We start from the raw sequence: 57,671 nt of genomic DNA, 5'->3' as shown, positions 1-57,671 counted from the left end.
GTTGCCCGTCAACGGATTTACCACGAGCATCTTTGCCCTCAGTTCGTTTATTCAACTTGTACTGGTCGCCATCGCCATGGCCTATCGCACCTATGGCGTGATCAACCGGCGTGTTGATGCCCTTGCCTCCGGCCAGCGGGCCGACCAGCTTGCCAGTGAACAGCGTACCTTTATCACCATGCTGTCACATGAATTCCGCACACCGCTTGCGATCATTCAGCGGTCTGCCGAAATCCTCGGACTACATTTGCAAAAAGAGCCTGAAAGCGTTCTGAACCGGCTGTCGACGATCCAGTCCAATGCCCGGCAGCTTTCGGGCCTTGTCGATGCGTTCCTGACAAAGGAAACCCTTGATAGCGCGACATTCACCACCACGCGCGAAGCGGTTGCCATCGATGCGTTTCTGCGCGATTTGATTACACAGCGCCAACGCGAGGTCCCCGGACAGAATATCAGCCTGATTCAAAGCGACGTGGTGATCGTCGAGATTGACCGGATCCTGATGGAACGTGCACTGATCAACCTGATCGAGAATGCGCGAAAATATGCGCCGGGGGCCGCCGTCTGGATTTCAGCCGAACGGGCTGCCAATGGTTATGTCTATATCCGAGTTGTCGACGAGGGACCGGGCATTGCCGCCGACGATCTGCAGAATGTTTTGAACGCCTTTTACCGCGGACGGGATTCGGTCAAAATCCAGGGTGTCGGGCTTGGCTTGCATCTGACCAAACGCATCATCGAGGCCCATGACGGATCCCTGTCGGTTAGTGTTGGCGAAGAAGGCGGAACAACAATCCTGATCAAACTGCCTTATGACCGCGACATGACGGTGCTCAGGAACAATGAAAACAGGGCTGGCTTCCCGCTTGGTTATACCGAGACGTCCCATGACGGGGGGCGGCCATGAGGGTCAGATCGCGGCTGTTCACTGCACCAAAGACACATCCTCAGTCCGCCATGGCATCGGCGGCGGCACTGGTGTTGCTCATAATCACAACCATGGTTTTGATACCATGGCACGGTGCAAACGCGCAATCTTCGGTGACGCCGGACGGTGATGAGGAACATCTGGTTCTGCCGGGCAATGTCACAGAACCGATTGAGATCACCCGGTTTGTTGCGTCCTTTGCCGACACCACACGCAAGCTTGGCTTTGAAGAGATCAAGGCCCTGCCAGATGCGGATTTTCAGCAGTCATCTGCCATACCGTCCTTTGGCTATACCCGCGATGTGATCTGGCATCAGCTTGATCTCACCATCAGCAATGACATGACGAAACGTGCCCTGCTTGAAATCGGGCCGAACTATCTGAATTTCATTGACGTGTTTCTGGTGCCCGATGGACTGGGTGATGCAGTCTGGCACAGCCGTCTTGGCGATCATGTCCCGGCCAGCGCGCGCCAATATGGCGGACGCGCACATATTGCCGCCCTGCCCCTGATGGAGCCGGGCAATTATCGCCTTTATGTCCGGTCACAAAGCAATAGCGCCAATCTGATCTGGATGACACTTTGGCCGGCAACCGACCTGGTTTCCTCGCTGTCCTTCCGTGATCTGGCGTCGAATGTTTTCTTTGGCTTCATTCTGGCATTGGGGTTGGCCTATCTGGCGCTTGGTCTGATTGCGCGGGACCGGATTGTCGTTTTGTACAGCATCTGGGTCCTGGCAATCGGTGTCACAGCGGCCGTCGTCAATGGCGTGGTCTTAAGCGAACTACGACCGGAAATACCGTGGCTGAATGACTTTTTGTTGGGAACAGCCAACATCATTACCTATGGCGTGACGGTGTTCCTGTGGCTCTACATCATCGATGCCAAAAAGAAGCATCCTTTGGCCTACAAGATATGCTGCGCGTACGGGTTTTTAATTCTGGCCTTTGCGGCCGGGGCCACGACCGATCTGTACACCGTCTTTGGCACCTATATCGTGCCAAGCCATTCGGTCTTTATGGCCACGATGTGCGCAATTCTGATCAAACGGGCGTTTGAGGACGTCCACAACCCGCGTTACTGGGCGTTTCTTGTGGTTCTCGCCGTCCCGACCGGGGCGGCGATCATGATCCAGCTTGCCCTTTCGGGGGTGATCGATGCGACCAGATTGCGTCTGGAACTGCACAGCTACACCTTGATGTTCCACCTTGTCGGGATGGGCATCATCATGACGGTGCGGTTATCCCGCATGGACAAGGAACGCGTCACTGTGGTGCGCAAGGCAGAAGAAACCACCTCGCTGGTCGAGGAACAGCGCAAACTGATTTCGATGCTGTCGCATGAATTCCGAACGCCGCTTGCGGTGATCCAGCGATCATCGGAAATGCTGATGCTGCGTCTTACCAACCACAAGGATGACGTTCTTGAACGTTTGCGACGCATCCAGCTTCAGGCCCAGAAACTGGCGCGTCTTGTCGATATTTTCCTGACCAAGGACGGTATCGATACCCAGGAGCTTTCACTTGCGCGCAAGACAGTTCCGATCAACCGTTTTCTTCAGGAATTTGTCGCCCAGACCACACGCGAAGGTGCGGAAGTTCAAGCCGTATCGAGCCGGACCACAGGTATCGAGGTCTTTATCGACGTAACCCTCATGGGGCTTGCGATCACGAACCTGGTTGAAACGTCACGGCGCTTTGCGCACGGGGCACCAATCCACATCAGTACTCACCGGCATTCGGAGATGCGGGTCGAAATCAGCATCCCCTGCCGCGGCGAAGAACTTGATGAAGATGAGATCGCCATGATTTCCGATGCACTGTTCCGGCGCGATATGGAAAGCCAGTCATTGCAGCGCGCACTCGGGCTGCATATTTCGCAACGTATTGTCGTTGCCCATGGTGGATCGATCACCCTGCGCCAGAAGGGCGCACGCAGCATCGAGCTTTGCCTGCTTTTACCGTGCGAGTAGCTGGCCGCACGTTATTCGGTTGGAAAACAAAGGGATCAGGAAGCCTCGGCCTCGCCGGCAATGGCGGCGGGTGACGTAAAGGCATAGCCACGGCCGTACGCCGTTCGCACAGGCAGTTCTTCGCCGATTTCCTTGATGATTTTCTGACGCACGCGCCGGATTGCCGTATCCAGATTGCGGCAGTTCTCCGCCGTGTCGGCCTTGCCGAGCGCCTCGACGATTTCAGGACGTGTCAGCCACGCCCCATTGGCGTCAATCAGGATCTTGACGATGGTGCGTTCGGTCGCTGTCAGTTTGGCTTCATTGCCTTGGGGATTGCGCAGGGTCCAGTTAAGCATATCAAGAACCCAGCTATCCTCGGGAATTGCCGTTTCCGCCGTCGCTTCGTTGCCTGAGCGTGACGCGCGGCGCAGAAGCGGTTTAAGCGCGGCCTCGATCACCGATAGCGGGCTGTCTTTTGTCAGATAGACATCGGCACCGGATTTATAGCCGGTCAGGTGATTGTCCATTCCCGAAAGCGAGGTCAGCATCATGATGCCGCAATCAAGGGTTTTGCGGACATGCTGGGCGAGCTCATAGCCATCCGCGTCGGGCAGCATAATATCAAGAATGACCGCATCAGGTTTGCGCGCAGCAAGTGCGCGGTAAAATGCAGCGCCGGTTTCACAACCGACCACATCGAAACCGCACATCTCAAGATACTCACACAGATCCTTGTTGAGATCGGTGTTATCTTCCACGACATAAACACAGTGTGTCATAGCATTCCAGCCAGACCTGACATCAGCAGGGAACGGCTGCGTCAGACCGCCAATCTCGTTCATCTAAAGACCTTCGCGTTCGCTTGTTGTCCAACCATCAACTGTGACTTTGATGTCACTTTTGTTTGATACATATTGGTATGTGGTCAAAGGATCGATTCTGCAAGTATCAACCGTAAATGGTCAGAAAATGCCAGAATCGAACTTGCCGCAAAAAAGCTCGCAACCGATCAGAAGCCAAGCCTCCTTGCGATTGCGAGCCATGTTTTAAACGATGCCGATAAAATGACAAGTTATACGTGCAGACGATGCACCAAATACACCATCAGACAATAGATGTGGAACTGGCCACAGAAATCGCCTGCACGGTTTCGGGCACATCATGCACGCGGATCATCTGAACCCCGTGACGCCATCCATTGACCGCAGACGCGATTGAACCACCCAGACGCTGCTTCGGGTCGGCCTTGGGATCAATCTTGCCGATGAATGACTTGCGCGAGGTGCCCAGCAGGATCGGGCTGCTCAATCCATGGAAAATGGCCAAGCGCGACAGCAGTTCAAGATTGTGCGACAGCGTCTTGCCAAAGCCGATGCCGGGATCAATGCAAATGCGATCACGTGAAATACCAGCCCGCTCGCAGCTTTCGATGCGATCGAGCAGATAGTCATAGATATCAAGCACCGCGCAATCATATTTCGGGTCGGCCTGCATGGTCCCAGGTTCGCCCTGCATATGCATCAGCATCACCGGCTTGCCAGACGCGGCTGCAACCTCCATCGAGCGTTCATCGCCCTCAAGCCCTGTGACGTCATTGATGATGGCTGCCCCGGCCTCAATCGCGGCTTCCATCACGCCAGCATGGCGGGTATCGATCGAAACAACGTGCCCCTTGGATGCCAATTCGCGGATCACCGGGACCACACGATTGATTTCCTCATCCTCGGACACGGTATCGGCCCCCGGACGGGTTGATTCGCCGCCGACATCAATGATTGATGCGCCCTGCTCTATCATCGCCATGGCGCGTGCCACAGACTGTTCGGCGGTGTTGTAATCGCCGCCATCGGAAAAGCTGTCCGGTGTGACATTGATGATGCCCATCACATGGCAGGACGCCATATCAAGTCCCGCATAATCCGGGCGTTTGGCCATCAGGCGATCCAGCACGGCATTGATTTCATCAACCCGGCCACTGTTTTGCACCCAGCCTTCAAGGGCAAGCAGCGGCAAGATCATGCTTTCAGCGCCGCCACCTTCGCGGCGACGGATGATTTCAAGTGCCGAAAAACCCCGGCGTGATCCGGCGAGTGGCAAGGTATTGGGATCATCGGCATGGTCGATGAAACCGGTCGGTGCGTAGTAAAGCGGTCCTTCAAAATCGGCAAAGCCCCGCACATCGGCGGGGCTTCGCAGGACCGATCGTTTGATCTCGTCCATCAGTCTCTTTCTGTTAGCTTCCCGGTTGCGGTTCCGGGGAAAGGTCCCCGCCGCCGTCACCAGGGTTATCCTTGCGGGCACCGCCGGTGCTTGGCACCGTGGAGCGACGTCCGCCACCTGCATCCTTGCCGCCACCGGAAGAATGGCCCGGACGGTTAATTTCCTCGCCACGCAGCAGCGCGTCGATTTCCTTGCCCGACAGGGTTTCATATTCCAGAAGACCTTTGGCAAGCTTGTGCAGGTCATCAAGATGTTCGGTCAGAACGCGCTTGGCGAATTCATAAGCCTCGTCAGAGTAACGACGGACTTCCTCGTCAATCAGCTGTGCTGTTTTTTCCGAAACGTTTTTGTGCTGGGCAACGCTGTGACCAAGGAACACTTCTTCCTGGTTATCAACGTATTTGACATTCCCGAGCTTGTCGGAGAAGCCCCACTCGGTCACCATCTTGCGCGCATATTGCGTCACCATGTTGATGTCCGAAGATGCCCCCGTGGTGACCTTGTCCTTGCCAAAGATGATTTCCTCGGCAACGCGGCCACCCATGGCAACCGCAAGGTCGGAAATCAGCTGTTCATAGGATTTGGACACCTGATCACGTTCCGGCAGACGCATCACCATGCCCAGTGCGCGACCGCGCGGGATGATGGTGGCCTTGTGGATCGGATCAGACGCAGGCGTATGGAGCGCGACCAGTGCGTGGCCACCTTCGTGATAGGCGGTCAGCTTTTTCTCGTCATCGGTCATGATCATGGAGCGGCGTTCAGCGCCCATCATGACCTTGTCCTTGGCGTTTTCGAAATCAGCCATGGTGACAACACGCTTGCCAAGACGGGCCGCAAGCAGAGCTGCCTCGTTGACAAGGTTTGCCAGATCCGCACCCGAGAAGCCCGGGGTACCACGTGCAACCGTGCGCAGATCGACATCCGGACCCAGCGGAACTTTACGCGCATGAACACCAAGAATGCGTTCACGGCCTTCCAGATCCGGGTTCGGCACGACGACCTGACGGTCGAAACGACCCGGACGCAGCAATGCCGGGTCCAGAACGTCCGGACGGTTGGTTGCAGCCACAAGGATCACACCTTCGTTGGCTTCGAAACCATCCATCTCGACGAGGAGCTGGTTCAAGGTCTGTTCGCGTTCATCGTTACCGCCGCCAAGACCGGCACCACGATGGCGGCCCACGGCGTCGATTTCATCGATGAAGATGATGCAAGGTGCGTTTTTCTTGCCCTGTTCGAACATGTCACGTACACGCGATGCACCGACACCAACGAACATTTCAACGAAGTCAGAACCCGAGATGGTGAAGAACGGAACGTTTGCTTCGCCGGCAATCGCACGTGCCAGCAGCGTTTTACCGGTACCCGGAGGACCGACAAGCAGCATGCCTTTGGGGATTTTACCGCCAAGGCGCTGGAACTTCTGCGGATCGCGCAGGAAGTCGACGACCTCTTCAAGCTCGCTTTTGGCTTCTTCAATACCGGCGACATCTTCGAAGGTCACGCGACCGGATTTCTCGGTCAGCATCTTGGCCTTGGACTTGCCAAAGCCCATGGCCTTACCGCCGCCGCCCTGCATCTGGCGCATGAAGAAGATCCAGACACCGATGATCAGAAGCATCGGGAACCAGCTGATCAAAGCGCTCATCAAAGGAGACAGGCTTTCTTCAGGCTGTGCGATGATGCGCACGCCCTTGTCGTTCAGCTTTTCAACGAGGTTCGGATAATCCGGGGTGTAAACATTAACAGAGCGACCGTCGCGCGTTTCTGCAGTCAGGTTGTTGCCCTGGATGGTGACTTCGGAAATCTGACCTGAATCCACTTCGGCCAGGAAGTCCGAAAATGCCAGCGACGACTGACCGGACCGTCCGGAGGGCGACTGAAACAGGTTAAACAGCGCCACCAAAAGGATGGCGATAATAACCCACAGTGCGAGATTTTTTCCCATATTCATTCCAAGCTACTGGTCGCAATTTGTGTGTGCCGTGACGCAAAACTTCCTGCGCAGGGTCTGACAATCAAATAGTCATAAGCCCCGCTTACGCAAGTAGGTTGTCGGGTTTCGCTGACGATTTGAAACCACTTTCCCACAAAGGTACTTGCGGCGCAAACTGCCAACTGCCACCAGACGCGATCAGGCCCCTGCCCAGAGGCCGTCCGCAACCGGCGGCGGATAGTACGTCGGAAAGCTCCGAAACCTCAAGCCCGCCAACAGATAACAAGCCTTCTTTATCGTAGAGTGCAGGCACGGATGCAAGGGCCGCGCGCGGTAAATTACCAATAAATGGTGCAATTTCGCCCAGTGCGGCGCGAAAAGACTTCGTGTGAAACACATCACAAAGGCCAAGCGGGACGATCCAACGTCCAATTTGCCCCGACAGATCAACGTCGTCTACCTGCCATTCAAAGCGATTATCAAACCGCACAACCAAAGATCGTGTGGGTGATTCGGCATCCAACGCAATCGGATCCTGCGCCATTCGACCAAATTCTCGATAAACGCAAATTCCACCTTTCCGACCGTGCAAGACGCAGCCGCCCAGACTGATGCGGGCTGTTTTATCCGCATCAAGGCGATCAAGCGCACCGCGCAGTTTATCAAGTGCAGGCATATATCCTGCGCCCCCAACCGTACGCACCACCTGCCCCAGCGCATGGATCGCAGCGTTGCGATCTGTTTTCGGATCCAGCAGCGCATCCGGATTAAGGATCGCAACCCCGTTCGCATGCAGGGTTACTGCCCCGGCCAGCAATCGGCCAATGCCCGTTTCAAGGGCGCGGCGCGCCGATGCGTCGCCGGTTATATCGGGCGGGCATGATGCCCCCGCCTCAAACGCCTTGCGCACGCGCACGCGCTCGAACTTTTCGTCGATGTTGGAAGGATCTTCGATCCACGCCTGTCCGCGTGCCTTCAGGGTTGCCAACAAGTCGGCCTTGGCAACGGCCAAAAGCGGACGCAGCACCCGGCCATGTCGAAGATAGCGGCGCGCAGACATGCCCGCCTGCCCAATCGGGGTCGTGCCGCGATCGCGGCGCATGGCAACGGTTTCGCGTTGGTCGCCTGCATGATGGGCAACCAATAGATGGAAAATGCCGGTATCACGCATCAGCTCATCAAAAATCTGATAGCGGGCCTGGCGCGCCTTTTCCTGCACGGCGCCGGTTGGCTTTTCGCCCTGCCAGTGTTTGGTGATGTGTTCGATGTTATGGCGGGCAAGTTCGGCTGCGACCCAGCGGGCTTCGTCAGCGGCGGCCTTGCGCAGACCATGGTCAACCGTAACGGCGACCACGCGTCCGCCTTGTGCCTGACACCAGTCATGAGCCAAAAGGGCCAGTGCCATGCTGTCGGCCCCGCCCGAGACACCAACAAGGATTTCAGGGGCGGTTTCAAACGGGGCGAACGTCATCATCAGTCTATCAAAGGCAACGGCGTCCAGTGGAGATCCACCGGACGCCGTATTTTGATTTTCTGATGTCGTAAGGTTGCCGATCATCGGTCTGGCATACGCAGGGTTTACTGCGGACATCCACGGTTCTGGCGTTCCTGACGGGCGCGATCCAGAACGACGTTCGAGGCGTTCGGGAAATTGTCGATCAGGTGACCAAAGGCCGTGCAGGCATCTTCGTTCTTGCCAAGATTGGCCAGCGACATGCCAAGCTTCAGAAGGTTGTCTGGTGCCTTGGTGCTGTCGGGGTACGTCTGGAAACCTTCGGTAAAGGCGATGGCAGCATTTTCATACTGGCCGCGCACATAATAGGTTTCACCCAACCAATATTGCGCATTGCCCGCCAGCGGATCGTTGGGATGGTTGCTGACGAAATTGCCCAGCGCCTGTTCGGCGGCCTGGAAATCCTGTTTGCGCAGAAGACCAAAGGCCTCGCGATACTGTTCTTCAGGCGTGCCGGTGGTTGCCGCAGCACTCTGGGTTGGTGCGGATGCGTTGGATGCGGCAGCCCCGCTTGGAATTTGCGGCGGCTGGCCTTCGCTTTCAATCACGCCAAACAGCTGGGTACCGCGTTCATTCAGGGGCTCACCCGAACCGGCAGCCCCCGGTGCGCTGTTGGCGGCAGAGTTATTGGCACCTTGTACAGCCGTGCCCCCAGCAAGCGGTGCATTTGCCCCACCGGCACTTGTGCCGCTGGTCGCAACGCCGCCGCTTTCAAGCTGGTTGAGGCGGAAATCAATATCGGCCACCAGACGTTCCAGACGGTCTTCCATCTTGCGAATGCGGTAGTCGAATTCTTCAAGTTGACCGGTCAGTTGGGTGGTCGTGCGTTCCAGTGCGCTGATCTGGACCTGTTGGCGTGCGGCAGCCGGGGTCGCAGCCCCGCCGCCATCACCAGACGAGACAGCGGCCTGTGCGGCGTCACCGGTGCCTTCGCGATAGACATAACGCTGCAAAAGATCGAGGTCCTTGCGCAATTGTTCTACCTGACGCGACATGTTGGCGTCTTGCGCGTGAACCGGTTGGGACCCGAGTGATGTCATGCCAAACACAGCTCCGACGGCAAGGGCCATCAGGACGTTGCGGTTCTTTGGCGAAATGGCGGATCGAACGCGGATCATTTTCGGGTCCTTTTTCGTCAATTCAGTCTTTGAAGGTTCACTATGGAAATACCTGTCGTGACTTTCAAACATTTTCAGGCGGCAAAAATAAGGCGCCTGCCCCAAACGGGACAGGCGCCTTGATCTTCAAGTCAGGCTTTCACCTGCACGCGCTTAACGGATAACCGATACAGAGCGGCGGTTTTTAGCCCAGCTTTCTTCGTCATGGCCAAGAGCAACCGGGCGCTCTTTACCATAAGAAATGGTCTCGATGCGCGACGGGTCGATGCCCAGAGCGATCAGGTAATCTTTGACCGAGTTCGCGCGGCGTTCGCCGAGTGCAAGGTTGTATTCACGGGTGCCGCGCTCGTCGGCATGACCTTCAACAACAACTTTGTACTGCGGATATTTCTTCAGCCAAGCAGCCTGCAGTTCGAGGGTGCGACGTGCTTCACCGGCAAGATCGTATTTGTCGAAACCAAAGAAGACGCGGTCACCAACGTTGACAGCGAACCACTCAGGGCTGCTTTCAGCCAAAGAAGTCGAAGTCGAGGCGCTGGAAGAAGTGCTTGCACCGTCGCCACCAGTGGTTGCCGTGCTATCAGGTGCAGTTTCACAAGCAGCCAGAAGAGCGGCAGCAGCAAAAACGCTCAGAATACGAAGTTTCATTTAAGTTTTCCCCTTAACACCGGACGCATTCGCCCGAGGTTGGTGTTTTCCATGTCTCGCGACACCGAAAATGCCCGCGATTAAAGCGAATCGCATTCAGTGCTTCGCGATGACTATACTCTTGAGATATCAGGGAATCAAGGGCGACCATGCAGGATCCGACCCATCCGCCGGTGTAACGATCTCTCGCTCGTTATAACCGGTAAGATCAATCGAATACAAACGATAGCGATCCTTGGTCCCGTCCCTGGACGGGTGCTGGCGGTAGTACATCAAAACTCGACCGTTCGGTGCCCATGTTGGTCCCTCAACGAGGTAACCCTCGGCCAGCAGCCTTTCTCCACTGCCGTCTGGCCGCATGACGCCGATATAATAACGACCTCCTTCGGATTTGGTGAATGCGATCAGGTCTCCGCGCGGCGACCAGACCGGGGTGGCATAGCGTCCACCACCGAAGCTGATGCGCTGTACGCCCCCACCATCGGCATTCATCACATAAAGTTGTTGTGCCCCACTGCGGTCGGAGTTGAACGCAATGCGAGACCCGTCCGGAGAATAGGAAGGCGAGGTATCCACGGCCGGATGGCGCGTCAGTTGACGCTTTTCACGCGTGCGCAGGTCCAGTCCATAAATTTCACTGTTCCCGTCAAGCGCTTGTGACATCACAACCGAGTTCCCGTCTGGCGCGAATCGGGGCGCAAAGGTCATCCCCGGAAAATCACCCAGCAATTCCAACTCGCCGGTATCAATATCCAAAACATAAACGCGCGGCTTGTCGTTAAAGTACGACATATAAACCACTTCCTGTGCCGTCGGCGAGAAGCGCGGGTTCAGCACGAGGAACCGTCCATCGGAAAGGAACCGGTGGTTTGCACCGTCCTGATCCATGATGGCCAGTCGTTTGGTCCGGTTATCGGCCGGACCGGATTCCGAGACGTAGACAACGCGCGTATCGAAATAGCCGGTTTCACCGGTGATACGTTTGTAAATCTCGTCCGCAATCTTGTGAGCAATCCGACGCCAGTTGTTTGGCTGCGTACGATACGCAACGCCAGACATCTGGGTTTCTGCCAAAACATCCCACAGGCGGAATTCGACACGCAGAAGACCATTTGGCTCGGTCACAACACGACCGTTCACCAGGGCCTGCGCATTGATGGCCCGCCATTCGGCGAAGTTCGGGTTCACCGCCAATGATGCAGCACTCTGAATGAATGCCTTTTCATCAATCGGTGAAAAAAGGCCCGAACGTTCGAGATCTGCGGCAATCACCTGGGTCATGTTCTGACCGATCTCGGTTTCGGCAACGCCTTCGCCCGGGAAGCGGGTGACGGCAATTGGCATCGGTTTCAGTTCGCCCCGGGTAATATCAATCCGGAGTTCCGCCTTTGCCGGCGACATGAACCCGACATTCAGGCCAGCGACAACGGCAAGGGCGCACAGTGCCGCAACACTGCCTTTAGCCCAAAATCGTTTTATTGCGTTGGTCTTGATCGTCATCCTGCCTCGCTATTTTCCACGCGTGTTCAAGAACTTGGTCGTTAAAGGCCCAGCATTTCACGCATGTCAAAATTGAACGTGAATGTGCGCCACATTTCGTATTTATCCAGCGGCAGTTTTAGAGGACTGCATTGCGGATTTAGCACTGCTCGAAGCGCACTTTCTGCAATCGTACGGCGGGAAGTGTCGCCCTGGATTTCGTTCAGATTGCTAATCCGCGCCAAACGGACGGTTCCGTCCGGGTTTGCGCTGACATGAATTTCAACCGCAAAGTTGCCCGCTTCCTTGGCCCCGGCCGGGGGGCTCCAGCATTTTTCGATCTGACGTTTTACGGCATCAAGCTCGCTCATGGTCAGGTTGGCATCAAGCCTGGTCGCGACAACCTCGCTGGCATTTTCTTCCGGCGTTTCGTCTGGCTGCTGCTCTGGCGTGGCTTCTGCCGTTTCCTTGAGCTTGCTGACATCCTTAAGAACGCTCATGAGATCGCGTTTCTTCGGCTCTTCCTTTTTCGGCTCCGGCTTTTTGACCGGTTCCGGTTTCGGCGGCGTCGGCTTGGATTCCGGCTTTACAGCGGCAAGCTCAGTCGGCTCCGGTTTTGGCTCCGGCTCTTTTTTAACGTCTGGCGTCGGAACCGGTTCCGGCTTTGGTGTCGGTTTTGGCTCAGGCTTCGGCTCTGGCTTGGGCTCCGGTTTTGGTTCGGGCTTCGGCTCAGGCTTGGGTTCCGGCTTTGGTTCCGGCTTTGGTTCCGGTTTTGGCTCTGGCTTGGGTTCCGGCTTCGGGGTCGGCTTTGGTTTCGGTTCCTCTTTGGGTTCCGGTTTTGGCAAAGCCTTGGTCGGGGCCGCGGAAAATTCGTCCACTGTCACGACTTCAACCGAAATGGACTGCAATTCCAACGGTGTTTCATCAAACAGATCGGGCAGCCCAAGCCACGCCACCAGAAACAGGACAGCGTGCAGACCAAGCGATATGAGAGCGTAACGCAGCATGATTCGTTTACGAACCCTTTGCCGGCAATTCGGCGATCAGGGCGACTTTGGTGAAACCGGCATCCTTGATCAGGCCCATGACTTCCATCACACGGCCATAATCAATCGTCTTGTCACCGCGGACAAAGATGCGGGTATCGGCCTTGTTGTCGGTAATGGCGGCGAGCTTTTCGGTCAGGGTGTCCTGCGCGATTTCGCTATCCATGATGTAGATCGTGCCCTCGGCAGAAACCGACACCACCAGCGGCTCATCCTGGCCGGTCATCGGTGCGGCACTGGTTTCCGGCAGATCAACCTCGACCCCGACAGTCATCAGCGGCGCTGCGACCATGAAGATCACCAGCAACACCAGCATGACGTCGACCATCGGGGTGACGTTGATGTCACTCATCGCTGCCCGCCGGTTACTCCGGCGACCGCGACGGCGTCCTCCGCCTGATTTGGCAAGCTGTGCGCCCATAATCAGTCTCTCGTGTCGTCAAGTTGGCGCGAAAGGATCGAGGAGAACTCGTCCACGAAAGCTTCGAGGCGGTTGCTGTAACGGTTCAGGTCGCTGGAAATCTTGTTATAGGCAACCACAGCCGGGATCGCAGCAACAAGGCCCATGGCCGTTGCAAAAAGGGCCTCGGCAATACCCGGTGCGACAACCGCCAATGACGTATTCTTGGATGCCGCGATCGACTGGAACGAAACCATGATGCCCCAGACCGTGCCGAACAGACCAACAAACGGTGCGGTCGAACCAACGGATGCCAGGAAGGTCATATAGCGTTCAACCCGGTCCATTTCACGACCAAGGGTAATTTCCATGGATTTTTCAAGGCGCTGCTGAAGGCGGGCACGCATGGTGTCGCCATGGACACCCTTTGCGTTCGAACGACGCCATTCACGCATGGCCGAAACAAAGATGGCTGACATCGGATCGCGCGGCTTGTCGGCGATGCGATCATACAGATCTTCAAGTGACCCACCCGACCAGAAGGCTTCTTCGAAGGTGTTTGCCTGGGCGCGTAATTTGCGCAGTCGCAGGATTTTCTCGAAGACAATCGCCCAAACCCAGACAGAAGCCAGCAAAAGACCGATCATCACTGTTTTGACGACCAACCCAGCCTGCATGAAAAGTCCCCACAGAGACATATCATGTGCCATGACCGACTGCCCCAGCGTTACCGCGTCGACCACTTGATTTTCCATATTCCCGTCAGTCCTTTGTCACATCAAGACAACTATTAAATACTGTTCTTAGTTCGTCGGGCAGACGTTGTGCCCGAAGTTCTTCCAACGACATGCAGGCGAGATAAATCTCGATCACCACCAGTTCGTCGTCGCCCCGCATAATCTTTTGTTCAAAACCAAGCGATGCGCCCCCAACCTTGATCACCCGGCTTTCGACCGTAATACGGTCTTCCAAAAGCGCAGGACGTCGAAAGTCGAGCGTACACTGTCGAACGGCTATGGCAACTTTGTGGCGTTCTGCAATATTTCGATTGGTAAAGCCCAACAGGTTAAGCATCGCTGAACGTGCCCGTTCGGCGAATGCCAAATAGTCGGCGTGATAGACGACGCCACCTGCATCTGTGTTCTCGTAATAGACAATCAGCGGATAGATATGCCGCTTGCCTTCGAAGCGGCCAAGAATGGCATCGTGATCATTTTGGGCCATCAGGATTCTTCCCCCGCCTGCCCGTCAAACAGATCGGAAAGCGGCATCCCGCCCGCCTGGCGTGGCGGGGTCAGACCAAGGTGCTTGAAGCCCTTAACGCCCAGCATGCGGCCGCGCGGGGTACGCTGAATCAGTCCCTGTTGCAGCAGATAAGGCTCGATCACGTCTTCGATGGTATCGCGTTCTTCGGACAGGGCGGCGGCCAACGTATCGACACCGACCGGACCACCGCCATAGTTGCTGGCGATACAATTAAGGTATCGTCTGTCCTGGCTATCAAGACCAAGGTTATCGACTTCAAGACGGGTCAGGGCCGCGTCGGCAATGAATTTGTCGACCGGCGATTTTTCAGCCACGGCGGCAAAGTCACGTACGCGACGCAACAGACGACCGGCGATACGCGGGGTGCCGCGTGAACGCCGGGCGATTTCCATCGCGCCTTCTTCGGTCATGTCGAAATTCAAAAGCCGTGCACCACGGGCAACGATGCTGACCAGTTCTTCGGGCTCATAGAACCGAAGGCGCAGCGGAATACCGAAACGATCCCGCAATGGCGTGGTCAGAAGACCCGAACGCGTGGTGGCACCCACAAGCGTAAAGGGCGGCAAGTCAATTCGCACAGAGCGCGCAGCAGGACCTTCGCCGATGATCAGATCAAGCTGGAAGTCTTCCATCGCCGGATAGAGGATTTCCTCCACCGCCGGGTTCAGACGATGAATTTCATCAATGAACAAAACATCGCGCGGCTGCAGGTTGGTCAGAAGGGCTGCAAGGTCACCGGCCTTGGCAATCACCGGGCCGGATGTCGCGCGAAAGCCGACACCGAGTTCACTGGCAACAATTTGCGAAAGCGTGGTTTTGCCAAGCCCCGGCGGACCAAAGAACAGGACATGGTCCATGGCTTCTTCGCGCGCACTGGCAGCCTTGATAAAGACATCAAGGTTTTCACGGACTTCTTTCTGGCCGGTAAAATCGTCAAGCCGACGGGGACGCAGCGATCCATCCTGATGATCTTCTTCGCGGCGCTCACCACTGAGCAGACGGTCTTCTTCTTCGCTCACGCGCTAAGCTCCTTTAGTCCCAGACGGATCAGGGTATCGATCGACTTGTCTTCGCCCGCCTGTTGGGCGGCCTTGCCCACCGCACCAAATGCCTCGGACCGGCCATAGCCAAGATTGACCAGTGCCGAAACCGCGTCCGCCAAAACGACGCTATCATCTACAACCGGTTCGGTTGGCGCTGTGTCGATGCTCACATCTGTGGTGGCCTTGGCTGATTTCTTGGATTTTGCGGCTGGTTTTGCGTCTTCAACGACCGGGGCCGTCGGGGCCGCAACCGGGCCAAGGTTCAGTTTTGCGGCCTTGTCTTTCAGTTCGCCAACAATACGGGTTGCGACCTTGGGGCCGATTCCCGGTGCGCGGCAAAGGGCCGTGGTATCCTGGGCGGCCAGTGCGCGCAAAAGATCGGTGGGCGTCAGAACCGACAACAGTGCGAGTGCAACCTTGGCACCAACACCCTGAACGGTGGTGAGCAAGGCAAACCACTGCTTTTCGGCGTTATCGGCAAAGCCATAGAGATGAATGTGATCTTCGCGAACGTGGGTTTCGATCATCAAGCCGGCATCGCCGCCCTTGGGCGGCAGCATCGAAAGCGTGCGGCGGGATGCAAAAACCAGATAGCCCACGCCGTTGACATCGATAATGACGCTATCTTCGCCGATGAAATCCACAATTCCGCGCAGTTTGGCGATCACCTGTATTTTCTCCCGTTTCGTGTTGGGTGCGCCGCCATCGAATTGGCAAGCGACCGGTTCCCGGCATGTTGCGCGTGGCATATGGCAACCGCAAGGGCGTCTGCGGCGTCCGGCCCGGCAATGTCACATCCCGGCAGAAGGGTTGAAACCATCATTTCGACCTGCTGTTTGGCAGCATGACCGGCACCAACCACAGTCTTTTTGACGGCATTGGGTGTATATTCCGTTACCGGAATGCCACTGCGCGCAGGTGCAAGCAATGCAACACCACGCGCCTGCCCCAGTTTCAGGGTCGAAACCGGGTTTTTATTGACGAACGTTTCTTCAACCGCGGCCTCGTCAGGTGTCCAGATCCGGATCACTTCGATCAGGCCGGTGTGCAGTTGATCAAGGCGTTCGGCAAGGGTCAATGACTGGGTGGAAGTCACCACGCCATTGGCGACATGGCGCATACGATTGTTATCGAGGTCAATGACGCCCCAACCGGTTCGTTGCAGACCGGGATCAATCCCGAGCACTCTGACCACTACATCCCCCAAAAAAGCGGGTTCCAGATACAAAACACCCGCCATTCAAAAGCGAAAGGCGGGTGTTGGCAAATATTAATTAGTTATCGAGACCAGCGACGATTTCGTCGGTCCAGTTAACGTTGGTCCAGACATTCTGGACGTCGTCGTTATCTTCAAGCACATCGACCAGTTTCATGATGCTTTGCGCCTGTTCGACCGAAATGTCTGCTTCGGTGGTGGCCCGGAAGACCAGCTTTGCGCTTTCCGGATCGCCGAATTTCTCGATCAGGGCTTCGCGCACAGCGTTGAGGTCTTCGATCTCGGTGTCGATGACGTGGCTCTGATCATCGGACTCCGCATTCGCAGCACCGGCTTCAAGGGCTGCTTCGAAGATTTCGTCAGCATCGGCCTTGGCGATCGGATAGACGATTTCGCCCACACGGTTGAACATGAAGCCGACCGAACCGGTTTCACCAAGGTTGCCGCCATGCTTGGTAAAGGCAGCACGCACTTCGGATGCGGTACGGTTACGGTTGTCGGTCAGTGCTTCGACGATGACGGCAACGCCAGCGGTGCCATAACCCTCGTAGCGGACTTCTTCGTAGTTATCACCCTCGCCTGCACCGGTCGCCTTTTTGATGGCACGATCGATATTGTCCTTGGGCATGTTCTGGGCACGAGCCGCAGAAATCGCCGCACGCAGACGCGGGTTGCTATCGATATCTTCGCTGATTTTCGCGGCAACAGTGATTTCACGCGCGAGTTTGGTGAAGATCTTGGCGCGCTTTTTATCCTGCGCACCTTTGCGGTGCATGATGTTCTTAAATTGGGAATGGCCGGCCATAACCTGTAACCTGTCGTCAATGAATTCGAAGTGGAACGGTATCGGGTGATACCACGCCGGTCATACGGGCGTTCCCTGACAGACCAGCCCGTCCGGGCATGTGCAGGATGACACATTCATATCTGCGACATACGCGAACGAAAATTTCGACCGCTCCTATATCCTGTTTACCCAGCAAGGTCCAGCCATGCTTGGCGAGATCGCCAAATATCGGGCGTAAGGATCAGGTTTTTGGAGATTAATGCACGGAAATCATGATCAACCTATCCGGGGATAGTCGTGCACTATACGCGGATAGATGTTGCAGACGTCTTGATATTCTTTCATTAATGTTCTCTGGTGTAGATATTAAACTAAAGCAGAATACTCTCTAGGGCCAAGCTGTCGCCTAACGCAGGACTGCATATGATCCTGCGGTGCCAGAAACAACCGGAATGGACAAAGAAGCCATACGGAAACAGCCAGGAAAAAAGGTTAGATAGAATGGGAACTAAATTCGGGGTCCAAAGCAAACTTTTGATATCGTTTGCTGTGGTCGGATTGATGGCAGTGATTTCTGCCATTGTCGGTGCTATTTCCTTCAATCAGTTCGGTAGTGCGCTTAATACCATTACCGAAGAAAAGCTTCCGCCGATTGCCGCGGCTCAGTCACTGGCAACCGGAAGTGCAGAAATTGTCGCCATTGCGCCGCGCATCGTGGCCGCCGCCAATCCGGAAGAAGAAACCGCGATTAACGAAGAACTTGCGGTTCGTCTTGAAGAGCTTAATGTCCGCATCGCCGAAATTGAGGCGACCGGCTTTATGCCCGCGGTAATTGCAAGCATCAACGACAATCGCGCCCTGCTTGAGGATAACCTCAAACAGCTGCACGACGTGACCCAGGAACGTTTCCAGATCAGCGACGAAAAAGCCGCGAAACTCGAAGAGTTCCAGAATCTGGCGAAACGGTATGGTGACACCTTAAAGCCGGTGCTGTCCTATACCCAAAACGACATCGCCCAAGGCAGCGAATACGCCGCGTCCTTTGAAGAAGACCCTTCAAAGAAATACAGCGCGGACAAAGAAGAAATCCTTGAGTCCTTCCAGAAGTTCGCATCAGCGATCGAGACGCGTACACCGATCCTTGATATCGAGCGTCTGGGTTCTGCCGCATCAAACATGATCATTTCCAGCACCACGGAAACCCAGGCGGTGCGCCTGTCGATCATTCCGGTGCGTATTCGTGGCACGTACACCGATGCGCTGAGCAAGCTTGATGAGCTTGATAACGATCGCCTCAAGGCATTCTATGTCGATCTGATCGACAAGATGCAGAAGCTGTCGGTTGGTGAAGGCAGCCTGCCTGAACTGCGCAAACGTGAACTTGAGGCCACCGAACAAAGCCAGGCGCTTGTAGTGCAGAGTGGCGAATATGCCAACGCAATGCGTAACAGCGTTGCCGAACTGGTTGCCGGTCTGAATGCAGAAGTCAACGATGCCGCCGCCCAGGCGAAGGTCGTCGAGAAACAGAGCCTGACCGCCCTGTTTGTTGTTGCCGTCGCAGCCATCATTATCTCGCTTGCGATTTATGTGCTGTATGTGCGTGGCAACGTTCTGCGCCGCCTTGGTGGTTTGCAGAAAACCATGGTTCAGCTTGCTGATGGCAACCTTGATGTCGTCGTGCCGTCCAAGGGCAATGACGAAATCAGCGCCATGGGCCGTGCGGTTGATGTCTTTAAGGACAACGCCCTTAAGGTCCAGGCCATGCAGGCCGAGGAAGAACGCCTTAACCATGAACGCAACGAAGCACTTCGTGATGAGTTGCTGGCACTGGCCGACACCCTGCAGAACGAAGTTGAAAGTGCCGTGAACGAAATCGCGGCCCTTGGTGATCAGCTTCAGGGCGTTTCCGGTCAGATGACGTCAAGTGCGGAACTGGTTTCGGGTCAGACCGAAGAAGTTGCAAGCTCTGCACAGGAAGCAACCGGCAACGTTGAAACGGTTGCGGCTGCGACCGAACAGCTGTCGGCATCGAATGCGGAAATCAACCGTCAGATGGCGGAATCGACCCGTATCTCGAACGAAGCATCCAACCGCGCACAGGAAACCAACGAACTGGTGGTCAGCCTGTCACAGTCTGCAGACCGCATTGGCGAGGTGATCGCACTGATCACCGACATTGCCGAGCAGACCAACCTTCTGGCACTTAACGCCACCATCGAGGCGGCACGTGCCGGGGATGCAGGTAAGGGCTTTGCGGTTGTCGCGGCAGAGGTCAAAAACCTTGCCAACCAGACCGAAAAAGCGACCGAGGAAATCTCGGGTCAGATTTCGGGCATTCAGAAAGCCACCGGTGAGTCCGTCAATGCCATCGGCGATATCGGCCGTATCATTGAAAACATCAATGAGATCGCGACCACCATCTCGGCTGCGGTCGAGGAACAGGGTGCCGCCACCGACGAGATCACGCGCAACGTGCGCGGGGCTGCGGATCGCACGCGTTCTGTATCGGCCTCGATCAACGAGGTTGCCAATGAAACCAGCAAGACAGGCGAACTGTCCAGTCAGGTTTTGGCAACCGCACAGGATGCATCGCAGAAGGTCGAAAACCTGCGTTCGCGGATCAACGGCATTCTGGATGATCTGCGCAAACAGGCACATGATCGCGCAGCGTCCTGATCACAGGCAAAACTTGATGACAAAAGGCCCGCCATTGGCGGGCCTTTTTGTTTGACGATCACATTGAAAGCAGCGTCTTTCGATCCGAAATAAAGTGCAGTCGCTGCGAAAAGCCACTTTGCGCAATCCTGAATTTTATACAGCCGTACAGGTTTGGCCGAAAATTCATGATCCCGATGCGATTCCTGTGCTATATCGGACAACAATAATAATAGATCAGGCCCCAAATTTCCCGAGATCCTGTCAGGGTCGGATATCGGGTATTCCCCAAAGTGGCTTGGCTGGGAACAAACGTTCAGACGACGTACATACATGCGTCGGCACCATATGTGGCGACGCTTGTCTCTTTGGTCTACGGGGTAGGTTTAATTATGGGTTTAAGTTTCAAGCGCGGCGCAAAGCCGTCATCGTCAAAAAAGAAGAACTCAACAAAGACGAACAAAGCAGGGCTTGGCGTACGTGAAAAGTTGGCGGGTGCCTTCTTTCTTGTCGGTCTGATTGCAATCTTGGCTGCGGCTGTATCGGTCTTCTCTTTTACCAAATTCGGCAACCAGCTTGACACGATTGCCTACGAGCAACTTCCGCCAATGTTTGCTGCCCAGCAGCTTGCAACAACCAGTGCGAAAATTGTGGCCTCCGCACCACGCATTATCGCGGCATCCACCGTTGAAGAAGAACAGGCGGTCAAGGCGGACCTTGACGTGATGCTTGCAAACTTGCAGGAAAATCTTGCGGTGCTGAGCCAGTCCGGGCTTCCGGAAGAAACGCTGTCGGTGATCGAGACCAATGGCCAAAGCCTTGCTGAGTCGCTTCAGGAACTTCATGACACGACGATTGAACGTTTCGAGGTCGCAGGCCAACTTTCGGATTCTCTTGCGAAGTTCCAGCAACTGACCGGCAAATACAACTCGATGATCCAGCCGATCCTGTCGGCATCCCAAACCAAAATCACCGAAGTCACCAGTCAGGTTCATGATCTGCGTCAGGCCGGCGCTTTCTTGACCGATGAACAGGAAGCCTCAACCAAGGGACTTCTGTTCAAACTTGATGAATTGATGGCAGCCCAAGCCCCTATCCTGCAGCTTGCCAACAGTGGTGCTGAAATCAGCAATACCGTTCTGTCCGCCGCGTCATCAGATGATCGCATGCAGCTTCGCATTATGGGCGTTCAGGTCCGTGGGGCGGTTGGTGTCGTTGCCAATACCATTGGCGAACTTGAGAACGAGAAGCTCAAGAAATTCTATGAAGGCCTGCTTGGTGACATCAAAAAGCTGTCGATGGGCCGCAAAAGCATTTCTTCGCTTCGCAGCGAAGAACTTAAGCTGGCCGACGACCAGATCGACATCGTTGAAGACAGTGCGGAATTTGCCGCCGCGATGGAAGATGGTGTGAACGCGCTTGTCGCCGATCTTCAATCCGGCGTCGACAAATCGGCCGACACTGCAAGCACCCTGACCCAGCAAAGCTCGATGGTGATGTACGGCGTTGGTGCCGCGGCGATCATTATTCCGCTTTTGATCTATCTGGTTTATGTGCGTGGCAACCTGTTGCGTCGCCTTGCCGGTCTTCAGAAATCGATGATTTCGCTGGCCGATGGCGACCTTGATGCGGCCGTTCCATCAGGTGGCAGTGACGAGATTTCTGCCATGGGCCGGGCGGTTGATGTGTTCAAGGCAAACGCGATCAAGGTCCGCGACATGCAGGCCGAGGAAGAGCGCCTGAACCGTGAACGCAACGAGGCACTGCGCGATGAATTACTGTCACTTGCCGATACCCTGCAGGGTGAGGTCGAAAGTGCGGTGACTGAAATCGCCACCCTTGCCGAACAGCTTCAAGGCGTATCAGGTCAGATGACCGACAGTGCCGAACTGGTGTCAGGTCAGAGTGACGAGGTGTCGAAATCGGCCGATGAAGCCACCGGCAATGTCGAAACCGTTGCCTCGGCCACCGAGCAGCTTTCAAGTTCGAACGCGGAAATTAACCGTCAGATGGCGGAAACCACACGTATTTCGAACGAAGCCGCGCAACGCGCGCAACACACCAACGAACTGGTCAACAGCCTGTCGCAATCGGCAAGCCGCATTGGCGAGGTGATCGCGCTGATTACCGACATTGCCGAGCAGACCAACCTTCTGGCCCTGAATGCCACCATCGAGGCTGCACGTGCCGGGGATGCGGGCAAGGGCTTTGCGGTTGTCGCGGCAGAGGTCAAAAACCTTGCCAACCAGACCGAAAAGGCGACCGAGGAAATTTCGGGACAAATTTCCGGCATTCAGAAAGCGACCGGTGAATCTGTTACCGCCATTGGCGAGATCGGCTCGATCATTGATAGTCTCAATGAGATTGCCACGACGATTTCGGCCGCAGTTGAACAGCAAGGGGCAGCAACCGACGAAATCACGCGCAACGTGCGTGGTGCAGCGGACCGAACGCGCGCTGTGTCGGCATCGATTGCCGAGGTTGCCAACGAAACCGGTCGTACCGGCCAACTGTCTGGCGAAGTCCTGAACACGTCGCGTTCGGCATCCGAGAAAGTCAGTGAACTGCGCACGCGCATTACTGTCATCCTTGATGATTTGCGTCAGCAGGCACGTGATCGCGCCGCGTAATTTACAACCAACATCTGAAACGACAAAGGCCCGTCATCTGGCGGGCCTTTTTCTTTGATCAGGTGAAATTCACCTTGGGCGTCAGGCGCTGGGCCAGCTGCCTTTAAGGCGGCCACCGATACGCACCGCTTCAATCCGCTTTGCGAGGCCGGTCTTGTCGTCGGTTTCAACATAGACGCCACACACTGTTGCCGGGCCCTCTGCCGGCTCGAACCGGCCGGACGGCATCTTGGTGATGAATTTGCGAACCGAGTTTTCTTTTTTCATGCCGATGACGGAATCAAAATCGCCGCACATGCCAACATCGGTCTGATAGCCGGTACCATTTGGCAGGATCTGGGCATCGGCAGTCGGCACGTGGGTGTGGGTGCCCAGTACAAGCGATGCGCGCCCATCGCAATGATGGCCAAACGCCATTTTTTCCGAGGTGGTTTCGGCGTGGAAATCGACAATCACGGCATCGACATTCTTGCCAAGCTTATGCTTGTTAAACAGCTTGTCAGCGCCTTGGAACGGGCAGGACAACGGATCCATGAACAGACGGCCCATCATGTTAATCACGCAGACCTTTTTGCCCGACTTGGTCTTGAAGACATAATCGCCATTGCCCGGTGTCCCATCGGGGAAGTTCCAGGGACGCAGCAGTTTTTCATCTTCGTCGATATAGGCGATGATTTCGCGCTGATCCCAGACATGATTGCCCGTGGTCAGGACATCGGCACCGGCGTCATAGAATTCCTTGCAGATTTTTGCCGTGACGCCAAAGCCGTGCGCTGCGTTTTCGACATTCACCACCGCGATATCAACCGACAACCGATCACGTAGCATCGGGAGCGCTTCAAGCGCTGCCTTGCGACCGGACTGCCCCAGAACGTCGCCAAGATGAAGTAAACGCATTGTGCTTCCTGTATTGCGTCAGCCAGCAGGCAGACATGTTTCGTTTAATGCACCCTGCCCCGGGACGCATGACCGGCATCACGAAATGGAAAAGGGAGTTTTAGGGTCATGACCCTAAACAAAATAAGCGGGAGCCACCACTGCCGTTGGCCATTTGGTAATTCCTCGTGACCTGCGAGTGCAGGTGGGCGCCGTATAACGAGACCACGGCCTCGACAGGGACAGCTCCCTAGAGAAATGAGCATCGGCCCCGGGAATTAGCGAACCTGACGAACAGGGCAGCTCCCTTGTGCTGGGTTCTTGATCGCCGCGAACGACGCATCGCAAACTGTCAGCGACCGGAACTTAGTCCTCGACCAGCTGAATTTCAAGTAGATTGCATGAATTCAGCCCGTGATCACACCAGCCATGCAGCAGACAACAGTCGCCCGATCAGCCTTTGCCAAGACGATCGGCAAGCACCTCGACCCGTTCGGCCATGCTTTCGATATTTTCTGCCAGTGCGTCACCTTCGGCGGCGGACAGGCTGCCAACCTCTGCAACCGCCGGGCTTTGGCCGGAATTGAGTTTTTCCTGTGCCATGCTGAGCTCGTCGGCAATCAGAAGGCTTGTCATGACCAGCAGACGCTGTTCACCGATCTGGCCCACCGCATCGGAGATTTCCTTGACCCGCTCGTCGACATAGCTGGCAAGCGCGTGAATGCGTTCTTCCTGGCCGTCGTCACATGCGATGTCGTAGCTGCGACCGTTAATACGAATGGAAACCTGTGCCATGAATTATGCCTGTTTCTTTGCGGGTTCTTCATCAAGGACGAGTTTGAGCTGATCAACAGCGCCATCAAGACGGTTTGAAACCGTTTCGGTGGTGCGGCAAAGCCGGTCGTAATCTTCGCGGAGTGCCGAAAGTTGCCCGCGCAGGGTTTCAACCTCTGCCGTGTCAGCATCTGTAGCCTGGCTTTTGGCTTCGATTGCCGACTCCGCAGCCGTTTCCAGACGTTCCAATGCTGCTTTCAGCCGATCACTTGCCTGTTGCAACCGCGACATAACCCTACCCGAATGTTTGCTGTTTACCCAAAGAACGCAGACATTGATTGTCTGCGGCGACTCATCGAAAACCGATCTGACCTGTCGAAGATGTCATGATCATGGCTGATTTAACATCACAGATTCCGATCAACAACCGTTTTGCCCCGGCGAAGTCAAACCGCATCAAAGATGCCCGATCCCTTGCGCGTGTTAAAACATAGAACTGGCGCGCTAAACTGGTCAACAGTACGGCCAATCTGAGATGGCGAAGGGCGGCGTGGTTAATCTGAATCAAGATAACATGGCAGATTTTCGATAGAAGCGGTTGACGTATGCCCCCTGTAAGGGCATCTTCCGCGCGAATTCCGTTAATAAATGGAAAAGTGTTTTCATCGCCCGACCGCGAAACCCCCAGGAACCGCATCACATGACGACGCAAGTAGAACACAACCGCATGGCCAATGCCATCCGCTTCCTCTCGGCAGACGCTGTTGAGAAGGCCAAATCCGGTCACCCGGGCATGCCGATGGGCATGGCAGACGTTGCGACTGTTCTTTATACCAAATTCTTGAAATTCGATCCGAAGCACCCGAACTGGCCGGACCGCGACCGTTTCATCCTGTCCGCAGGTCACGGTTCGATGCTTCTTTATTCGCTTCTGCACCTGACCGGGTACGAAGACTTCGATCTTGATCAGATCAAGAATTTCCGTCAGATGGGCTACCGCACCGCGGGTCACCCGGAATACGGCCACGGCGAAGGCATTGAAACCACCACCGGTCCGCTGGGTCAGGGTATTGCGACCTCGGTCGGTTTCGCCCTTGGCGAGCGCATCATGAATGCCCGTTTCGGTGACAGCGTTGTTGACCACTACACCTATGTGATTGCCGGTGACGGTTGCCTGATGGAAGGTATTTCCCAGGAAGCCATTTCGATGGCCGGTCACATGAAACTGTCGAAACTCATCGTTCTGTTCGATGACAACGGCATTTCGATTGATGGCCCGACCTCGCTTTCGACCTCGGAAGATCACAAGAAGCGCTTTGAAGCTGCTGGCTGGGACGTTCAGCAGATCGACGGCCACGATCCGGCCGCGATCGAAGCCGCGATTGCCAAAGCCAAAACCACCAACACGCCGTCGATGATTGCCTGCAAAACCGAAATCGGTTTTGGCGCACCGACCAAGGGTGGCACCTCGGCAACGCATGGCTCCCCGCTTGGTGCCGAAGAACTTGCTGGTGCACGCAAAAAACTCGGCTGGGATTCCGAGCCGTTTGAAATCCCGGCAGATGTCCGTGACGCATGGCTTTCAGCGGGCGCGCGCGGTGCCGAGGACTTCAATGCCTGGGGTTCGCGTTTCGAAGGTCTGGAAGCAGCCCTGAAAGACGAGTTCGAGCGCCGCATCGAAGGCAAGCTTCCGGAAAACTGGATCGAAGCCTTCAACGACTACAAAAAACAGATCACCGAAGACAAGCCGAAGGTCGCAACCCGTAAGGCATCCGAGAATGTTCTCGAAGTGCTGACCAAGGCGATCCCGGAAATGATCGGCGGTTCTGCCGACCTGACCGGGTCGAACAACACCAAGACCAGTGTTCAGGCACCGATCACCGCTGATGGCGGTTATGAAGGTGGTTACATCTACTACGGTATCCGTGAGCACGGCATGGCAGCGGCCATGAACGGCCTGGCACTGCATGGTGGCGTTCTGCCTTATGGCGGTACCTTCCTGGTGTTCACCGACTATTGCCGCCCGGCGATCCGTCTTTCGGCACTGATGAACCAGCGCGTTGTTTACGTCATGACTCATGACTCCATCGGTCTTGGCGAAGACGGCCCGACCCACCAGCCGGTCGAACATGTTGCATCGCTGCGCGCAATGCCGAACGTCACCGTGATCCGCCCGGCCGATGCGGTTGAAACCGCCGAAGCATGGGCAATGTCGATCACCAACGAAACCGGCCCGACCGTTCTGGCACTGACTCGTCAGAACCTTCCGGTTCTACGCACCGAATACCGCGAAGACAACCTTGTCGCGCGTGGTGGTTATGTGATTTCCGATTGCGATGGCGACCGTCAGGTCACCCTGATCGCCACCGGTTCGGAAGTCGAGATCGCGATGGACGCGCAGGCGAAACTCAAAGCAGACGGCATCAATGCTGCTGTTGTTTCCCTGCCGAGCTGGGAACTGTTTGACGCCCAGTCGCCGGAATACCGCAAGGACGTTCTGGGCAGCGCACCGCGCGTTGCCATCGAAGCGCTTTCGGTGTTTGGCTGGGAAAAATATGTTGGCGATAACGGCAAGGTTATCGGCATGCACGGTTTTGGTGCCTCGGCACCGGCCCCGGTCCTTTACGAGCATTTCGGCATCACCGCCGATGCGCTGGTCAAAGCGGCCAAGGAACTGGTTTAATTTACAGGGCCGGATCGGTAACATGCCGATCCGGCCTTTTTTCTATGGGTTCTTTACCCTAAGCCGTGATTGATACTCCCCAGGTACCAATCATTATAATTTTGGAGGGATGAATGGCTATTCGCGTAGCGATTAATGGTTTTGGCCGTATCGGCCGTCTGGTTCTGCGTTCTATAGTTGAAAGCGGCCGCACCGACGTTGAAGTTGTTGCCATCAACGACCTGGGTGACGTCAACACCAACGCACATCTTCTGAAATATGATTCCGTTCATGGCGTTCTGGCCAATGACGTCAAAGCCGAAGGCGAAAACCTCGTCATCGACGGCAAGACGATCAAGGTTTGCTCTGAACGTGACCCGGCGAACCTGCCGTGGGCCGACCTTAAAGTCGACATCGCGTTTGAGTGCACCGGTATCTTCCTTGACGAAGCGGGCGCAGGCAAACACCTGACCGCAGGTGCCAAACGCGTTCTGATTTCCGCCCCGGCAAAGGGCGACATCAAGACCGTTGTTTACGGTGTTAACTCAGACACCCTGACCGCTGATGACGTGATTGTTTCGAACGCATCCTGCACCACCAACTGCCTTGCACCGGTTGCAGATGTTCTCAACAAAACCGTTGGCATCACCAAGGGCTTCATGACCACCGTTCACGCCTTCACCGGCGACCAGAACACCGTGGACAGCCTGCATAAAGACCTGCGTCGTGCACGTGCGGCATCGCTTTCGATGATCCCGACCTCGACCGGTGCAGCAAAGGCTGTTGGCCTTGTTCTTCCGGAACTTAAGGGCAAGCTCGACGGTACCGCAATCCGCGTTCCGACCCCGAACGTTTCCATGGTTGACCTGACCTTCGTTGCAGGCCGTGACACCACGGTTGACGAAGTCAACGCTGCCATCAAGGAAGCTGCAAACGGCCCGCTCAAAGGCGTTCTTGGTGTTTGCGAAGCACCGCTGGTTTCGGTTGACTTCAACCACAACCCGAACAGCTCGACCTTTGATGCGACCCAGACCCAGGTGATGGACGGCAACTTCGTTCGTATCCTGTCCTGGTATGACAACGAGTGGGGCTTCTCCAACCGTATGAGCGACACCGCTGTCGCCATGGCGAAGTTCCTCTAAGCATCGCTTAGTTCCAGATTTTCGAAGTGCCCGAAGTTCTGCTTCGGGCACTTTTCTTTTGCCAGTCTTTCCGTCACTGTCTAGGTGACACGACTATCAAGACAAACAGGAGCCCAGCCCGTGAGCCTTCTTTTCAAGGAACTTGATTACCGCCCGACACCGATGGGGGTGCTGAGTCTGCGTCGCAGACGCGAGCTGAGCCTTGATATTGATGTCTACGAGATCAAGCTTGATGAAGAATATCTGATGTCGAGCCTGTTTACCGATGCCGAGATTGCGCTGGCCGACCTTGGCCTGGCCGAACTTGATCGCGACAACCTTGATGTCGTGGTTGGCGGGCTTGGTCTTGGTTACACAGCCAAGGCCGCCCTTGATAATCCCAAGACCGGCAAGCTGACCGTGCTTGATACCCTGCCCGAGGTCATCGAATGGCATCAGCAAGGGTTGCTGCCGCTGGGCGAGCAGCTTTCAAATGATCCGCGCTGCGCACTGGTGCATGGCGATTTCTTTGGCGCGTCGCTTTCCGAGACACCGGGGATGAACCCGGATGCGCCCGAGAAACGGCATGACGCCATCCTTTTGGATGTTGATCATTCGCCGGGCAATGTCCTGCATGAAGACCACAAGCGCCTTTACACCAAGGATGGTCTGGCAAAGCTCGCCGCCCATCTGGTGCCGGGCGGGATTTTTGCCCTGTGGTCGACCGAGATGCCCGAACCGTGGTTTGAAGAAAACCTCGGGTCCGCGTTCGAGACGATCCGGGCTGATGTCATTAAATTCAAACACCCGCTGATTGACCGTGAAGATATCAACACGGTCTATGTCGCGCGCACCAAAGCATAAGAACCACGCAAATGAGCCCCCTGCCCGATCCTGTCATTCGCATTCATGGCATTACCGGCGCCAGATCGGCCTGCCGGGTGATGGGGGATCGTGCCTTTGGGTTGCTGTCGCCTGAACATGCTGCGCAAACGCACGGGACACAGTGGTTTGCCGATCTGGTCACGCTGGTGCGTGAAGACTTCCCGGCATGTGATTTCACGGCGATCCTTGATTGTCGTGGGCGGGTTTCTGGCGCGTTGGCCGCAATTGAGCTGGGCCTCGATGCGGTGATGGTCGATCCGATGCCCGAGCCGCAGTTGGAAAACCTTCGGGATATGGCAGGCCAGACAAACTGTCTGGTCATGACAGAGTTCCCGGCCAAAGATGTGATCTATCAGATGGCCGATGACCTGTTGCCCGATCATGAACTCGACAAGCGGTTGCTTGCACATCTTGCTCCGTAGCCTTGGCAATTGCCAAAACCAGCGTCAAAGGTTACATAACACGCAGGAAATCATCAGGAATTATCATCGTGAATTCAGACGAACTTGCCGGTCTTTATCTTCTGACCCCGCCGAAAATCGACCTTGCACCCTTTGGTGAGAAGCTGAAATCTGTGCTGGATACCGGTGCGGTTGATTGCCTGCAATTGCGTCTGAAGGATGTCAGCGATGACGAAATCCGCAAGGCGATTGATACCATCCTTCCGATGTGTGCGGATCGTGACATTCCGCTGATCCTCAATGACCGTCCTGATATCGCCAAGAAATCGGGCTGCGACGGGGTGCATGTCGGCGAAGAAGACGCAAGTTACGACGAAGCACGCGCCATCATGGGCGAAGAACATATCGTCGGTGTGTCGTGCTATGACAGTCGCCACAAGGCAATGATCGTTGGTGACAAAGGGGCCGATTACGTCGCATTCGGCGCGTTTTATCCGACCGAAACCAAAGAAGCCAAAACCAGCGTCACCCCGGAAATCCTTGAAATCTGGACGACCTTTACCACGGTGCCCTGTGTAGCGATTGGTGGTATCACGGCTGATAATGTTGCACCGCTTGTTTTGGCAGGTGCCGACTTCATTGCCGTCACCGGTGGCGTCTGGAACCATCCGGACGGGCCAGAGGCCGGTGCGAAAGCCATCAAGGCGGCCATTGCAGCAACCGACATCTGATTTCATTCATTGGTCCAGCCATGCGCGAATGATGGGGCGTTATGCGCGCAAACCCGGATCAATCTGCTTGCAGCAAAACAGCCAAACTGGTAGGTAGAGCGCCTGAAATGGGGCGCTTGCCCCTTATTGCATTGTGAATCTGTGATCTGAAAGAACGGTTTGTGCCATGAAAATCAACGGCAACGAAATCCGTCCGGGTAACCTTATCGAACATAAAGGTGCCCTGTGGCGTGCAGTAAAATGCCAGGCTGTGAAGCCGGGTAAAGGCGGTGCTTTTAACCAGGTTGAACTCAAAGACATTCGTACCGGCACCAAGCTGAACGAGCGTTTCCGCGCTTCGGAAACCGTCGAAAAGGTTCGTCTTGAGCAGAAAGAATACACCTATCTGTTCGCCGATGGTGACATGATCACCTTCATGGACAGCGAAACCTATGAACAGATCACAGTAAATGCCGACCTTGTCGGCGAAGCGGCTGTCTATCTTCAGGATGGTATGGTTGTGACCATCGAATCCTTCGAAGGTGAGCCGCTTGGTGTGACCCTTCCCGAGCATGTCGTCTTCCAGATTGTCGAAGCCGATGCGGTTGTCAAAGGTCAGACCCAGTCTTCTTCTTTCAAACCGGCTGTTCTTGAGAACGGTGTTCGTGTGATGGTGCCCCCGCATATTGAATCGGGTACGCGCATTGTCGTGAACACTGTTGAAGGCACCTATATCGAGCGTGCCAAGGACTAAGGGCGAAACCCGCCCTCTGGTTTTCATTTTAATTCAAACACCGGGAGATATGCCGTGCGAGGCGCCGCCCGTCGTTCTGCGAACATCAATGTGATGTACAAGGCTGTCGAAAAGGCAGCCTACGGACTGAAACGCGACTTCGGTGAAGTCGAAAACCTTCAGGTTTCGATGAAAGGCCCGGCAGATTTCGTATCTGCGGCTGATCACCGTGCCGAAAAACGCCTGCGTGAAGAGCTTGAGCGTTCCCGCCCCGGTTATGGCTTCCTTATGGAAGAAGGTGGCGAGATCAAGGGCACCGATCCTGAGCACCGCTGGATCATTGATCCGCTTGATGGCACCACCAACTTCCTGCATGGCATCCCGCATTTTGCGATTTCGGTTGCCCTGCAGAAAGGTGACGAAATCATTGCCGGCATGATCTATGACGTCGCCAAGGACGAATGCTTCTGGGCAGAAAAGGGCGTTGGTGCGTTTCTTGATAACCGCCGCCTGCGCGTTTCGGGCCGTCGTCGTCTGAACGAATGCGTTCTGGCATGCGGTGTTCCGCACCTTGGTCATGGTGATCACGCGGTATTTGAAAAGCAGCTGCACTCGGTCATGGATCGTTGTGCCGGCGTGCGTCGTATGGGGGCTGCGGCCCTTGATATGGCCTATGTCGCGGCCGGCCGTTATGACGGTTATTGGGAATCCCACCTCAATGCGTGGGACATTGCAGCCGGGATCATCCTGATCTCCGAAGCTGGCGGTTATATCCGCGATGACAAAGGCGGCACCAACATGCTTGGTACCGGCAGCGTCGTTGCAGCCAATGACTATATCCAGCCGGTGCTGGCCAAAACGCTTAAAAAGGCAATCACGGGCTAACACCCGGCTTTTGTTACTGTTTTTTGAAAGGGGCGCTTCGCAATTTGCCGAAGCGCCCCTTTTGCGTTTTCGGTCAAAGCGGTTGTCCATCATCTGTCTCTAAGCTATGGTGCTTGGGACTGTGCGGTCTGATTGCGGGCCCACGGACACCAAGGGGGGGCATTCGGAAAGTTTTGCGGGTGCCTAATGATCGACACAAAACTGTGTGAAATAGAACAACGTTACCAAACGATTTCAAACACAGGGTATTAAGGGGCCTGCGATTTGATGATGGGGTATTCCAAGATTTCGGTGCTTGCGATGACGGCTGCACTGGGCACAACCGTGTTCTTTGCGCCAGATGCATCGGCGCAACAATACTCCCCCGTTTCGAATGACAGCAGCGTTCAGGTGAACTGGGACGTTGCAGATGGCTATGGCGGACAGCCGACCGTTCCGCAATATCTGTCTCCCACCGTTTCGCGCGATCACATCGTCATGCCGGGCGGTGATCTGATTTTCCCGGAAACCCGACCGAAATCGACATTCCTCGCCGCTGAGCAGTTTGCCAGTGCCACAGGCAATGCTGGCTATGACGGCGGGTTTGAAACCGTTGTCATCGACGGATCAAGTGGCGGCGGCAATGCCTTCCCGACCCAATCAGAATTTTATGGTGTTCCCGGCGTCGTCCCAAATGCAAACCAGCGTGTCGCGGACATGGATGATGGCGCAAACCAGACCATTGCGCTGACCCAGCCGGAACCGACCGCCGCACCGCGCAGCAAACCGGTTGCACCAGCTGTGACCGAAAGCAGCGCACCGACGCCGCTGACCAAGCCAACTCCGGTACCGGAGCCTGCGCCGACTGTTGCACCAGCGGCACCGGAACCAACCCCGGCGGCCCCGACCACTTCCCCGGCAACCGAGACGGCAGAAGTGTCTGATGCCCCTGTGGCACCGCCTGCCCCGGTCGAGGAAAACAACGCAGCGCCCGTACCGGCAGCACCGGAAGTCGCACCAATTTCCGACACACCTGCGCCCCCGGCAGCCCCTGCACCAGACACCACCCAGCCTGCGACCGAGATGGCAGAACCGGCCCCCGCGCCAACGGTGCCACCGGCACCAGCTGAAGAAGCATCCATCCCGCCAGAGACCTCTGCACCGGCTGCAATGCCGGCCACCGGTGGCGATGAATACAGCCTTGGTTTTGCCGCTGACAGCTTCGAGCTGAGTGCGGCCGCCAGAAGCCAGCTCGACAGCGTGATCGCAACGATGGGGCAGGATGAAGATCTTCGAATTCAGTTGCAGGCCTATGCGCAAGGTGATGGGGCGAATGCCTCCAAGGCGCGTCGTCTGTCGCTGTCACGCGCGCTTCAGGTGCGTTCCTATCTGATTGACAGGGGTGTGCGCTCCACGCGCATTGATGTTCGTGCCCTGGGTGCGAATGTTCCGTCCGGCCCCGCAGATCGCGTCGATATCAAAACCGTTCAACGCTAGGATTAATCCGCTATGAGCAGCAATTCGGCCAGTGGTACGGGATCCCTCCCGCCTATTACCAAACCCGGTAGTTATCTGACACGCATGGCAATCTTTGTTGCCATCATCGCCGGGGTTGGCGCCCTGCTGTTCCCGGCGCTGTCTGATGCCTTTATGGCCAATGCTGTTCTCAATGGCCTGATCCTTGGCGTGTTTGTCGTGGGTGTCATTTACACCTTCCGGATGGCCGCAAGCCTCTCGCCCGAAGTGACATGGATCGAGGATTTTCGTCGGTCCCGCCCGGGCCTGACATCGCAGGTGCCGCCGAAACTTCTGGCGCCGATGGCCAGCATGATGGCCGAACAGCGCCGCGACCGCCCGCAGCTTTCGACCACCTCGACCCGGACCATCCTTGATTCGATCCGGTCCCGTCTGGATGAAAGCCGCGAATTGTCGCGCTATGTTGTTGGCCTTTTGGTGTTCCTGGGTCTGCTCGGTACCTTCTGGGGCCTGCTTCAGACCGTGAACTCGGTTGCTGGTGTTATCAGTAACGTCAATGTCGGCAGCGGGTCCAACATGGACCTTTGGTTCTCCGAGCTTAAAGACGGGCTTTCCGAACCGCTAAGCGGCATGGGAACGGCGTTTTCGTCCTCGCTGTTTGGTCTTGCTGGCTCTCTTGCCCTTGGTCTTCTGGACATGCAGGCCGGTCAGGCGCAGAACCGGTTCTTCAATGATCTTGAAGAATGGCTTTCAAGCTTTACCCGCCTTGGTTCGGGTGGCGGCATTTCCGATGGTGAACAGTCTGTTCCGGCGTATCTTTCGGCCCTGATCGAACAGATGGCCGATAATATGGAAGGGTTGCAAAACTCCATCCAGCGGTCGGAAAGTTCACAGATCAAATCGCACAACACCCTGATTGATCTGGCGGATAAGCTATCGACCCTGACAGATCAGATGAAGGCCGAGCAGCAATTGATGGTCAAGCTGGCGGAAAACCAGATGCACCTCAAACCGGTCCTCGATCAGCTGGCGGATTCGATGAAAATGGGCAGCTTCGGGATTGATGATAATACCCGCGCCCACATCCGTTCGCTTGATAATACGCTTGGCCGTATTGGCGAAGAACTGACCATGGGCCGCCAGCAATCCACACAGGAAATCAGAAGCGAGATCAAGCTCCTCGCCCGTACCATCGCCGCCATCGCCGAGGAGGGCTGATCGAATGATCGGGCTTTCGCGCCGTCGTAACCGCGATGTAAATACCTGGCCGGGCTTTGTTGATGCACTTGCCACACTTCTGATGGTGATCATCTTTCTTCTGATGATCTTTGTCATTGCGCAGGTGTATCTGGGTGCGGCCCTTTCCGGGCGTGACGAGGCGCTAAGTGATCTGACCGCCCAGGTTAACGAGCTGACCAACTTGCTGTCGCTTGAGCGTGGCAACAATCAGCGTATGGAACTCGAACTCACCCAGCTGACGACCGAGCTTTCCAATACCGCTGATCAGCGTGATGACCTGCGTGCGCGTGCTGCCACCCTTGCCGATCAGTTGGCAGCAGCCGAACTTTCAACGGATGAGATCGAACAGAAACTTCTGGCCGCCCTTGCGTCGCTTGAAGACAAGGAAGCCGAACTGACCGAGCTTCGCGAAACCACAGGCGAAAAGATCACTGATCAGGAAACCCGCATTGACGAGCTGTCGGCCCTTCTGGCATCGCGTGCAGCCGAGTTGGAAGAACAGAAGAACCTCAGTGACGAAGCCAAGGCACAGGTCGCGGCGCTTAATCAGCAGATGTTGGCCCTGCGCCAGCAACTTGCCCGGATCGAAGCCGCGCTTGAAACGTCTGAACGCGAGAACGAGGAAAAAGACGCCCAGATCGTCAATCTTGGCAATCGCCTGAATGCGGCCCTTGCCACCAAGGTTGCCGAGTTGCAGCGGTATCGTTCTGAATTCTTTGGCCGCCTGCGTGAAGTGTTGGGCGATCGTCAGGATATCCGCGTTGTCGGGGACCGGTTTGTTTTCCAGTCCGAAGTTTTGTTTGGATCGGGTGAGGCAGAGCTTGGCGAAGAAGGCAAGGATCAGTTGGCCAAACTTGGCGAAACGCTGACCACGATTGCCGCCGACATTCCTGATGACATCGACTGGGTGATGCGTGTTGATGGCCACACCGACAAGGTGCCGATCCGAAACCTTCAGTTCGCCTCGAACTGGGAGCTTTCGGCTGCACGTGCGATTTCGGTGGTCAAGTTCCTGATCGATCAGGGCGTTCCGCCCAACCGGCTTGTTGCCGCAGGCTTTGGCGAATATCAGCCACTTGATAACCGCGATGACGAAATCGCCTATCGCCGCAACCGCCGGATCGAGTTCAAGATTACCGAGCGGTAAGTTAAGGCACCTGAATACAGCTTTTAACGGCACCCTTTTGGGGGTGCCGTTTTCATTTGGGGCATTGAAATCCAACAAAAATGGAACCAATCCGCGTTGTGTTACGTTCAATACACATGAGCCTTTCAACAAAAAGGAGGCCCAAATGACCAAAACACATCGCGAGACCGTTGGCGTTTTTGACGACATCAAAACACTCCAACTGGCGACTGATGGTCTGGCGCAAGCCGGGTTTGATCAGCAAAAGGAGCTTAGCCTTCTTGCGAGCGAGAAAACCGTCGAAGACAAGCTTGGCCATATTTATCGCAAGGCCGAAGATGTCGACAGCGATCCTGATATGCCACCACTGGCCTATACAACGCCGACACCGATTGGCAATGCCGAAGGCGCACTGATCGGCGCCCCGATGTATGCGGCGGCCTTTGGTGCAGCTGGTGCGGTGATTGCAGCGGGTGGCCCGATTGCCCTGACAATTTCGGCAATCCTCGGTGCGGGCGGCGTTGGTGCCGCGGCAGGTGGGGTGATTGCCGCAATGGTTGGCAAGAAATACTCCACCAAACTGCAAGAAGAGCTTGATCAAGGCGGCTTGTTGCTGTGGGTCAGAACATCTGATCCGCAGACGGAGGAACGCGCCAAGAATGTGCTTGGTCGTCACGACGCGCGCCTGATTGAAACCCATGACGTATCAAACGCCACCACCAAACGTGACGTGGTCTGATACGCGTTCACCACCAACAGTTTGAGCGCGGCATTCCAGATGGGCGCAATTGCAGGCGTTCCCAAACCGATGTCGCGTGATGCCTGACAAACGGAACAAAACCCCGCCGGATTGCTCTGGCGGGGTTTTGCCTTTGCACGGCCCCTTGCCCCCGGGACCGCACATCGGGGTTTTGATCAGAGGGACTTTGTGCAGAAATAGAAGTCCACATAATCATAGGCGGGATTGGATGCGCGTTCTGCGGCAGCCTTGGCGGTATGGGCCGGCGGGACAATAACCTTGTCGCCCGGTTGCCACCCTTCGGGGGTGGCAACGCCGTTCTTGTCACTGGTCTGCATGGCGTCGATCATGCGCAGGCATTCGGTAATGGAGCGCCCGTTGCTCATCGGGTAATAGACCATGGCGCGCAACATGCCATCCGGGTCAATGATGAAGGTCGCACGCACAGCAGACGTGTCCCCCGCCCCCGGATGGATCATTCCATAGGCTTGGGCGACTTCCATTTTCAGGTCTGAAATAATCGGGAACGGGATTTCCACACCGAAATTCTGCTGGATGTTACGCATCCAGGCGATGTGCGAATGGGTGCTGTCAATCGACAGGCCCAGCAATTCGCAATTACGCTTGGCGAACTGATCGGCATGTTTGGCAAAGGCGATAAATTCGGTTGTGCAAACCGGTGTGAAATCAGCAGGGTGGGAAAACAGAACTAGCCATTTGCCGCGATAGTCCGACAGGGCTTTGACACCATCGGTGGTCGGGGCCGTAAAATCCGGTGCAGGTTCATTGATCCGCGGCAGACCGACACGAATCTGGGGGGATACAGTCATTGTCAGGCTCCTTGGTCAGGAAATATCGTCCACTCCATTTGAATACATTATAATTATTTAATTCTTCGTCCTAGACGATGATGTAAATCAATCATGTGTTGGTTTTTTTTACGCAAAACATCGCCAAGCAACGCCGTTTCTGGTTCGTGCAACCATGTTGGTCCTGCACCATGAGATCCCGTCTGGGCACTACCGCGTCGCTGCCGCCGAGCACAGCCGGGCACCACCATTGCGCCTTGTGCTTTTTCACTGGCCTGCCTTCTTGCTTCTGGTTAAGGTCAGCGCGCTTGCCACCATACTTTCAACGACTTACAACCCTGCGGAGCTCCCATGCTGCGTGATATTTCGCCCCAAAGTATTTTCATGGGCCTGCTGGCCGGTTTTGTTGGCTCTGCCAGTTCGTTTGCGGTTGTGCTGCAAGGCCTTACCGGCGTTGGTGCCAGCCCGGAACAGGCGGCATCGGGCCTGATGGCGCTTTCCATTTCCATGGGCCTGTGCGCGATTGTTTTATCCCTTAAAACCCGCCTTCCGATCAGCATTGCCTGGTCCACACCCGGTGCGGCCCTTCTGGCGACATCTGGCGCAATTGAGGGCGGCTTTGCGGTTGCCGTTGGCGCGTTCATCGTTTGCGCCATCCTGATTATCATCAGTGGCGTTTGGAAGCCGCTGGGCCGTGCGGTTGCTGGTATCCCGGCCCCCTTGGCAAACGCTATGCTGGCCGGTGTGTTGCTGGGTCTGTGCCTTGCGCCGGTCAAGGCAGTTGCCTTTGATCCGTTGCTTGGTCTTCCGATTGTGATTGCATGGATTGTCATGGGCCGGTTCAACCGGTTGCTTGCCATCCCGGCCGCTTTGTTGGCCTTTGTTGCCGTGATGGTGTTCGGCATTGAGTTCCCTGAAAATGCGCTTGCCGATCTTGGCGGGGCGATTGCGCCGCCGGTTGAATTCGTCATGCCGGAATTCACATTGGCCGGACTGGTCGGCATTGCTTTGCCGCTTTTCATCGTCACCATGGCATCACAAAATATTCCGGGTACGGCGGTTCTGCGCGCCAATGATTATGACACCCCGCCAGGGCCGCTGTTTACCGTGACCGGGATATTCTCGTTACTCTCTGCCCCGTTTGGTGGCCACGCGGTAAACCTTGCCGCCATCACCGCCGCCCTTTGTGCGGGCAAGGATGCCCATCCCGATCCGGCCAAACGGTATTGGGCCGCTGTTTCGGGCGGCGTTTTCTATATCGTGTTTGGCCTTCTGGCCGGGCTGGTGACCGCGTTTATCAGTCTGGCACCGGGCATCCTGATTGAGGCGGTTGCCGGTCTTGCCCTGATCGGGGCGTTTGCGGGATCCGCCGTTGCGGCCTTCAAGGACGAAGACGGACGTGAAGCAGCCGCCGTGACCTTTATCGTCACCGCAGCTGGCCTGACATTCTATGGGATTTCAGGTGCGTTCTGGGGCTTGCTGGCCGGTGGGCTGATTTACTTCCTGACGCATCTGCGCAATGGCAAAAAGAAACCGGACTGAAAGCTCAGTCCGGTTTCGATCTTCGGTCTTAGACCAGTTTGATTTTGGGTTCGGTGCTTGGTGGTGTTTCTGCCACCTGCCCGTCTGTCAGTTTCGAAACAGCTTCGAACTGGGACAAGAAAACCTCGCCGGTCAGCTCATCAAGAAAGTGGGTCTTTTTCAGGCGATCCATGACCGGGCCTTTGACCTCGGACAGATGAAGGGAAATGCCCATTTCCTCAAGCCGGTGGTTGATCGCCTCAAGCGACTCAAGCGCGCTTAGATCAATCTCGTTCACGGCCGAGCACATCAGAACCACATGCTTTAGGTTCTTGCACCCGACCACCCGGTCATAAAGGTAATCCTCAAGATACCGCGCATTGGCGAAATAAAGGCTTTCATCAATCCGGATCGTCAGGACCGATGGATGGGTTATGACCTTGTGGCGCAGGATGTTGCGGAAATGCTGGGTGTCGGGCACAAGGCCGACCTCGGCAATATGCGGGCGTGATGTTTTATACAAAAACAGCCCGATCGACAGAACCACACCGGCGGTCACCCCGACCTCGACCCCAAGACCAAGGGTCAGAAGGATGGTGGCCAGAACCGCGATGAAATCCGCCTTGGAATATTTCCAACTGGTTTTCAGGATCGAGAAATCAACCAGCGACAGCACTGCAACGATGATGGTGGCAGCAAGGGTTGCCTTTGGCAGGAAATACACCAGCGGCGTCAGCGCCACGGCGGCAATCGCCAGACCAACAGCGGTAAAGGCCCCGGCCGCAGGTGTCTGCGCGCCAGCATCAAAGTTCACGACCGAGCGGGCAAAACCACCCGTCACCGGATAACCGCCCGTAAAGGCCGCCCCGATATTGGCCGCCCCCAGACCAATCAGTTCCTGATCCGGGTTGATGCGTTGACGGCGCTTGGCGGCAAGTGTCTGCGCGACAGAGATCGACTCAACAAAGCCGATGACAGAAATCAGGATCGCCGGCACCAGAAGGTCCGCCATCAGCCCCGGGCTGAAGTCCGGCATGGTCAGCGGCGGCAGGCTTTGCGGAACCTCGCCCACGATCTTGACGCCTTTTTCGGCCAGACCAAGATACCAGGTGGCTGCTGTGGTGGCGAAAACGGCAAAGACCGGGCCCGCCTTGGTCAAGACATCAGCCATCCGCACGCCAAGGCCAAGTTTACGTAAAGTGGGTTTAAGGCCCTTGCGCACCCAGAACAGGAAGCCGGTGGCACAAATGCCAATGATCAGGGTCGTCTGATTGGTTTCGGGAATATGGGCAATCAGAGAGGTGACGATTTCCCAAAGGTTATGGCCGCCGGCATCCACACCAAGGATGTGTTTGAGCTGACTGGCAGCAATGATCATGCCCGATGCAGTGATGAAACCGGCAATCACCGGGTGGGAGAGGAAGTTGGCCAGAAAGCCCAGCTTGAACACCCCCATCGCAAGCAGGATCGCCCCGGACAGGGCCGCAAGCGTCAGGGCGGCCAGCGCATAGCCCATGGTGCCGGTTTCGGCAATATTGCCAACGGCTGCCGCCGTCATCAGCGAAACAACCGCAACCGGACCGACCGCAAGTGCGCGGCTGGTGCCAAAGATGGCATAAAGAATGATCGGCGCGATGCAGGCATAAAGCCCCGCCTCGGGTGGCAGACCGGCCAGCAACGCATAGGCAAGCGATTGCGGGATCAGCATGATCGTCACGATCACGGCTGCAATCATGTCATTGCCAAAGGCCGTCCTGTCATAAGTCTGTCCCCAGTCAAAAATCGGGACATATTTCCGAAGCATTTTGAAACGCATTGATCGATCTCTTAGATCAGAGTTGACCCAAGGCAGCGTGATCGCTGCCTTGGGTGAGGAGTGTTTTAGGCGCCGGTGACTTTTTCAGGCTTGGCCAACCATTCCTTGCCGCGCAGCATTGCCTTCCAATAAATCGGCGGCAGGAGCTTTTCCTTAAGCAACCAGGCAAGGTGCGACGGTTTGGTGCCATCAATCAGCCACTTCGGGAAGGACGGCAAAAGTGTCCCGCCATACCCGAATTCAGCCAGAACGATGCGGCCACGTTCGACGGTGAGCGGGCAAGATCCATATCCGTCATATTGCGCGACCGGGGATTTGCCATCGATGTCGGCAACCACGTTTTCGGCAACCACCGGGGCCTGTTTGCGGGCTGCAGCAGCCGTCTTGGCATTGGGCGCATTCATCACATCGCCCAGCGACCAAATATTGGTAAAGGACTTGTGACGCAGGGTTGCCTGATCGACATCCACCCATCCGGCGGCATCTGCCAGCGGGGACACACGAATGAAGTCCGGTGCCACCTGCGGCGGGCAGACATGGATCATGTCAAAGGACTTCTCAACGCGTTCGACCTTGGTGTCGGGCTTGGCAACATCGAACCAGGCCTTTTTCGCCTGACCATCAATCGCCACCAGATTGTGGAAGAAATCGAGATGTGCGTCGTATTTCTTCACATAGCTTTCAAGCGCCGGGACATAGTCCTTTACCCCGAACAGCACGCCACCGGCATTGCAGAAATCGATATCAATGTTCTTGAGAACACCGCTGCGATGCCAGTGATCGGCCGAAAGGTACATCGCCTTTTGCGGGGCACCGGCACATTTGATCGGCATCGGCGGCTGGGTAAAGATCGCCTTGCCTTCGCGCATCGAGGAAACCAGTTCCCACGTGTAAGGGGCAAGGTCATAACGATAGTTTGACGTCACACCATTACGACCAAGCGTTTCAACCAGACCTTCAACCCGGTTCCAGTCAAGCTTCAGCCCCGGGCAAACGATCAGACGGTCATATTTGACCACCCGGCACCCATCAAGGATGACGGCATCGTCTTGCGGCTCAAACGCGGCAACGGCGGCCTTGATCCAGTGCACGCCCTTGGGGATCAGCGATCCCATGGTCTGGGCCGTGGTGCTGGCTTCAAACACGCCACCGCCAACCATGGTCCAGCCCGGTTGGTAATAGTGAATGTCGGCCGGATCAATCACCGCAATCTCAAGGCCCGAACGGCGCGCGATCAGGCTGGATGCCACCGAAATACCGGCAGCACCGCCACCGATGATCACGACGTCATATTTTGCGTCGCCCTGATCGGTCGGCGTTTTGCCGCCATTCACAATCCGGCGGACAACACCGCCCATGTCATAACCGGCCGCCTTGGTGGCGCGAAGGATTTCGCTGGTATCAAGATGCGCGGCCTGGCTCAGCGACCAAAGTGTCGTTGAACGGGTGCCGGTGCGGCAATAGGCAAAGACCGGCTTGGGCAATTCATCATAAAGGCGGCCAAAGTCGCGGGCGTCATCATCGCTGACCTTGCCCGAAACAATCGGCTGATAGCGAACCTCAAGCCCGGCTTCCTTGGCCGCGTTTGAAATCTCTTCAAAGGTTGGCTGATCGGCGCCCTCGCCGTCCGGCCGGTTACAGACGATGGACCGGAAGCCGCGCTTGGCGATTTCCTTGATATCGTCTGCAACGATCTGCGGACTGACGGAGAACCCGTTGCTTATTGTTTTGATTTCCATGGCTTTTCCTCACCTGAGTGTTGATCAGAGCCCGTTTACCGGGACTTTCAGCATTTTTTTGCCGCTGCTATCCGTCGGCACCTGACCGGCGCGCATATTGACCTGAAGCGACGGGATGATCAGACGCGGCATATCAAGCTGGGCATCACGCTCGGTGCGGAACTTGATGAAGTCTTCGCGGGTCTTGCCTTCGCCAACGTGGATGTTGTGCTTTTTCTCTTCGCCCACGGTGGTTTCCCACTTGATCTCGCGACCGTTGGGGCCGTAGTCGTGGCACATGAACAGACGCATATCGTCCGGCAGCGCGAGGAGCTTCTGGATGCTGTCATAAAGCGTCCCGGCATCACCCCCCGGGAAGTCGGCACGGGCCGAACCGCCATCAGGCATGAACAGGGTATCGCCAACAAAGGCGGCATCGCCCATGACATGGACCATGCAGGCCGGGGTATGACCCGGCGTATAGATGGCAAAACAGGTCATGGAACCGACCTGATAGGTATCGCCATCTTCAAACAGGCGATCAAACTGGCTGCCATCGCGCTGGAATTCGGTGCCTTCGTTAAACACCTTTCCAAACGTGTCCTGCACAACGGTGATCTTGCTGCCGATGCCAAGCTTGCCGCCGAGCTTTTGCTGAATATAGGGTGCTGCCGACAAATGGTCGGCATGGACATGGGTCTCGATGATCCATTCCAGTTTCAGGCCGTTATCCTTGATAAAGGCAATGATGTTATCGGCGTGGGTAAAGGTGATTCGACCCGCCGCATAATCGATATCCATCACGGAATCGACAACCGCACAGGCGTTGCTTTCCGGGTCCTTGACCACATAGCTGATCGTGTTGGTGTCTTCGTCGAAAAAGGCCGTAACTTCGGGTTTTACGGACATATTGACCGGGTATGCAGACATGGATTCCTCCTAAACAACTGCCTCCGTGCCGCCTTATGACTGGCGCGCACCGGATGGATTTGCGATGTCCCTTGCCCGCCTTGTTTGCGGACAAAACATCTGGCTATGGTCTTTATTTTAGGAGTTCGCGATGTGCACTTCAGTGATGAAGTCACCAAGCATCGCAACATTAACACCTAATAATTCTAAAGTCGTAAGGCGGCCGTACTTGCGGCTGCAAATCTAGCTCTGCGCCAGTTTTGCCAACGCCGCGCGATCAATCAGCCGGATCGTGCCACGTGATTGTTCGATCCAGCCCCGACGCTGGAATTCCTGAAGCTGGCGTGAAATCACTTCACGGGCAGAGCCCAGTTCGACGGCCAGTTTCTGATGGGTTGCCGAAACCTTATCGTTGTCCCCGGCCAGTTCGATCAGCTTGTGGGCAAGACGGATATCAAGCTTCTGGAACGCGATTTCCTCGATCACCATGAACAGATCGGTGATGCGTTTCGAATAGGCGGTAAAAACGAACTGGCGGAACTCGATTGAGTCCGAGACAAGCTTGTCAAACACCTTGCGCGGGATCGCCACTGCGCGGGTTTCAGTTTCGGCAATGCCCTCGGCCGAGTAATCCTCATAGGCCAGAAGGCAGGCCGTGGTCAGAACGCAGCTTTCGCCCGCATGAACCCGATAAAGAACGATTTCACGACCGGTATCGGATGTCTGCTGCACACGCACTGTGCCATCAAGTAGCAACAACAGGTGTTCAGGCGATTTGCCCGGTCCGAAAATGACCGTGTTGGCCGGAACGGTGACGATCTTGCTTTCTTCGACAAGGTAGGATCGGATGGCATCGGGCAAACGTGACAGACCCGGAAACTGCTCGATCCAACTCAAAACCTTATCCCCCTTGGAAGCGTGGATTAAAACTACATCCCGTTCGATGTAAAAGTAAATTATCCCCGATGCAACTGTACTTTGGAATATCTACGAAAACGGGCAGCAAATTGCTGCCCGTGCTGTGATGATATGCCATTATGGCGCGATGGATGCGCCTTACTCGGTTTTCTGTGGCGGGATGTGCAGATTGCCCTTCTCGTCAATTTCCCAGAACGGATTAAACGCCACTTCCCACGCATGGCCATCCGGATCACGGAAATAACCGGAATACCCACCCCAAAAGACCTTTTCGGCGGGCTTCTGGATTTTGGCCCCGGCCTTCTCAGCCTCTGCCATCACCTGATCGACTTCTTCTTCGCTGCGCGCGTTATAAGCCAGCGTCAATCCAGCAAAGCTGGCACCTGTGTCGTCATCAAAGTGCCCGTCTTCCTTAAGCGCTTCGCGCCCGAACAGACCAAGGGCCAAACCGTTGGAGAGCTGGTAAAAAACCACCTGCCCTTCGACCACTTCGGTCATCTGCCAGCCGAGGCCACCTTCGTAAAAACGCCGTGATCGATCCAGATCCGCAACACCCAGAGTAATCAGCGAAACACGCTGTTCCATTTCACGCTCCTTGCTGTGCGCACCCGAAACCCGACTAAACTTAACACGCCCGATTTTCACCGCCGAGCACAGACTCGGCCCTATTTGCAATTTCGCAGCGCAACAGGGCCGCAATTTTATTGCGCGTAAATCGGTACCGGAATAAGTAAATAATAAGTTGACCTTACGTCAACAGATGCAATCAGGCGTTTTGCATAGTGCGATGCGACTTCGCTTTGAAAAAAGGTCAGTCTTTATTACCATTTCAAGGTCAGGCACAGGTCCCGCACACCCGACCTGACAGATAAATTAAAGGTCATACCGAAACACTGCACAAACACCCATATCAATAAAAGCAGTGCATTGGGCCCGAAATGACCCCGCATATCAGAGAGATCTCAGGGAGACCGGTCATGGCACAACAATTGGCGGCAGTCCAACTCGACGACAAATACACGCTTGAGGAAGGCCGGGTTTACCTTACAGGTATTCAGGCACTGGTCCGTTTGCCCCTGATGCAGCGCCAGCTTGATGCGCGCGCGGGGCTTAATACTGCCGGGTGCATTTCGGGATATCGCGGATCGCCGCTGGGTGGACTTGATCAGCAGCTTTGGCGCGCCCAAAAATTCCTGACCAAACAACAGATCGAATTTCAGCCGGGCGTGAACGAAGACCTTGCCGCCACCGTCGTCTGGGGCAGTCAGCAGGTTAATATGTACAAGGATGCCAAATATGATGGCGTCTTTGGCATGTGGTATGGCAAGGGCCCGGGCGTTGACCGGTCCGGTGACGTTTTCAAACACGCCAACCATGCCGGCACGTCCAAGCATGGCGGTGTTCTGGTTCTGGCCGGTGATGACCACAGTTGCAAATCATCCACCCTGCCCCATCAGACCGAATATGCCTTTATCGATGCGCAGATCCCGGTTCTGAACCCGTCCGGTGTTCAGGACATTCTGGATTACGGCCTGCATGGCTGGGCGATGAGCCGCTATTCCGGTTGCTGGGTGGCGATGAAAACCATTGCCGAAACAGTGGAAAGTTCCGCCGCGGCCGATGTCGCCCCGGATCGCATCACCCCCGTCATTCCGACCGACTTCCCCATGCCCGAGGGCGGCCTGCATATCCGTTGGCCCGATACGCCCAAGGAGCAGGAACATCGCCTGATGAAATACAAGCTCTATGCCGCACTGGCATATGCGCGGGCGAACAAGCTGAATAAAACTGTGATCGACAGCCCGAATGCGCGGCTTGGCATCATCACCACCGGCAAGGCTTATCTTGATGTCATGCAGGCATTCGATGACCTTGGCATTTCCGAAGAAGACGCCGCCAAGATCGGCATTCGCGTGCTTAAGGTCGGCATGAGCTGGCCGCTGAACCGCGAGGATGTCCGCGAGTTTGCCCTGGGACTTGAGGAAATCATCGTGGTTGAGGAAAAGCGCGCGGTGATGGAAAACCAGGTCAAGGAACAGCTTTATAACTGGCGCGAAGACGTTCGCCCGACCGTGATCGGCAAGTTCGATGAAAAGGGCGAATGGATCCTGCCATCGATGGACGAACTGACCCCGGCCCGCGTTGCCGTGGTTCTGGCCGAACGGATCAAGCGGTTCTATGACAGCCCGGCCATTCATGAACGCATCGACTGGCTTGCCGAAAAAGAAAAGGAAATTGCCGAACCGCGCCCGGATGTTGCACGCATTCCGTGGTTCTGCCCGGGTTGCCCGCATAACAGTTCGACCAAGGTCCCCGAAGGCAGCCGCGCCATGGCCGGTATCGGGTGCCATTACATGGTCAACTGGATGGATCGATCCACCGAAACCTTTACCCATATGGGCGGCGAAGGTGCGACATGGATCGGACAGGCACCGTTCACCCATACCAAGCACGTTTTCCAGAACCTGGGTGACGGTACCTATTACCATTCAGGCTCCCTCGCCGTTCGGGCTGCGGTCGCATCGGGTGTGAACATTACCTATAAGATCCTGTTTAACGATGCGGTCGCCATGACCGGCGGACAGCCGGTTGACGGGCCACTGACCGTGCCGCAAATCACACGCCAGATGTTTGACGAAGGTGCAAAACGCATCATCGTTCTGTCCGATGAACCCGAAAAATATCCGATGGGTGCCGACTTTGCGCCGGGTGTCGATATCCGGCATCGCGACACACTTGAAGACACCCAGAAAGAACTGCGTGAAATCGAAGGCGTTTCGATCCTGATCTTTGATCAGACCTGTGCGGCCGAAAAACGCCGTCGTCGCAAACGCAAACTGATGGTTGATCCGCCCAAGCGCGTGTTTATCAATGATCTGGTCTGCGAAGGCTGCGGTGATTGTGGCGAACAGTCGAACTGCCTTGCCGTCGTTCCGGTCGAAACCGAGTTTGGCCGCAAACGCGCGATTGACCAGTCGGCGTGCAACAAGGATTTCTCCTGTCTCAAGGGCTTCTGCCCAAGCTTTGTCACCATCGAAGGCGGCGAACTTCGCAAACCAGATGCCGCCGCCAAGGGTGATACCGGTACGGATGCAGTCTTTGCCAGCCTGCCGCGCCCGACCCTGCCTGAAATTGACGAACCCTGGTCGGTTCTGGTCACGGGTGTTGGCGGCACGGGTGTTGTCACCATCGGCGCGTTGCTTGGTATGGCTGCCCACATCGAGGGCAAGGGCATTGTCGGCCTTGATATGGCGGGCTTGGCACAAAAAGGCGGGGCTGTTGTCAGCCACATCCGCTTTGCCAACGATCAGAACAAGCTGCATGCCGCGCGCATTCCGGCCGGTGAAGCCAATGTGGTTCTGGGTTGTGACCTTCTGGTTGCGGCAAGCTATGAGGGGCTTGCCAAAATGCGCCGGAACTTTACCCAGGCGGTGATCAACACCCATGAAACCGTCACCGGCGCCTTTACCCATAACCCGGATTTTGAACTTAAAACCAACGAGCATATGAAGGTCATCAGTGACGCCTGTGGATCTGATGCGGTTCATTTCGTTGAAGGCAGCGACATTGCGACCCGCCTGATGGGCAATTCGATTGCGACCAACCTGTTCATGCTGGGCGTTGCCTGGCAGCGCGGCCTGATCCCGATCAGTGAAGAGGCGCTTATGCAGGCGATTGAGCTTAATGGCGTGTCGATTGACATGAACAAGCAGTCCTTCCATTGGGGACGCCTGTATGCCCATGACCGTGATCGCGTGCTCGGGATCGTCGGCCCGAACGAGGCCGAAGCCCACCCGATTGCGACCGAGCTTTCCGATATCGTCGCCAAGCGCCGCGCCTTCCTGACCGATTATCAGAACGCGGCCTATGCCGATCGTTTCACCGCCCTTGTTGATAAGGTTGCAGCGGCCGAGAAACGCCTTGGTGACGAAGATGATCTGGCCCGGACAGTGGCGAAATACTACTTCAAACTGCTGGCCTATAAGGACGAGTATGAGGTTGCCCGTCTTTACACCGATCCGGCGTTCATGAGGAAGGTCACCCAGACCTTCACCGGGGATTACAAGATCAACTTCCATCTTGCCCCGCCGTCGCTTGCCAATGCCGATCCCGAAAGTGGCAAGCCGCAAAAGTCGGTTTACGCTCCGTGGATGATGTCGGCGTTCCGCATGTTGGCGAAACTGAAGTTCCTGCGCGGCACCAAACTTGATCCGTTTGGCCGCAACCCGGAACGCAAGATCGAACGCCAGTTGATCACGGATTACGAAAAACTGGTAACCGAGGTCCTCGACGGCCTTAACCACGAAAATGCCCGCATCGCCAAGGCGTTGCTGGCCCTGCCCGAACACATTCGCGGTTACGGCCACGTCAAGGAAGAACACATCGCCAAGGTCAAGGTGCGCGAAGCCGAACTGCTTGAACAGTTCCGCAACCCGCCCGAACATCTCAAGGCGGCGGAATAAGCCAAAAATCAAAAGGGCCGCATGATGCGGCCCTTTTTTTTGTTACTCAGACAAAGCGCGGAAACCGGCTTTGGAATTCAGGCAGAATGCGCATCGCGCCCTCTCGCAAACTTTTAACAGACTTTTCCTGACGTTTGCGTTGGCGGTAATCCGCAATCATGTGGTCGGTTGACTCAAAGCCATCCTCGATCCCGCGATCAAGGTTTTCCCAAGTCCAGTCATAGTTGATGTGCGGAGAAACCGGGATTTCAACAATGTCGATCTTGCGGCCACTTTCGGCGACTTCACGTTTGAAGGCAGCAACAGCATCTTCGCTGGCCGATGCGGCAAACAGCATGATCAGGTTATTCAGCGCGTCATAAAGGTTTTCAGGCTGACGCACCTGCTTAAGATCAAGAATACGGCTGACCCAGACTTCATCAACATCCGGATGCAGGCGCAAGAAATCAAAGAAGTTGACCGTATCAACGGTCGCCCCCTCGCAATAGGTATCGCCGTTGATTTCGACCGGCTCTTCGATAAACGGCAAGGCAGAACAGGCACACAGCGTCTGCGCGTTCATCTGTGGCAGGTCGTAGTGACCAGGTTTGTTGGTGAAAAGTTCAAGCCGCTGCTTGGAAAGGTTATAGGCGTTGTGGAACATGGCTGGCTTGTCGGGCTGATACAGCCGATCAAAGTTCAGCCGGTCCAAAAACATGCTGTCGGGTGAATAGATCTTGGCCAGTCCCTTGGTCTGGGTCTGATAGATCGATCCGACCAGAAGACGCGACAGGGGATTTGCCGCCAGAAAGCCGTTTAGCAAAACATCGTTGAAATTGTGCGGCGTCCAGTATTTCGGATTGCCCATGAAATGCTGCACATGTTCAACGGCCTCGCCGATGGCGTCTGGCACGATCAGCCCCTGATAGCTGTTGGGGTTAAAGAAGTAATTGAGTTTGTTGGTGAAATCAGAAAAGAAGTCCGGTGCAAAGGCCGATGCAATCGGGAACCGTTCATAGACACTTGCGGGCCGGAAAATTTTACGAAAAAAGGCGATGGTTTGGTCAAGTTCCTGACCCTCGTCGGCCTGATGCCAGGCAACCGAGAGCCAAGCGCCGATACAGGCAGACGACCAGATATCAAATTTTATATCCGGTTCCTGCTGCAGACGCTTAAGCACCCCGATGCTTAAGCCAACAGCAGGCCCGCCGCCTGACAGAAAGATAGCTCGTTTGATCTTTTCCACGTCGCGATCTCCTTGTTGAAAACCGAATGGTTCGGTCCAAACAACATGGCGCAAACGATAAGAATGCCATCGCGTGCACCACCGCTCACCCCCAGGAGATACCAGTCCGTCTTTGCGGACCTGTAGATACAGCCATCATTATAATGATTTTAAGCCGCTACATTTGAGACAATTCTTCAATAGTGATGTGACAAAATGCGCGATTACGTATACTTAGATATATTAAATCTGGTAATTCATATACTAAATCGCACTTTTGATCAGAGTCATGTTAAGTATTTTCTAAAATATGCACTCAAAACCCCACCCCATTAACTTAACAAATATTTTACAAATTGATCTATTTTACTTGAAACACAAAAACCGCCCGAAGGCGGTTTTTGCTTTCTGGATATGATTACTTTTTAGTCGTAATAACCCACCATGAAAATCTTGCCGTCATGGGCTTTCACCCAGGTTTTCTTTTCGGCAAGTTTTTTGGTCTGCGGATGAGTCCAGGTGTAGTTGGACCAACCACCATCCGGCGATGCCTTTCCGGTTTCGACCATGTCACGAATGATGAACTTGCTGTTCACATCCTGAAGGTCCCAAAGGCCCGGGTTGTTAACAAGCTTCGGGTTGATCGCGTGTGTCAGGAACGTACCTTTTTCGCCATCAGCAACAATGACGTAAAACTCGTCAAATACGAATTCACCGGACTTGTCGTTGAACATATCAAAGGATTTCTCCTGCCCGACGTCGTCATAAAGGGCGATTGCCTTATCCACCAGATCCTTGGCGGTTGCTTCCTTATCCTGGGCCATGGCCGACGATACACTCAAAACCATCAGCAACGACGCCAGAGCCGCACCGAAAGAACGCAAAACCTTATTCATCCTGAATTTCCCTTGTTGATCATAGATAGATGTCGTGATTGACGATTGGTTGGTTGAAACAAATGAACACAAAGGTCCGTCAGACGGCGCGCAGCCGTGCAACAAGACCATCAACCGAACTGCTTAGCCCTGCCATTTCGCGGCTAAGCTCAGCGGTTGCCTCGCCCACACTTCCCGCAGAATCACGGGTCGCCCGGGCAATGTCGCGCACATCACCAATGCCGCCTGACACGGTTTCCGCATAACCGGCAGCCTCGGTGATACTGGTGCTGATCTGGCCTGTCGCATTGCCTTGCTCCATGACAGATTCAGCCGTCAGTCTCAGAATTTCGTTGATGCCCTGAACGCTTTCGACAATCGTTCGGATCGCCTCAACCGCCTGTCCGGTTTCGGCACGGACATTGGCAATTTCAGATGCAATTTCCTCGGTCGATTTCGCCGTCTGGCTGGCAAGGTTTTTGACCTCGTTGGCAACAACGGCGAACCCTTTGCCGGCCTCACCGGCACGGGCCGATTCAATCGTGGCGTTAAGTGCCAGAAGGTTGGTCTGCTCAGCAATATTGCCGATCAGGGCAGCGACATCCTCGATACGGATGCTGGCTTCTTCAAGACGGCGGATTTTCTCATCGGCGTCGCGGGCCTGTTCGCTGGCTTCCTGTGCCTGACGGCTACTTTTCTGGATTTCCTCGCTGATATTGGCAATCGCCGAGGCCAGGCCGGATGCCGCCTGGGCGATCTCGCCCATGTTGTGGCTGGACTTGCCGGATGCATCAAAGGCGTTTTCGCTCTGATGGTCGGTGCGCTCGGCATTGTCGAGAAGCGCTGATGCAGATGCGCCGATCTCCTCGATCGCGGCACTGACTGCCGTTGCTGTGCCCTGTACCGACGTTTCAATATCGCGCGCCAGTTCCTGCATGATCAGGCGTTTTTCCTCGACCGCACGGGCTTCATCCTGCAGGCGCTGTTCTTCCGCGGCTTCAAGGCTTTCGGCGTTCTGGCGGAACACCTCAACCGCATCGGCCATCTTGCCCATCTCATCCTTGCGCGCGGTATAGGGAACCGATATGTCGGTTTTGCCTTCGGCAATTTCGCGCATGACATGGGTCAGCTTTTTGACCGGCGCACCGATCAGGCTTGCGATGACAAAACTGATCACCGCCATGGCGATAGATGCCGACACAGCCGCGATAATTGTCTGATCCTGTGCCGAACTGCCAACTTCCATGGCCGCACCGCTCGCACTGTCCATTCTGAGTTCTGCGGTTCCGCGCAGCTTGGAAAGAATGTCCATCAGTGCTTCATAGTCGGACTGTGCAGACCAGGAAAAGCTGAGCGCCCCGGTATAATCAATGTCGAGCATGCCAAGGACCTGATTGACCTTGCCAAGATAGCCATCAAAGCGTTCCTGCGCATCAACCGACATCTGGCGGCCGGATTCCGGGAGACTTTCGTTTTCAAGCAACGTTACGAAGGACTGACGCGCTTCTTCGATCTGGGTTTCAAGATCCTGGGAAACGGCTTCCATCCGATCCCCTTCAACACCGGCGGCAGACCAGGAAAGCATGCGATAAAGGGTCTGGTGCACCCGGGTCACATTGCGATCAATCTCGCCAATATCCTTGACCTCGGGATATGCCTTGCTGACAGCGAATTCCAGACCATCAGAAAGTGACATGATGGCCCGCCCGCCAATCAGGCTGACAGCGATGATCGCAATAACCGCAATTACCGGCAAAATGGAAAGTTTGGTCCCGATATTCAGATTCGCAAAAGTCTTCATTCTTTGGATATCCAAAATTGACATTCACAGATGACATCAGGCGGCGTCGTTACTTGCCGCCAGAAGTTTGGCAACAGTCACGTCGCCGGTGGTATTTCGATATGCAGAAAGAACATCGTTGGTCGCGCGATAGCCGTCCCCGATGCTTCGATCGAGGTTTTCCCACGTCCAGTCGCAGCTGATATTGGCTTCAACCGGGATTTCGGTGACCCGGATATCGCGCCCGCTTTCGGCGACCTTGCAAGTGAAGAGCTTGACGTCATCTTCACTGGTGGTTGCCGCATACAGCATCACCAGATTGTTCAGCGCGTCATAAAGATTTTCGGGTTGGCGGATCTGTTTGATGTCAAGGATGCGACTGACCCACACCTCGTCGAGATCGGGGTTCAAGCGCTCCCTTTTTAGGGCGCCGATGCTCAAACCAACTGCTGGTCCACCACCAGCCAAAGCGATCGCACGTTTCTTTTCCGCCATGTCATCGTCCCCCGACGAAGGAACCGGGCGTTACACCCAACACGGGCCAGTCGACACAAAGGTCAAAGACAGAAATCGAAAACTGCTCAGTCTGGCCCAAACGTTCTCGCAATGCTTATATTGCATCGCACAAACACAACCCTTAGACCAGTGCGCTTCGTCACACCTAAACCTATACGTTTTGATACTACTCAGATGTATATCAAAAGTTGAAATCCACATTATTACCTAAATATCAACAACTTAATGCCATTCATAAATATGAAATAATAACAGGAAACTATCCTTTCGAGAGCCTATCCCAATACATTTTCCTTTGAAGAAAACTTGTTTACTCGCGCTGCTGCGGCCTGTCCGAAGGAGATCAGGAGCTTTTTTCGACGCGCTGCGGAAAGCTTTTTTTCCGCACTTGCACGGATGATCGCGGCCTCAAAGCGGTCGGCAACGATCAGTCCGACATCATCAGGAATCAGATCCTTGGGAAAGTGCATTGGAACAGCAAAAAAGAACCGGTCACAGTAATCCAGATAGCTATGCCATTTTTGGTCGACACGGAAATCCTCGACCGATGATTTAACCTCGACCGCCCACAGCTCCCCTTTGGGGCCAAGCGCCAGCACATCAAGCCTGCGACCATTGCCCAGACGAAGCTCCGTCAGGCAGGCCATTTCGTGATGATATAACAGCCGACAGACACCTTCGGTGACCTCGGCGGTGATTTCGGGGCGGGATGCGGTTGTCATGTACCAAGATTACAAACGCAAAAGCCCGCTTGAAAGCGGGCTTTTGGTATTCTCGGCAGGTCTGCTGACAGGATGGTGTCAGCTCATACCCAGCGCACGTTTGTACACTTCCAGGATTTCTTCCTGTTCGGTGCGCTCGTGGTCTTCCATTTTGCGCAGACGAATGATCTGGCGCAGGATTTTCACGTCATAGCCAAGCGCCTTGGCTTCGCCATAGACTTCCTTGATGTCAGCCATCAGGTTGGCTTTTTCTTCTTCAAGGCGTTCGATACGCTCGACATAACTCGCAAGCTGATCGGCTGCGATACCACCGACTTCGGTCATCAATTCTTCTCCGATGATGGATTGCACAGCGGATATCCGATGCGCGGAATTCAAAGGGCCCAAACCCGTTTCGGCGCGACGATACTCAATGCACCGGTCGCTGACAAGCCGTTAGAGTCTGCTCCGATTAGCTTGCATCGCTTTTGTTAGTGTTTGGCGAATCTGTTTGGCAAGGCACAGCGCGAAGGGCGATGTGGAGCATCGTTCAAGCGGTGTAACGCAGCGAAACATCGCCAAACCGAACCCTTCGGGCCGGGACATCCATCCGCCCTGCAGCGTCACGGATCTTGACCGTAGCACCGCTACGCCCTGCGATCCATTCCTTGCCGGACACAAGAATGTCCTCGGCAAAACGATGTAAGATAATCGGAGCAGACTCTAGGTATCCGATCTTGCGTTGGGATCTGTCCGTTCAATCAGCACGTCGGCAACCGCGATCAATGCGTCCTTTGACGAGGCGCCGAGTTCGATTGCTGCGTCATAGATTTCGCGCTGTCTGCGCGCACTGGTGCCGCGTTTTATGATGGTGCGTGCATGTTCGACTTCATCAACACAACCAAAGAATTCAGCATCGGGCCGGATCAGCTCCAAGATCTCCTCAAGCAGATCTGCATAGGGCACGATTTCACCCCGGCCAAAATCGATCAGACCGGCCTTCTCGCCCGGATCACTGCCATAACGGCATGCCCGCCAGCGGTTTTCACGCACAAGCATGTTGGCATAAATCCGCCAGCGTTGATTGTTGCGCCGCAAACGATACAGCATGCGCATCAAACATCGCGTAATCGATGCAACACAGACCGCGTCCTCAAGGTCGGTACAAACATCGGCGATCCGCATTTCAAGGGTCGGCCAGCGATCACTTGGCCGCAAATCCCACCAAAGCTTTGTGCCATCCTCGATCACGCCGGCATTGATCAGCATATCGACATGGCGGCGATATTCCGCCCAGGATCCAAACACTTCCGGAAGGCCGGTGCGCGGCAGGTTATCAAACACCGACAAGCGAAATGTCTGAAGCCCGGTTTCCTTGCCGCGCCAGAAAGGCGAGCTTGTGGTGAGTGCGAGAAGATGGGGCAAAAAATAGCTCGCCTGCGCCATCAGTTCGATACGCAGGTCGTCATCTTCGATCCCGACATGAACATGCATCCCGCAAATCAGCAAACGGTCGACCACGGTGCGCAGATCGCGCGCGATGGTGTTGTACCGTTCGCCATCGGTATGTTTCTGATCGTCCCATTGTGCAAAGGGATGGGTCGATGCCGCCAGCAGCGCCATATCGTATTTCGCCGCCACCTCGGAAAGCGTGCTGCGCATTTCAATAAGCTGCTCACGCGCCTCAAGTGCGCTGTTGCAAACCTTGCTGCCAGTTTCGACCTGACAGCGCATAAATTCGCTTGAAACCTGATCGCCAAGCTTTGCCTTGGCGTCCTTGAGGAATTCGGCAGGCGGGTCTTTGGCAAGATCGCGCGTTTCACGATCCACGAGCCAGAATTCTTCTTCTATGCCGATGGAAAATCCCGGCTCGCGCGCGTTGGCCCCTGCCAAATCAGTCTCTCCTGATCTTGTAAAGGTTCGGATCCGCAAGGATGTCGGCAAAGGCATCGCCAAGGATTTTTGCCCATTTTTCACATCCCGCGTCAGTATCGATCAGATCCTGACGGATTTCAATCGACACACAGGGAAGACCAGCCGCTTCGCCGTGATGGTCAATCGTGTAATCGGCCAAATGACGCCCGGAATAAGGTTCGTTATCGCCGATGGTCAAATCCGGGTTTTGCGCCCGCAGCGTTTCAAGCAGTGGCACCGGAATGCGATCATCCTGATCCCACAAAACACCGATTTCCCATGGGCGTTCAAAGCCCTGAAACACGGGTGTAAAGCTGTGAATGGCAATCAGAGCCGGGGCGATTTTATGGGCGTGGAAATTGGCAATCTGTTCTTCGATCGCCCAATGATAGGGCAGGAAAATCTCGCGGATGCGCTGCATATGTTCGCTCGGCGAGACATTCTTGTTACCCGGCACCACGGTCTGATCGGCGATTTCCGGCATCCCCGTCGGATCCCAAAGCTGGCGGTTGCAATCAATAACCAGCCGCGAATATCCGCCAAGAACTGCGCGGCAATCAAACCGTTCGACCAGAATTTCGGTCACCTTGCGCGCACCGATATCCCAACCGATATGGCGTTTGCGCTCTTCCTCGGGCAGGCCGAGCGTGCCAAGGCTTTTGGGGATTTCCCGGGACGCGTGGTCACAGACAAAAAGCGAATGACCCTTGCCGTTTTCGTTCAATATCTCAAACGGGGCTGGATCATCATGGCCCAAAAGGGTCCCGGCTTGGTTCGGCACGCGAGTTCTCCTGAAATCTGGTGGTCTTTGGGTATCTGCTGGTTTGATGGCGGTATCCCTCGGTACCACTGCCACCAAAGCGCCAGTGAAAGTGGGGCGGATACGCCACTCATCCCCTGTTGAACTATCAATTTATCTCTACCGAAACAAGATTGCACTGCAATAAGCGCGCGCGGTGCATATCGACACTTTGCGTCGCCGCCAAACATCCCGTAAACTGGTATGACCATTGCGCGAACCAATATCGACATCGCTGCACTGGCAGAGAAAAACACGATTGGAGACAACCCAACATGCCGTCTGCCAAGACGCTTCAGGCACAAGACGACGCGGAAACCAAGCGTCCCAAAAGGATTGCTGATCAGGTTGCCGATCAAATTCTTGAAAAGATCTCGGATGGCATTTTTCTGCCCGGTGATCGCCTGCCCGGCGAACGCCAGCTTGCCGAAAGCATGTCGGTCAGCCGCGTGTCGGTGCGCGCCGCCCTGCAAAAGCTCAAGACCCGCGGGTACTTGCGCGCAGTTCAGGGTGGCGGCACGGAAATCCTGTCATCCACCGGGATCGACATGGACACCGCGATGACCGATCTGGTGCGCGATTCGATCAGTAATCTGCGCGATCTTCAGGAAATTCGCTGCACACTTGAAACCTGGGCTGCACGGCGGGCTGCGATCAACGCCAGTGACGAGGATATCAAACTTCTGCGCATGGCCTATCGTCAGGCGCATGACCCACGGCGGGCCGCCAAATACCGTGCGGATGATGACCACCGCCTGCACATGATGATCGGCCGAGCGACGGGCTCGATCATTTACTATCACGTGATGAAAATGCTGCATGATGTGTTGCAGGCAGCACTCAATGAAATCCGCTTCAATGGCATGGTCGGCCCGACCTTTGATCGCATGGTGCAGGAACATCACCGCGACATTATCGAAGCCATCGCGGCCCACGACCCCGACGCCGCCGAAAAGGCGATGTCGAACCATCTGCAGGCCGTGATCGACTTTTTCAAGACCGCATCCGACAAGCAGGCGACCTAAAAAACCCGGACCAAACCGGCCACAATCCAATCAGGGAAACCCGATATGACGACTTCGCGCGAAAAACTTCTGGCTTTGATGGATGCGGCACTAAAGGCCGCCGACCCCGGGGTTCAGATCCCGCGCAATCTGCCCGAACCGCCAAAGGGCAAAACCATCGTCATTGGTGCGGGCAAGGCATCGGCCAATATGGCGCGTGCGTTCGAAAAGGCCTGGAAAGGTGACGTCGAAGGTTTGGTTGTGACGCGCTATGG

The 57,671-nt window shown here is 55.5% G+C and carries 51 protein-coding genes and 1 other RNA gene (2 of these 52 only partly in view); 19 read left to right on the top strand and 33 right to left on the bottom strand.

Going from position 1 to position 57,671, the window contains the following annotated elements; all coding sequences use genetic code 11:
• Positions 1 to 907: the final stretch of a sensor histidine kinase gene (locus tag WBY09_RS08425; RefSeq protein WP_336233054.1), read on the top strand. The gene continues 1,115 nt to the left of window position 1, outside the view; 907 of the gene's 2,022 nt are visible here — the last part of the coding sequence; its start codon lies beyond the left edge, outside the window; its stop codon occupies positions 905 to 907.
• Positions 904 to 2,901 carry a sensor histidine kinase gene (locus WBY09_RS08420; protein ID WP_336232491.1) on the top strand — a complete coding sequence of 666 codons (1,998 nt, stop codon included), beginning with the start codon at positions 904 to 906 and terminating at the stop codon, positions 2,899 to 2,901. The genes WBY09_RS08425 and WBY09_RS08420 overlap by 4 nt, the downstream gene beginning before the upstream one ends.
• 35 nt (positions 2,902 to 2,936) lie before the next feature.
• Here WBY09_RS08420 and WBY09_RS08415 read toward each other — a convergent pair whose 3' ends face one another.
• The 15 genes from WBY09_RS08415 to WBY09_RS08345 form a co-directional block, all read right to left on the bottom strand.
• On the bottom strand, positions 2,937 to 3,725 hold the full coding sequence (locus tag WBY09_RS08415) for a response regulator transcription factor (RefSeq protein ID WP_336232489.1): 789 nt from the start codon (positions 3,723 to 3,725) through the stop codon (positions 2,937 to 2,939).
• A 262-nt stretch (positions 3,726 to 3,987) separates the two neighbouring features.
• On the bottom strand, positions 3,988 to 5,103 hold the full coding sequence (folP, locus tag WBY09_RS08410) for a dihydropteroate synthase (protein ID WP_336232488.1): 1,116 nt from the start codon (positions 5,101 to 5,103) through the stop codon (positions 3,988 to 3,990).
• Between the two features lie 13 nt (positions 5,104 to 5,116).
• Complete coding sequence (gene ftsH, locus WBY09_RS08405) at positions 5,117 to 7,060, bottom strand: ATP-dependent zinc metalloprotease FtsH (RefSeq protein WP_040824154.1); 1,944 nt, start codon at positions 7,058 to 7,060, stop codon at positions 5,117 to 5,119.
• Between the two features lie 85 nt (positions 7,061 to 7,145).
• On the bottom strand, positions 7,146 to 8,516 hold the full coding sequence (gene tilS, locus WBY09_RS08400) for a tRNA lysidine(34) synthetase TilS (RefSeq protein ID WP_336232487.1): 1,371 nt from the start codon (positions 8,514 to 8,516) through the stop codon (positions 7,146 to 7,148).
• A gap of 104 nt (positions 8,517 to 8,620) precedes the next feature.
• Positions 8,621 to 9,673, bottom strand: a complete 1,053-nt coding sequence (gene ybgF, locus WBY09_RS08395) for a tol-pal system protein YbgF (protein ID WP_336232486.1) — start codon at positions 9,671 to 9,673, stop codon at positions 8,621 to 8,623.
• A 153-nt stretch (positions 9,674 to 9,826) separates the two neighbouring features.
• Positions 9,827 to 10,321, bottom strand: a complete 495-nt coding sequence (gene pal / locus WBY09_RS08390; protein WP_008891382.1) for a peptidoglycan-associated lipoprotein Pal — start codon at positions 10,319 to 10,321, stop codon at positions 9,827 to 9,829.
• 129 nt (positions 10,322 to 10,450) lie between these two features.
• Entirely contained in the window at positions 10,451 to 11,821 is a 1,371-nt protein-coding gene (gene tolB, locus WBY09_RS08385; protein ID WP_008891381.1) for a Tol-Pal system beta propeller repeat protein TolB, read from the bottom strand.
• A 41-nt stretch (positions 11,822 to 11,862) separates the two neighbouring features.
• Entirely contained in the window at positions 11,863 to 12,807 is a 945-nt protein-coding gene (locus WBY09_RS08380) for a hypothetical protein (protein WP_064780635.1), read from the bottom strand.
• A gap of 7 nt (positions 12,808 to 12,814) precedes the next feature.
• Complete coding sequence (gene tolR, locus WBY09_RS08375; RefSeq protein ID WP_040824151.1) at positions 12,815 to 13,267, bottom strand: protein TolR; 453 nt, start codon at positions 13,265 to 13,267, stop codon at positions 12,815 to 12,817.
• A 2-nt stretch (positions 13,268 to 13,269) separates the two neighbouring features.
• Positions 13,270 to 14,001, bottom strand: coding sequence for a protein TolQ (tolQ, locus tag WBY09_RS08370; RefSeq protein WP_008891378.1), 732 nt, complete (start codon positions 13,999 to 14,001; stop codon positions 13,270 to 13,272).
• Positions 14,002 to 14,008: 7 nt separating this feature from the next.
• Positions 14,009 to 14,470 carry a YbgC/FadM family acyl-CoA thioesterase gene (locus WBY09_RS08365; protein ID WP_336232485.1) on the bottom strand — a complete coding sequence of 154 codons (462 nt, stop codon included), beginning with the start codon at positions 14,468 to 14,470 and terminating at the stop codon, positions 14,009 to 14,011.
• A complete protein-coding gene (gene ruvB / locus WBY09_RS08360) occupies positions 14,470 to 15,531 on the bottom strand; it encodes a Holliday junction branch migration DNA helicase RuvB (protein ID WP_008891376.1) in 1,062 nt (353 codons plus the stop codon). Before ruvB ends, WBY09_RS08365 begins: the two co-directional genes overlap by 1 nt.
• Positions 15,528 to 16,223, bottom strand: coding sequence for a Holliday junction branch migration protein RuvA (gene ruvA, locus WBY09_RS08355; RefSeq protein ID WP_336232484.1), 696 nt, complete (start codon positions 16,221 to 16,223; stop codon positions 15,528 to 15,530). The genes ruvB and ruvA overlap by 4 nt, the downstream gene beginning before the upstream one ends.
• Positions 16,220 to 16,795 (bottom strand): crossover junction endodeoxyribonuclease RuvC, encoded by a 576-nt coding sequence (gene ruvC, locus WBY09_RS08350; RefSeq protein WP_051007649.1) that lies wholly within the window; start codon positions 16,793 to 16,795, stop codon positions 16,220 to 16,222. The genes ruvA and ruvC overlap by 4 nt, the downstream gene beginning before the upstream one ends.
• A 34-nt stretch (positions 16,796 to 16,829) precedes the next feature.
• Positions 16,830 to 17,576 carry a YebC/PmpR family DNA-binding transcriptional regulator gene (locus WBY09_RS08345; RefSeq protein WP_336232483.1) on the bottom strand — a complete coding sequence of 249 codons (747 nt, stop codon included), beginning with the start codon at positions 17,574 to 17,576 and terminating at the stop codon, positions 16,830 to 16,832.
• Between the two features lie 405 nt (positions 17,577 to 17,981).
• On the opposite strand from WBY09_RS08345, the gene WBY09_RS08340 reads away from it, so the two are divergent.
• A complete protein-coding gene (locus WBY09_RS08340) occupies positions 17,982 to 20,234 on the top strand; it encodes a HAMP domain-containing methyl-accepting chemotaxis protein (RefSeq protein ID WP_443082658.1) in 2,253 nt (750 codons plus the stop codon).
• 371 nt (positions 20,235 to 20,605) lie between these two features.
• Positions 20,606 to 22,843 (top strand): methyl-accepting chemotaxis protein, encoded by a 2,238-nt coding sequence (locus WBY09_RS08335; protein WP_336232481.1) that lies wholly within the window; start codon positions 20,606 to 20,608, stop codon positions 22,841 to 22,843.
• 81 nt (positions 22,844 to 22,924) lie between these two features.
• On the opposite strand, the gene WBY09_RS08330 is transcribed toward WBY09_RS08335, so the two are convergent.
• The 4 genes from WBY09_RS08330 to WBY09_RS08315 form a co-directional block, all read right to left on the bottom strand.
• Complete coding sequence (locus WBY09_RS08330; RefSeq protein ID WP_008891370.1) at positions 22,925 to 23,740, bottom strand: TIGR00282 family metallophosphoesterase; 816 nt, start codon at positions 23,738 to 23,740, stop codon at positions 22,925 to 22,927.
• A 127-nt stretch (positions 23,741 to 23,867) separates the two neighbouring features.
• Positions 23,868 to 24,028: non-coding RNA, 6S RNA (ssrS, locus tag WBY09_RS08325), on the bottom strand.
• A gap of 144 nt (positions 24,029 to 24,172) precedes the next feature.
• Complete coding sequence (locus WBY09_RS08320; protein WP_120225032.1) at positions 24,173 to 24,514, bottom strand: cell division protein ZapA; 342 nt, start codon at positions 24,512 to 24,514, stop codon at positions 24,173 to 24,175.
• Positions 24,515 to 24,517: 3 nt separating this feature from the next.
• A complete protein-coding gene (locus WBY09_RS08315) occupies positions 24,518 to 24,784 on the bottom strand; it encodes a hypothetical protein (protein ID WP_063087178.1) in 267 nt (88 codons plus the stop codon).
• Between the two features lie 409 nt (positions 24,785 to 25,193).
• Between WBY09_RS08315 and tkt the strand changes: the two genes are divergently transcribed.
• From tkt to WBY09_RS08260, 11 genes are all read left to right on the top strand, one after another.
• Positions 25,194 to 27,176, top strand: coding sequence for a transketolase (tkt, locus tag WBY09_RS08310; RefSeq protein ID WP_008891367.1), 1,983 nt, complete (start codon positions 25,194 to 25,196; stop codon positions 27,174 to 27,176).
• A gap of 113 nt (positions 27,177 to 27,289) precedes the next feature.
• Entirely contained in the window at positions 27,290 to 28,297 is a 1,008-nt protein-coding gene (gene gap / locus WBY09_RS08305; RefSeq protein WP_063087176.1) for a type I glyceraldehyde-3-phosphate dehydrogenase, read from the top strand.
• Between the two features lie 120 nt (positions 28,298 to 28,417).
• Positions 28,418 to 29,140, top strand: a complete 723-nt coding sequence (locus WBY09_RS08300) for a spermidine synthase (protein WP_336232479.1) — start codon at positions 28,418 to 28,420, stop codon at positions 29,138 to 29,140.
• 11 nt (positions 29,141 to 29,151) lie between these two features.
• Positions 29,152 to 29,583, top strand: a complete 432-nt coding sequence (locus WBY09_RS08295) for a hypothetical protein (protein WP_336232478.1) — start codon at positions 29,152 to 29,154, stop codon at positions 29,581 to 29,583.
• Between the two features lie 68 nt (positions 29,584 to 29,651).
• Positions 29,652 to 30,293: a thiamine phosphate synthase gene (thiE, locus tag WBY09_RS08290; protein ID WP_210516817.1), complete on the top strand. Its 642-nt coding sequence runs from the start codon at positions 29,652 to 29,654 to the stop codon at positions 30,291 to 30,293.
• Between the two features lie 166 nt (positions 30,294 to 30,459).
• On the top strand, positions 30,460 to 31,026 hold the full coding sequence (gene efp / locus WBY09_RS08285) for an elongation factor P (RefSeq protein WP_008891362.1): 567 nt from the start codon (positions 30,460 to 30,462) through the stop codon (positions 31,024 to 31,026).
• 54 nt (positions 31,027 to 31,080) lie between these two features.
• A complete protein-coding gene (locus WBY09_RS08280; protein ID WP_197145227.1) occupies positions 31,081 to 31,890 on the top strand; it encodes an inositol monophosphatase family protein in 810 nt (269 codons plus the stop codon).
• Between the two features lie 267 nt (positions 31,891 to 32,157).
• The gene (locus tag WBY09_RS08275) at positions 32,158 to 33,366 is read left to right on the top strand and encodes an OmpA family protein (RefSeq protein ID WP_336232476.1); all 1,209 of its coding nucleotides are present in this window, start codon (positions 32,158 to 32,160) and stop codon (positions 33,364 to 33,366) included.
• A 12-nt stretch (positions 33,367 to 33,378) separates the two neighbouring features.
• On the top strand, positions 33,379 to 34,563 hold the full coding sequence (locus WBY09_RS08270; RefSeq protein WP_008891359.1) for a hypothetical protein: 1,185 nt from the start codon (positions 33,379 to 33,381) through the stop codon (positions 34,561 to 34,563).
• Positions 34,564 to 34,567: 4 nt separating this feature from the next.
• Positions 34,568 to 35,731 carry a peptidoglycan -binding protein gene (locus WBY09_RS08265; RefSeq protein ID WP_008891358.1) on the top strand — a complete coding sequence of 388 codons (1,164 nt, stop codon included), beginning with the start codon at positions 34,568 to 34,570 and terminating at the stop codon, positions 35,729 to 35,731.
• Between the two features lie 145 nt (positions 35,732 to 35,876).
• Positions 35,877 to 36,449, top strand: a complete 573-nt coding sequence (locus tag WBY09_RS08260) for a hypothetical protein (RefSeq protein WP_336232475.1) — start codon at positions 35,877 to 35,879, stop codon at positions 36,447 to 36,449.
• A gap of 176 nt (positions 36,450 to 36,625) precedes the next feature.
• On the opposite strand, the gene WBY09_RS08255 is transcribed toward WBY09_RS08260, so the two are convergent.
• Positions 36,626 to 37,279: a peroxiredoxin gene (locus tag WBY09_RS08255; protein ID WP_210516806.1), complete on the bottom strand. Its 654-nt coding sequence runs from the start codon at positions 37,277 to 37,279 to the stop codon at positions 36,626 to 36,628.
• Between the two features lie 330 nt (positions 37,280 to 37,609).
• Between WBY09_RS08255 and WBY09_RS08250 the strand changes: the two genes are divergently transcribed.
• Positions 37,610 to 38,800, top strand: coding sequence for a benzoate/H(+) symporter BenE family transporter (locus WBY09_RS08250; protein ID WP_286791301.1), 1,191 nt, complete (start codon positions 37,610 to 37,612; stop codon positions 38,798 to 38,800).
• A gap of 28 nt (positions 38,801 to 38,828) precedes the next feature.
• On the opposite strand, the gene WBY09_RS08245 is transcribed toward WBY09_RS08250, so the two are convergent.
• From WBY09_RS08245 to WBY09_RS08225, 5 genes are all read right to left on the bottom strand, one after another.
• A complete protein-coding gene (locus WBY09_RS08245) occupies positions 38,829 to 40,595 on the bottom strand; it encodes a SulP family inorganic anion transporter (protein ID WP_336232474.1) in 1,767 nt (588 codons plus the stop codon).
• A 65-nt stretch (positions 40,596 to 40,660) separates the two neighbouring features.
• Positions 40,661 to 42,334, bottom strand: coding sequence for a TIGR01244 family sulfur transferase (locus WBY09_RS08240; protein WP_336232473.1), 1,674 nt, complete (start codon positions 42,332 to 42,334; stop codon positions 40,661 to 40,663).
• A 24-nt stretch (positions 42,335 to 42,358) separates the two neighbouring features.
• Positions 42,359 to 43,243, bottom strand: a complete 885-nt coding sequence (locus tag WBY09_RS08235) for an MBL fold metallo-hydrolase (RefSeq protein ID WP_008891352.1) — start codon at positions 43,241 to 43,243, stop codon at positions 42,359 to 42,361.
• Positions 43,244 to 43,465: 222 nt separating this feature from the next.
• Positions 43,466 to 44,119 carry a Crp/Fnr family transcriptional regulator gene (locus WBY09_RS08230; protein WP_336232472.1) on the bottom strand — a complete coding sequence of 218 codons (654 nt, stop codon included), beginning with the start codon at positions 44,117 to 44,119 and terminating at the stop codon, positions 43,466 to 43,468.
• 159 nt (positions 44,120 to 44,278) lie between these two features.
• On the bottom strand, positions 44,279 to 44,725 hold the full coding sequence (locus WBY09_RS08225) for a VOC family protein (protein ID WP_336232471.1): 447 nt from the start codon (positions 44,723 to 44,725) through the stop codon (positions 44,279 to 44,281).
• Positions 44,726 to 45,117: 392 nt separating this feature from the next.
• On the opposite strand from WBY09_RS08225, the gene WBY09_RS08220 reads away from it, so the two are divergent.
• The gene (locus WBY09_RS08220) at positions 45,118 to 48,603 is read left to right on the top strand and encodes an indolepyruvate ferredoxin oxidoreductase family protein (protein WP_336232470.1); all 3,486 of its coding nucleotides are present in this window, start codon (positions 45,118 to 45,120) and stop codon (positions 48,601 to 48,603) included.
• A 46-nt stretch (positions 48,604 to 48,649) separates the two neighbouring features.
• On the opposite strand, the gene WBY09_RS08215 is transcribed toward WBY09_RS08220, so the two are convergent.
• The 8 genes from WBY09_RS08215 to WBY09_RS08180 form a co-directional block, all read right to left on the bottom strand.
• The gene (locus WBY09_RS08215) at positions 48,650 to 49,828 is read right to left on the bottom strand and encodes a patatin-like phospholipase family protein (RefSeq protein WP_336232469.1); all 1,179 of its coding nucleotides are present in this window, start codon (positions 49,826 to 49,828) and stop codon (positions 48,650 to 48,652) included.
• Positions 49,829 to 50,232: 404 nt separating this feature from the next.
• On the bottom strand, positions 50,233 to 50,703 hold the full coding sequence (locus tag WBY09_RS08210) for a cache domain-containing protein (RefSeq protein WP_008891347.1): 471 nt from the start codon (positions 50,701 to 50,703) through the stop codon (positions 50,233 to 50,235).
• Between the two features lie 79 nt (positions 50,704 to 50,782).
• Positions 50,783 to 52,483: a methyl-accepting chemotaxis protein gene (locus tag WBY09_RS08205; protein WP_197145236.1), complete on the bottom strand. Its 1,701-nt coding sequence runs from the start codon at positions 52,481 to 52,483 to the stop codon at positions 50,783 to 50,785.
• 36 nt (positions 52,484 to 52,519) lie between these two features.
• Entirely contained in the window at positions 52,520 to 52,957 is a 438-nt protein-coding gene (locus tag WBY09_RS08200) for a hypothetical protein (RefSeq protein WP_197145237.1), read from the bottom strand.
• A 296-nt stretch (positions 52,958 to 53,253) separates the two neighbouring features.
• Positions 53,254 to 53,700 carry an MmcB family DNA repair protein gene (locus WBY09_RS08195; RefSeq protein ID WP_197145238.1) on the bottom strand — a complete coding sequence of 149 codons (447 nt, stop codon included), beginning with the start codon at positions 53,698 to 53,700 and terminating at the stop codon, positions 53,254 to 53,256.
• Between the two features lie 78 nt (positions 53,701 to 53,778).
• Positions 53,779 to 54,024 carry a DUF2312 domain-containing protein gene (locus WBY09_RS08190; RefSeq protein WP_007090950.1) on the bottom strand — a complete coding sequence of 82 codons (246 nt, stop codon included), beginning with the start codon at positions 54,022 to 54,024 and terminating at the stop codon, positions 53,779 to 53,781.
• 378 nt (positions 54,025 to 54,402) lie between these two features.
• A complete protein-coding gene (locus WBY09_RS08185; protein ID WP_008891343.1) occupies positions 54,403 to 55,572 on the bottom strand; it encodes a carboxylate-amine ligase in 1,170 nt (389 codons plus the stop codon).
• Position 55,573: 1 nt separating this feature from the next.
• The gene (locus WBY09_RS08180) at positions 55,574 to 56,374 is read right to left on the bottom strand and encodes an N-formylglutamate amidohydrolase (protein WP_197145239.1); all 801 of its coding nucleotides are present in this window, start codon (positions 56,372 to 56,374) and stop codon (positions 55,574 to 55,576) included.
• Positions 56,375 to 56,667: 293 nt separating this feature from the next.
• On the opposite strand from WBY09_RS08180, the gene WBY09_RS08175 reads away from it, so the two are divergent.
• Positions 56,668 to 57,417: a FadR/GntR family transcriptional regulator gene (locus WBY09_RS08175; RefSeq protein WP_063087159.1), complete on the top strand. Its 750-nt coding sequence runs from the start codon at positions 56,668 to 56,670 to the stop codon at positions 57,415 to 57,417.
• Between the two features lie 45 nt (positions 57,418 to 57,462).
• Positions 57,463 to 57,671, top strand: partial view of a glycerate kinase type-2 family protein gene (locus tag WBY09_RS08170; RefSeq protein WP_336232468.1) — the 5' portion only. Its footprint extends 1,057 nt past the window's final position; only the first 209 of its 1,266 coding nucleotides appear in the window; its start codon is at positions 57,463 to 57,465; the stop codon falls past the right edge of the window.

The organism is Thalassospira sp. CH_XMU1458 (genome assembly GCF_037027205.1).
GTDB lineage: Bacteria > Pseudomonadota > Alphaproteobacteria > Rhodospirillales > Thalassospiraceae > Thalassospira > Thalassospira tepidiphila.
This window is presented reverse-complemented; position numbering and strand designations above follow the sequence as displayed.

Excerpts from the sequence above, each read along its gene's own strand:
- tkt (WP_008891367.1), top strand. The coding sequence starts at position 25,194 with ATGACGACGCAAGTAGAACACAACCGCATGGCCAATGCCATCCGCTTC.
- WBY09_RS08315 (WP_063087178.1), bottom strand. The coding sequence starts at position 24,784 with ATGTCGCGGTTGCAACAGGCAAGTGATCGGCTGAAAGCAGCATTGGAA.
- ruvC (WP_051007649.1), bottom strand. The coding sequence starts at position 16,795 with ATGGCGGGTGTTTTGTATCTGGAACCCGCTTTTTTGGGGGATGTAGTG.
- ftsH (WP_040824154.1), bottom strand. The coding sequence starts at position 7,060 with ATGAATATGGGAAAAAATCTCGCACTGTGGGTTATTATCGCCATCCTT.
- WBY09_RS08340 (WP_443082658.1), top strand. The coding sequence starts at position 17,982 with ATGATCCTGCGGTGCCAGAAACAACCGGAATGGACAAAGAAGCCATAC.
- WBY09_RS08205 (WP_197145236.1), bottom strand. The coding sequence starts at position 52,483 with ATGAAGACTTTTGCGAATCTGAATATCGGGACCAAACTTTCCATTTTG.
- gap (WP_063087176.1), top strand. The coding sequence starts at position 27,290 with ATGGCTATTCGCGTAGCGATTAATGGTTTTGGCCGTATCGGCCGTCTG.
- WBY09_RS08235 (WP_008891352.1), bottom strand. The coding sequence starts at position 43,243 with ATGTCTGCATACCCGGTCAATATGTCCGTAAAACCCGAAGTTACGGCC.
- WBY09_RS08195 (WP_197145238.1), bottom strand. The coding sequence starts at position 53,700 with ATGACAACCGCATCCCGCCCCGAAATCACCGCCGAGGTCACCGAAGGT.
- ybgF (WP_336232486.1), bottom strand. The coding sequence starts at position 9,673 with ATGATCCGCGTTCGATCCGCCATTTCGCCAAAGAACCGCAACGTCCTG.
- WBY09_RS08210 (WP_008891347.1), bottom strand. The coding sequence starts at position 50,703 with ATGAATAAGGTTTTGCGTTCTTTCGGTGCGGCTCTGGCGTCGTTGCTG.
- tolR (WP_040824151.1), bottom strand. The coding sequence starts at position 13,267 with ATGGGCGCACAGCTTGCCAAATCAGGCGGAGGACGCCGTCGCGGTCGC.
- WBY09_RS08190 (WP_007090950.1), bottom strand. The coding sequence starts at position 54,024 with ATGACCGAAGTCGGTGGTATCGCAGCCGATCAGCTTGCGAGTTATGTC.
- WBY09_RS08200 (WP_197145237.1), bottom strand. The coding sequence starts at position 52,957 with ATGGCGGAAAAGAAACGTGCGATCGCTTTGGCTGGTGGTGGACCAGCA.
- WBY09_RS08250 (WP_286791301.1), top strand. The coding sequence starts at position 37,610 with ATGCTGCGTGATATTTCGCCCCAAAGTATTTTCATGGGCCTGCTGGCC.
- WBY09_RS08220 (WP_336232470.1), top strand. The coding sequence starts at position 45,118 with ATGGCACAACAATTGGCGGCAGTCCAACTCGACGACAAATACACGCTT.
- WBY09_RS08225 (WP_336232471.1), bottom strand. The coding sequence starts at position 44,725 with ATGGAACAGCGTGTTTCGCTGATTACTCTGGGTGTTGCGGATCTGGAT.
- WBY09_RS08240 (WP_336232473.1), bottom strand. The coding sequence starts at position 42,334 with ATGGAAATCAAAACAATAAGCAACGGGTTCTCCGTCAGTCCGCAGATC.
- WBY09_RS08330 (WP_008891370.1), bottom strand. The coding sequence starts at position 23,740 with ATGCGTTTACTTCATCTTGGCGACGTTCTGGGGCAGTCCGGTCGCAAG.
- WBY09_RS08420 (WP_336232491.1), top strand. The coding sequence starts at position 904 with ATGAGGGTCAGATCGCGGCTGTTCACTGCACCAAAGACACATCCTCAG.
- WBY09_RS08175 (WP_063087159.1), top strand. The coding sequence starts at position 56,668 with ATGCCGTCTGCCAAGACGCTTCAGGCACAAGACGACGCGGAAACCAAG.
- pal (WP_008891382.1), bottom strand. The coding sequence starts at position 10,321 with ATGAAACTTCGTATTCTGAGCGTTTTTGCTGCTGCCGCTCTTCTGGCT.
- WBY09_RS08335 (WP_336232481.1), top strand. The coding sequence starts at position 20,606 with ATGGGTTTAAGTTTCAAGCGCGGCGCAAAGCCGTCATCGTCAAAAAAG.
- WBY09_RS08380 (WP_064780635.1), bottom strand. The coding sequence starts at position 12,807 with ATGCTGCGTTACGCTCTCATATCGCTTGGTCTGCACGCTGTCCTGTTT.
- folP (WP_336232488.1), bottom strand. The coding sequence starts at position 5,103 with ATGGACGAGATCAAACGATCGGTCCTGCGAAGCCCCGCCGATGTGCGG.
- WBY09_RS08260 (WP_336232475.1), top strand. The coding sequence starts at position 35,877 with ATGACCAAAACACATCGCGAGACCGTTGGCGTTTTTGACGACATCAAA.
- tolQ (WP_008891378.1), bottom strand. The coding sequence starts at position 14,001 with ATGGAAAATCAAGTGGTCGACGCGGTAACGCTGGGGCAGTCGGTCATG.
- WBY09_RS08245 (WP_336232474.1), bottom strand. The coding sequence starts at position 40,595 with ATGCGTTTCAAAATGCTTCGGAAATATGTCCCGATTTTTGACTGGGGA.
- WBY09_RS08255 (WP_210516806.1), bottom strand. The coding sequence starts at position 37,279 with ATGACTGTATCCCCCCAGATTCGTGTCGGTCTGCCGCGGATCAATGAA.
- tilS (WP_336232487.1), bottom strand. The coding sequence starts at position 8,516 with ATGATGACGTTCGCCCCGTTTGAAACCGCCCCTGAAATCCTTGTTGGT.
- WBY09_RS08275 (WP_336232476.1), top strand. The coding sequence starts at position 32,158 with ATGATGGGGTATTCCAAGATTTCGGTGCTTGCGATGACGGCTGCACTG.
- tolB (WP_008891381.1), bottom strand. The coding sequence starts at position 11,821 with ATGACGATCAAGACCAACGCAATAAAACGATTTTGGGCTAAAGGCAGT.
- WBY09_RS08265 (WP_008891358.1), top strand. The coding sequence starts at position 34,568 with ATGATCGGGCTTTCGCGCCGTCGTAACCGCGATGTAAATACCTGGCCG.
- WBY09_RS08270 (WP_008891359.1), top strand. The coding sequence starts at position 33,379 with ATGAGCAGCAATTCGGCCAGTGGTACGGGATCCCTCCCGCCTATTACC.
- WBY09_RS08365 (WP_336232485.1), bottom strand. The coding sequence starts at position 14,470 with ATGGCCCAAAATGATCACGATGCCATTCTTGGCCGCTTCGAAGGCAAG.
- WBY09_RS08295 (WP_336232478.1), top strand. The coding sequence starts at position 29,152 with ATGAGCCCCCTGCCCGATCCTGTCATTCGCATTCATGGCATTACCGGC.
- WBY09_RS08415 (WP_336232489.1), bottom strand. The coding sequence starts at position 3,725 with ATGAACGAGATTGGCGGTCTGACGCAGCCGTTCCCTGCTGATGTCAGG.
- WBY09_RS08320 (WP_120225032.1), bottom strand. The coding sequence starts at position 24,514 with ATGGCACAGGTTTCCATTCGTATTAACGGTCGCAGCTACGACATCGCA.
- WBY09_RS08345 (WP_336232483.1), bottom strand. The coding sequence starts at position 17,576 with ATGGCCGGCCATTCCCAATTTAAGAACATCATGCACCGCAAAGGTGCG.
- efp (WP_008891362.1), top strand. The coding sequence starts at position 30,460 with ATGAAAATCAACGGCAACGAAATCCGTCCGGGTAACCTTATCGAACAT.